This window comes from Dietzia timorensis (assembly GCF_020742175.1).
Lineage (GTDB): Bacteria > Actinomycetota > Actinomycetes > Mycobacteriales > Mycobacteriaceae > Dietzia > Dietzia timorensis_A.
Genome location: NZ_DYXM01000037.1, coordinates 1 through 43651, shown reverse-complemented (window position 1 = coordinate 43651; position 43651 = coordinate 1). Strand labels below are relative to the sequence as shown.

The 43651-nt window shown below is 66.3% G+C and carries 43 protein-coding genes; 23 read left to right on the top strand and 20 right to left on the bottom strand.

The features are described 5' to 3' along the window. Positions 1 to 1062: aspartate aminotransferase family protein (locus K8V11_RS01895; protein WP_303910519.1), on the bottom strand; the 1062-nt coding region annotated here is incomplete at its 3' end. A gap of 110 nt (positions 1063 to 1172) precedes the next feature. Further along, positions 1173 to 1631: a diaminobutyrate acetyltransferase gene (gene ectA, locus K8V11_RS01890; RefSeq protein WP_303910518.1), complete on the bottom strand. Its 459-nt coding sequence runs from the start codon at positions 1629 to 1631 to the stop codon at positions 1173 to 1175. A gap of 542 nt (positions 1632 to 2173) precedes the next feature. On the opposite strand from ectA, the gene K8V11_RS01885 reads away from it, so the two are divergent. Continuing rightward, entirely contained in the window at positions 2174 to 2983 is an 810-nt protein-coding gene (locus K8V11_RS01885; protein ID WP_303910517.1) for a TetR/AcrR family transcriptional regulator, read from the top strand. 6 nt (positions 2984 to 2989) lie between these two features. On the opposite strand, the gene K8V11_RS01880 is transcribed toward K8V11_RS01885, so the two are convergent. Further along, positions 2990 to 3808: an inositol monophosphatase family protein gene (locus tag K8V11_RS01880; RefSeq protein WP_303910515.1), complete on the bottom strand. Its 819-nt coding sequence runs from the start codon at positions 3806 to 3808 to the stop codon at positions 2990 to 2992. Positions 3809 to 3879: 71 nt separating this feature from the next. Between K8V11_RS01880 and K8V11_RS01875 the strand changes: the two genes are divergently transcribed. Next, entirely contained in the window at positions 3880 to 5001 is a 1122-nt protein-coding gene (locus K8V11_RS01875; RefSeq protein ID WP_303910514.1) for an LLM class flavin-dependent oxidoreductase, read from the top strand. Here K8V11_RS01875 and K8V11_RS01870 read toward each other — a convergent pair. Together K8V11_RS01870 and K8V11_RS01865 are read right to left on the bottom strand one after the other, a co-directional pair. Further along, positions 4998 to 5354: a hypothetical protein gene (locus tag K8V11_RS01870; RefSeq protein ID WP_303910513.1), complete on the bottom strand. Its 357-nt coding sequence runs from the start codon at positions 5352 to 5354 to the stop codon at positions 4998 to 5000. The genes K8V11_RS01875 and K8V11_RS01870 overlap by 4 nt on opposite strands. 36 nt (positions 5355 to 5390) lie before the next feature. Further along, positions 5391 to 6251 carry an HAD family hydrolase gene (locus tag K8V11_RS01865; RefSeq protein WP_303910512.1) on the bottom strand — a complete coding sequence of 287 codons (861 nt, stop codon included), beginning with the start codon at positions 6249 to 6251 and terminating at the stop codon, positions 5391 to 5393. A gap of 457 nt (positions 6252 to 6708) precedes the next feature. Between K8V11_RS01865 and K8V11_RS01860 the strand changes: the two genes are divergently transcribed. From K8V11_RS01860 to K8V11_RS01845, 4 genes are all read left to right on the top strand, one after another. Next, complete coding sequence (locus tag K8V11_RS01860; protein WP_303910511.1) at positions 6709 to 7143, top strand: NfeD family protein; 435 nt, start codon at positions 6709 to 6711, stop codon at positions 7141 to 7143. A gap of 94 nt (positions 7144 to 7237) precedes the next feature. Beyond that, on the top strand, positions 7238 to 8641 hold the full coding sequence (locus K8V11_RS01855) for an SPFH domain-containing protein (protein WP_303910510.1): 1404 nt from the start codon (positions 7238 to 7240) through the stop codon (positions 8639 to 8641). 83 nt (positions 8642 to 8724) lie between these two features. Further along, the gene (locus K8V11_RS01850) at positions 8725 to 9360 is read left to right on the top strand and encodes a TetR/AcrR family transcriptional regulator (RefSeq protein WP_303910509.1); all 636 of its coding nucleotides are present in this window, start codon (positions 8725 to 8727) and stop codon (positions 9358 to 9360) included. Between the two features lie 32 nt (positions 9361 to 9392). Further along, entirely contained in the window at positions 9393 to 9998 is a 606-nt protein-coding gene (locus K8V11_RS01845) for a bifunctional 2-polyprenyl-6-hydroxyphenol methylase/3-demethylubiquinol 3-O-methyltransferase UbiG (RefSeq protein WP_303910508.1), read from the top strand. A gap of 56 nt (positions 9999 to 10054) precedes the next feature. Here K8V11_RS01845 and pnuC read toward each other — a convergent pair whose 3' ends face one another. Next, a complete protein-coding gene (gene pnuC / locus K8V11_RS01840; RefSeq protein ID WP_303910507.1) occupies positions 10055 to 10768 on the bottom strand; it encodes a nicotinamide riboside transporter PnuC in 714 nt (237 codons plus the stop codon). Then, on the bottom strand, positions 10765 to 11265 hold the full coding sequence (locus K8V11_RS01835) for a Rieske (2Fe-2S) protein (protein WP_303910506.1): 501 nt from the start codon (positions 11263 to 11265) through the stop codon (positions 10765 to 10767). Before K8V11_RS01835 ends, pnuC begins: the two co-directional genes overlap by 4 nt. A gap of 37 nt (positions 11266 to 11302) precedes the next feature. Here K8V11_RS01835 and K8V11_RS01830 point away from each other — a divergent pair, with 37 nt between their 5' ends. Continuing rightward, the gene (locus K8V11_RS01830) at positions 11303 to 12475 is read left to right on the top strand and encodes a pyridoxal phosphate-dependent aminotransferase (RefSeq protein ID WP_303910505.1); all 1173 of its coding nucleotides are present in this window, start codon (positions 11303 to 11305) and stop codon (positions 12473 to 12475) included. Here the strand turns inward: K8V11_RS01830 and K8V11_RS01825 are convergent. After that, on the bottom strand, positions 12462 to 13115 hold the full coding sequence (locus tag K8V11_RS01825; protein ID WP_303910504.1) for an SDR family oxidoreductase: 654 nt from the start codon (positions 13113 to 13115) through the stop codon (positions 12462 to 12464). The two genes, K8V11_RS01830 and K8V11_RS01825, sit on opposite strands and share 14 nt — an antisense overlap. A gap of 582 nt (positions 13116 to 13697) precedes the next feature. On the opposite strand from K8V11_RS01825, the gene K8V11_RS01820 reads away from it, so the two are divergent. The 3 genes from K8V11_RS01820 (at position 13698) to K8V11_RS01810 (ending at position 16283) form a co-directional block, all read left to right on the top strand. Then, positions 13698 to 15023: an Ig-like domain-containing protein gene (locus K8V11_RS01820; RefSeq protein WP_303910503.1), complete on the top strand. Its 1326-nt coding sequence runs from the start codon at positions 13698 to 13700 to the stop codon at positions 15021 to 15023. A 236-nt stretch (positions 15024 to 15259) separates the two neighbouring features. Further along, the gene (locus K8V11_RS01815) at positions 15260 to 15730 is read left to right on the top strand and encodes a hypothetical protein (RefSeq protein ID WP_303910502.1); all 471 of its coding nucleotides are present in this window, start codon (positions 15260 to 15262) and stop codon (positions 15728 to 15730) included. 25 nt (positions 15731 to 15755) lie between these two features. Further along, positions 15756 to 16283: an RNA polymerase sigma factor gene (locus tag K8V11_RS01810; RefSeq protein ID WP_303910501.1), complete on the top strand. Its 528-nt coding sequence runs from the start codon at positions 15756 to 15758 to the stop codon at positions 16281 to 16283. 11 nt (positions 16284 to 16294) lie between these two features. On the opposite strand, the gene K8V11_RS01805 is transcribed toward K8V11_RS01810, so the two are convergent. Further along, positions 16295 to 18103: an Hsp70 family protein gene (locus tag K8V11_RS01805; protein WP_303910500.1), complete on the bottom strand. Its 1809-nt coding sequence runs from the start codon at positions 18101 to 18103 to the stop codon at positions 16295 to 16297. Positions 18104 to 18491: 388 nt separating this feature from the next. Here K8V11_RS01805 and K8V11_RS01800 point away from each other — a divergent pair, with 388 nt between their 5' ends. From K8V11_RS01800 to K8V11_RS01775, 6 genes are all read left to right on the top strand, one after another. Continuing rightward, positions 18492 to 19022 carry a ferritin gene (locus tag K8V11_RS01800; protein WP_303910499.1) on the top strand — a complete coding sequence of 177 codons (531 nt, stop codon included), beginning with the start codon at positions 18492 to 18494 and terminating at the stop codon, positions 19020 to 19022. Between the two features lie 377 nt (positions 19023 to 19399). After that, positions 19400 to 19756: an Ig-like domain-containing protein gene (locus tag K8V11_RS01795; RefSeq protein WP_303910498.1), complete on the top strand. Its 357-nt coding sequence runs from the start codon at positions 19400 to 19402 to the stop codon at positions 19754 to 19756. A 475-nt stretch (positions 19757 to 20231) separates the two neighbouring features. Next, positions 20232 to 20882: a hypothetical protein gene (locus K8V11_RS01790; RefSeq protein ID WP_303910497.1), complete on the top strand. Its 651-nt coding sequence runs from the start codon at positions 20232 to 20234 to the stop codon at positions 20880 to 20882. An 83-nt stretch (positions 20883 to 20965) separates the two neighbouring features. After that, positions 20966 to 21691: a GTP pyrophosphokinase family protein gene (locus K8V11_RS01785; RefSeq protein WP_303910496.1), complete on the top strand. Its 726-nt coding sequence runs from the start codon at positions 20966 to 20968 to the stop codon at positions 21689 to 21691. Between the two features lie 89 nt (positions 21692 to 21780). After that, positions 21781 to 23640 (top strand): penicillin-binding transpeptidase domain-containing protein, encoded by a 1860-nt coding sequence (locus K8V11_RS01780; RefSeq protein WP_303910495.1) that lies wholly within the window; start codon positions 21781 to 21783, stop codon positions 23638 to 23640. Between the two features lie 82 nt (positions 23641 to 23722). Further along, entirely contained in the window at positions 23723 to 25135 is a 1413-nt protein-coding gene (locus tag K8V11_RS01775; protein WP_303910494.1) for an amidase, read from the top strand. Here the strand turns inward: K8V11_RS01775 and K8V11_RS01770 are convergent. The 3 genes from K8V11_RS01770 to K8V11_RS01760 all read right to left on the bottom strand — a co-directional run bounded on the left by K8V11_RS01770 (position 25132) and on the right by K8V11_RS01760 (position 29265). Beyond that, positions 25132 to 26451, bottom strand: a complete 1320-nt coding sequence (locus K8V11_RS01770) for a class I SAM-dependent methyltransferase (RefSeq protein ID WP_303910493.1) — start codon at positions 26449 to 26451, stop codon at positions 25132 to 25134. The genes K8V11_RS01775 and K8V11_RS01770 overlap by 4 nt on opposite strands. Before the next feature lie 91 nt (positions 26452 to 26542). Continuing rightward, entirely contained in the window at positions 26543 to 28036 is a 1494-nt protein-coding gene (locus K8V11_RS01765; RefSeq protein ID WP_303910492.1) for an FAD-binding oxidoreductase, read from the bottom strand. A gap of 92 nt (positions 28037 to 28128) precedes the next feature. Continuing rightward, positions 28129 to 29265 carry a patatin-like phospholipase family protein gene (locus tag K8V11_RS01760; protein ID WP_303910491.1) on the bottom strand — a complete coding sequence of 379 codons (1137 nt, stop codon included), beginning with the start codon at positions 29263 to 29265 and terminating at the stop codon, positions 28129 to 28131. A gap of 138 nt (positions 29266 to 29403) precedes the next feature. Between K8V11_RS01760 and K8V11_RS01755 the strand changes: the two genes are divergently transcribed. The 4 genes from K8V11_RS01755 to aroD all read left to right on the top strand — a co-directional run bounded on the left by K8V11_RS01755 (position 29404) and on the right by aroD (position 33569). Then, positions 29404 to 30600 carry a sensor histidine kinase gene (locus tag K8V11_RS01755; protein WP_303910490.1) on the top strand — a complete coding sequence of 399 codons (1197 nt, stop codon included), beginning with the start codon at positions 29404 to 29406 and terminating at the stop codon, positions 30598 to 30600. Then, complete coding sequence (locus K8V11_RS01750; RefSeq protein ID WP_303910489.1) at positions 30597 to 31253, top strand: response regulator transcription factor; 657 nt, start codon at positions 30597 to 30599, stop codon at positions 31251 to 31253. The genes K8V11_RS01755 and K8V11_RS01750 overlap by 4 nt, the downstream gene beginning before the upstream one ends. 106 nt (positions 31254 to 31359) lie before the next feature. Then, positions 31360 to 32748 carry a lipase family protein gene (locus K8V11_RS01745; protein ID WP_303910488.1) on the top strand — a complete coding sequence of 463 codons (1389 nt, stop codon included), beginning with the start codon at positions 31360 to 31362 and terminating at the stop codon, positions 32746 to 32748. A 35-nt stretch (positions 32749 to 32783) separates the two neighbouring features. Then, complete coding sequence (gene aroD, locus K8V11_RS01740) at positions 32784 to 33569, top strand: type I 3-dehydroquinate dehydratase (RefSeq protein ID WP_303910487.1); 786 nt, start codon at positions 32784 to 32786, stop codon at positions 33567 to 33569. On the opposite strand, the gene K8V11_RS01735 is transcribed toward aroD, so the two are convergent. Continuing rightward, positions 33566 to 34009: an SRPBCC family protein gene (locus K8V11_RS01735; protein ID WP_303910486.1), complete on the bottom strand. Its 444-nt coding sequence runs from the start codon at positions 34007 to 34009 to the stop codon at positions 33566 to 33568. The two genes, aroD and K8V11_RS01735, sit on opposite strands and share 4 nt — an antisense overlap. Before the next feature lie 68 nt (positions 34010 to 34077). Continuing rightward, a complete protein-coding gene (locus K8V11_RS01730; protein ID WP_303910485.1) occupies positions 34078 to 34734 on the bottom strand; it encodes a YdcF family protein in 657 nt (218 codons plus the stop codon). A gap of 197 nt (positions 34735 to 34931) precedes the next feature. Here K8V11_RS01730 and tpx point away from each other — a divergent pair, with 197 nt between their 5' ends. Then, complete coding sequence (tpx, locus tag K8V11_RS01725) at positions 34932 to 35429, top strand: thiol peroxidase (RefSeq protein ID WP_303910484.1); 498 nt, start codon at positions 34932 to 34934, stop codon at positions 35427 to 35429. Between the two features lie 98 nt (positions 35430 to 35527). Here tpx and K8V11_RS01720 read toward each other — a convergent pair whose 3' ends face one another. The 4 genes from K8V11_RS01720 to K8V11_RS01705 all read right to left on the bottom strand — a co-directional run bounded on the left by K8V11_RS01720 (position 35528) and on the right by K8V11_RS01705 (position 39506). Continuing rightward, positions 35528 to 36391: an aldo/keto reductase gene (locus K8V11_RS01720; protein WP_303910483.1), complete on the bottom strand. Its 864-nt coding sequence runs from the start codon at positions 36389 to 36391 to the stop codon at positions 35528 to 35530. 4 nt (positions 36392 to 36395) lie between these two features. Then, the gene (locus K8V11_RS01715) at positions 36396 to 37232 is read right to left on the bottom strand and encodes a serine O-acetyltransferase (RefSeq protein WP_303910482.1); all 837 of its coding nucleotides are present in this window, start codon (positions 37230 to 37232) and stop codon (positions 36396 to 36398) included. A gap of 31 nt (positions 37233 to 37263) precedes the next feature. Then, complete coding sequence (locus tag K8V11_RS01710; RefSeq protein ID WP_303910481.1) at positions 37264 to 38547, bottom strand: alpha/beta hydrolase-fold protein; 1284 nt, start codon at positions 38545 to 38547, stop codon at positions 37264 to 37266. A gap of 92 nt (positions 38548 to 38639) precedes the next feature. Next, the gene (locus K8V11_RS01705) at positions 38640 to 39506 is read right to left on the bottom strand and encodes a DUF1906 domain-containing protein (protein WP_303910480.1); all 867 of its coding nucleotides are present in this window, start codon (positions 39504 to 39506) and stop codon (positions 38640 to 38642) included. Positions 39507 to 39725: 219 nt separating this feature from the next. Between K8V11_RS01705 and K8V11_RS01700 the strand changes: the two genes are divergently transcribed. Next, on the top strand, positions 39726 to 41108 hold the full coding sequence (locus K8V11_RS01700) for an NAD(P)/FAD-dependent oxidoreductase (protein WP_303910479.1): 1383 nt from the start codon (positions 39726 to 39728) through the stop codon (positions 41106 to 41108). Between the two features lie 13 nt (positions 41109 to 41121). Here K8V11_RS01700 and K8V11_RS01695 read toward each other — a convergent pair whose 3' ends face one another. Both K8V11_RS01695 and dapA read right to left on the bottom strand, forming a co-directional pair. Beyond that, positions 41122 to 41607, bottom strand: coding sequence for a hypothetical protein (locus tag K8V11_RS01695; RefSeq protein ID WP_303910477.1), 486 nt, complete (start codon positions 41605 to 41607; stop codon positions 41122 to 41124). Further along, entirely contained in the window at positions 41604 to 42491 is an 888-nt protein-coding gene (dapA, locus tag K8V11_RS01690) for a 4-hydroxy-tetrahydrodipicolinate synthase (protein WP_303910476.1), read from the bottom strand. The genes K8V11_RS01695 and dapA overlap by 4 nt, the downstream gene beginning before the upstream one ends. A gap of 176 nt (positions 42492 to 42667) precedes the next feature. Here dapA and K8V11_RS01685 point away from each other — a divergent pair. Next, a partial coding sequence (locus K8V11_RS01685) for a hemolysin family protein (protein WP_303910475.1) occupies positions 42668 to 43651 on the top strand: 984 nt, incomplete at its 3' end.

Genomic DNA, 43651 nt, shown 5'->3' with positions numbered 1-43651 from the left:
CTTGCCGAAGAACTCGCGCAGCCACTTGCCGTTCTCGAGGGTGTGGTTCTGGAGCTTGTCGTCGGACCAGTACTTCTCGATCGCCACGGCGGCGGTTGCGAATGCGAGGTTGTTGCCGCGGAATGTGCCGTTGTGTTCGCCGGCGGCCCACACGTCGAGGTCCTTGCGGAACAGGGTGATCGCCAGCGGCAGGCCGTAGCCACCGATGGACTTCGACAGGGTGACGATGTCCGGCTTGATGCCCGCGAACTCGAAGGAGAAGAACTCGCCGGTACGGCCACAGCCCATCTGCACATCGTCGACGATGAGCAGGATGTCCTGGCGCTTACACAGCTCGGCAAGAGCCTTGAGCCACTCGGCACGAGCGGCGTTGATGCCGCCCTCGCCCTGCACGCACTCGACGATGACGGCGGCCGGGCGGTTAATACCCGAGCCCGAGTCCTCGAGCACGCGCTCCATCCACTGGAAGTCCTCGGTGATGCCGCCGAAGTAGTTGTCGTACGGCATCGGCGTGGCGTGAACCAGCGGGATACCGGCGCCTGCGCGCTTCATCGAGTTACCGGTCACCGACAGCGAACCCAGCGTCATGCCGTGGAACGAGTTGGTGAAGTTGAGGATCGCCTCGCGGCCGGTGACCTTGCGGGCGAGCTTCAACGCGGACTCGACTGCGTTGGTGCCCGTCGGTCCGGGGAACATGACCTTGTAGTCGAGGCCACGCGGCTCGAGGATCTTGTCGCTGAAGGACTGCAGGAAACGACGCTTGGCGACGGTGAACTTATCGAGCGAGTGCGTGATGCCATCGCGCTCGATGTGCTCGACGAGCGCGGCCTTCATGTCGTCGTCGTTATGGCCGTAGTTGAGCGCGCCGGCACCACCGAAGAAGTCGAGGTACTGCTCGCCGCTCTCGGTCGTGATGCGCACGCCCTTCGCGGTGTCGAAGACCTCGGGCCAGTTCCGCGAGTAGGACCGGACCTCGGACTCGCGCTCGCCGAAAATGGCGACATCGGAATGGTCCGGGACCGCTGCGACGTCCTCGGGCGTTTCGGTGTTGTTCTCGGTCATTACAATCACTCCTGTGTGAGGATTCTTTGTTTCCGCGCCGCGACCGGTGCCGGGTGCGGAAGTGGTCGTACTTCGAATAAAACGTGGCGCCTCCGGCGCCAAAATCTCATCTAGACGATCGAGTAGAGATCTTCTGGCTCGTGCCCCTCGCCGAGGTCGGCGGCCTGAAGATAATCTTCGCGGACGAACTCCATGCCGCGGTCGCGCGCAACAGAAGCGAAGAGCTTCTGGGAGGCTTCGTTATCGGGGCTGATCGTCGTGCGAAGCCGCACGACCTGGGAATCGAGGCGGTCGAGAATGTCGTGGAGCATGCGCGCCGCGAGCTTCTTCCCGCGCTGGTCGGCATCGACGCCGACCTGCCACACGAAAATCGTGTCGGCCTCGGACGGGCGGATGAAGCCGGTCACGAAACCGACGACCCTTCCCTGCACCTCGGCCACGACGGAGGTTCCGCCAAATTCCTTCGCCCACAGCGTGTAGGCGTAGGTGGAGTTCTCATCGAGCACACCGGTGTCCCGGGTGATCTCCCACATCCGTAGGCCGTCAGCAACTTCGGGCTGACGGAACACGGTGCCATCGTGTGTTTCACCTCCGCTGGAGGCGGAGTTCGAATCGGATCCTGGTCCCTCTTTAAAGGTATTCATTTCCTCATCAACGTTATGCGACAGATTTCCTCATGCCAGCCGAGGGGGTCCGCGGCAACGTGGAAAGTCGTTGAACCCACAGGTCACTCCCTCGGTGTGACGTTGCGCACGCCGTATGGGATCGCTCCCAAAAGCGAACACGACGTCCCGAACCCCATCGAGTGTAGTTCAACAACACGCGCCGGGACGTGCGCAGATTCCGCCAGGCGGAGTCTCGCGGCACCGCGGGCACCACTCGCCACGCGACTCGGCAGAGCGAGGCACAAGCGGAATAGAGTGAATTCTTGCAGAACAGAACGGTCGCTTCCGGCTGTTCGGGAACTGAAAACAGTTAGCATTCAGATAAAGAGAACTTTTCCTGTCGCTGGAGTCGGCGGAACGACATTTCCCGCGACTTCGGAGCATGGCCACGACGCTGCGCGCCCGCGACGAGAGTGGCCTTCATTCAAATTCACGGGGAGCCAGAAATGACGGATACATCGGCAGCGGACTCGGGGCAGGACGCTGCATCTGATTCGACTGCCAAAAAGACGTCTCGCGTCTACGGCGGCAAAACCTCGGAGGAACGTCGCAGCGAGCGCTACCAGTCTCTCATCGACGCGGCCTTCGACATCGTCGGCGGCGAGGGCTACGCGGCGGCCACCGTCCGAGCGATCTGTAAGCGGGCGAGCCTGTCCGAGCGCTACTTCTACGAGAGTTTCGATTCGCGAGCGACGATTCTCAACGCGCTCTACGACACGATCGTGCACGAGGGTCGCAGTCGGGTCCTCGACGCTATCTCCGCCATTCCCGTCGAGGAGCTCGAGGCCGCCAAGCGAACGCCCAACGGCATCCACCCGATCATCCTCGCCGGCACCCGCGCCTACAGCGAGTTCTTCACCGAGGAGCCCTACCGCGCAAATGTCGTGGTCATCGACGCTACGTCGGTGCCTGCCAATCGCGACGGCCTGAGCGTCGGGTCGAGCTATTCCTTCTCGGACCTCATCAGCGAGCTGCTCTCCTCGCTGCTCGGCTACGAACACCCCCTCGCCAAGATCTGCGGCATCGGCATGGTCGGCTACTTCTCGCGCGTGCTCAGCTGGTGGTTCGTCGAGGGCCACGAGCGGGACGCGCATTACCTCGCCGAGTCCACAGCGCTCGTCTTCCAGGGCATGCTCGACCGTTTGGCGCAGGACAAACCCGACGGAGTCGAGGTACCCGATCCGCAGCTGATCGCCGCAAAGATCGGCCCCGACCGTATGCGCGGCACGCCGCTCAACCCGGTAGAGGACAACTAGCCCGGGCTACCCCCGCATTGCAGCCCACGCCTGCCGAGCGAGTTCGGGAGTGGCTGCGGCGACCACCGTGCCGCCCGCGACGGGGCTCGACCCGTCGGGCCCCTCGATCACGCCGCCGGCGCCTTCGATTATCGGGATCAGCGCGACGATATCGTGCGCACCCAATTGCGATTCGACCACGAGATCGACCCGGCCCGCCGCGAGCTGGCAATAGGCGTAGCAGTCCCCGCCGAATCGCTGCAGCCGCACGGAATCGCCGAGCCGCCCGAAGTTCCACTCGCTGCCATCAAACATCGACGGGTGCGTCGAGTAGCAGACCGCCTCCCCGAGCTCTTCACAAGTAGAGACAGCCAGCGGTTCGCGCTCGGGCACCCCGGCGTCGACGACGAGGCCGCGGCGCACCACCTCGGCCGAACCATCGATCCCGATATAGGTTTCCCCGAGCACGGGCTGGTCCATGACCCCCACGACGGCCCGCCCGTTCTCGACGGCGCCGATCAGCGTTCCCCAGCCGGTCATCCCGCTGAAGAACGCCTTCGTCCCATCGATCGGGTCGACGAACCACGAACGCTCCGCATCTGCGCGGCCGCTTTCGCCGTCCTCCTCGCCGACGATCCGATCGCCCGGCCAGCGCCGCTCGATCCCGTCGCGAAGCACGGCCTCGATCTCCTTGTCCGCCAGGGTCACCGGATCGAATCCGGCCACGCCGCCCTTGTCCTCGGTACCGAGCGCGCCCGGGCGGGCGTAGAAGTACCCGATGGCGATCTCACGCGTCCGCCCGAGCAGCTCGAGCACGGCGGATAGGTGCGGATTCGCGCTGGTCATCGGCGTTCCCTTCTTCTAGTCCGGCCCCTTTCAGGGCCAGGTCGCGACCTCAAGAGTGTAAACCGGTACTTATGACGTCGGAGACCACCAACCCCCAGACCCCAGCAAATTCACCGGATTCGGACGGGGGCTCGGCGGCTCCCTCGCCCCTCGGAGACTATGCCCAGGCGGCGAAGCGCGCGCGGAACGGGGTGCCGTTGTCGGTGCTGGATCTCGTCGGGGTGTCGGAGGACGGGCGGCACGCGCTGTCCGCATCGATGGAAGCCGCCGCGGCCGCCGAGCGCGCCGGCTACTTTCGCTACTGGTTCGCCGAGCACCACAACACCGAGGGCGTGGCGAGTTCGGCGACCTCGATCATCATCGCGATGGCAGCGCGCGCCACGTCGTCGATCCGCGTGGGTTCCGGCGGGATCATGCTCCCGAACCACGCGCCGCTGCAGGTCGCCGAGGATTTCGGCACGGTAGCGCAGATCGAGCCGGGCCGTATCGATCTCGGCCTCGGCCGCGCCCCCGGCACCGATCAGATGACCTCCCAGCTCATCAATCATTTCTCGCCCGAGCCCAAGCTCTTCGCTCAGGCGATCTACGACATGCAGGGCTGGTTCTCCGACCGCGGCACCGGCCACTCGACACCCGTCCGCTCGGTCGCCTCCGCGGGAACCGACGTGCCGATCTGGGTCCTCGGGTCCACCGTCAACGGCGCCTCCATCGCCGGCCAGCTCGGCCTCCCGTTCTCCGTGGCCAGCCACTTCCAGCCCGAAGGCTTCGAGGAGGCGATCAAGACCTACCGCGAAACGTTTTCCACCGAGTCGCCGACGGCGCGGATCGACTCGCCGCACGTGATGGTCGCCGTCAACGTGCTCGCCGCGGAAACGTCGGAGGAGGCCTGGCGCCAGTTCACCACGACCCAGCGGATGTTCCTGGGGATCCGCCGCGGACGACAGACCAAGCTCGCCAAGCCGCTGCCCGATATCTCCGATGTCGCCACGCCGATGGAGGTGGCGATGCTCGATTCGGTGCTGCGCGTGCGCGCGGTGGGCACCCCGGACGAGGTCGTCGCGTCGCTCGATGAGATCGCCGAGCGCACGGGCGCGGACGAGATCATCACCACGACCTACGCGTACGACCCGGCGGTCCGCATCCGCTCGATGGAGCTACTCGCCGAGCGCTGGAATTCCTCCGCCGCGAGCTAGTTGAGCAGCATGTAGGTCGAGACCACGAAGATCACCAGCGCGGCCACACCCAGGCCGAGGCCGATGTTGGCGCGCTGCATATTCGGCGGAACCGTGACCGGCGTGTTCGGCACGCGGGTGAGCCCGGAAAACACGATCGCGATCAGGCCGGCGACCATGCCGATGATGTTGAGAAGCGGCATCCAGCACAGCACGATCGCGAGTACGCCGAAGATCAGTGCCTTGGTGCCGAGATCCATTTCCTTCTCGCCACCCGCGCGCTTCCTGCGCGCCGAGCGATCCCAGCTCGAATCGTCGCCGTCCCCGTCGGGCAGGGGCGAGCGATAGCGGGGTCCGAATCCGAAGAGTGCCACGACTTCACCGTATCCAATCGCCGCCGGCGCGGTCGCTCACCTGCGCGCGAGCCGCGGCCCAAGCACGTGTTCGAGAACCTGCGCCACCCCGTCGAGGTCGTGCCTGGGCGCAACGTAGCGAGACCGCTGGATGACGTCGGAGTGTCCGTTCGACATGGCGACCGAGGCCTCGGCGTGGTCCATCATTTCGAGGTCGTTGAGGTAGTCGCCGAACACCATCGTCTCGTCCCTGCGCACCCCCAGCGCGGCCTGCAGGCGCTCGAGCGCGACTCCCTTGTTCACGTTCGGTGGCATCACGTCGACCCAGTGGTGCCCGGAAACCACGACGTCAGCAAGCGAATCGATCCCGGCGGCGACGAGCGCGGGGGCCACGGACTTCTCGGCCTCGCCGAAGGTGAAGATGGCGACCTTAACCGGTTCGCCCGGGATGTCGCGGAGGTCGGAGACCGTGGTGAGGGCGTGGTAGTAGCGGCGCGCCTCGCGGAGGAACTCCTCGTCGTCGCGCTCGGTGTACGCCATTTTCGGCGTACATACGACGGCGCCGCAGTCGCTGTCTAGGCTGCGGACCACGTCGACGACATTGTCGGCGACCCCGGCGGGCAGGGGTTCGATCGCGATTTCGGCGCCGTCGCGCATGACGACCGTGCCGTTCTCCGCGATGACGGTGAGACCTTCGTGGATGTCGGCAAAGAGGTCCGCCAGGGTCGCGTATTGGCGACCGCTGGCGGGCACAAAGGTAATGCCTGCCGAACGCATGGCTCGAATCATCTCCCAGGTCCGGAGTGAAATCCGGCCATCGGCACCAAGAAGGGTGCCGTCCATATCGCAAACGACAAGGCGAATAGCCGTGCCGTCGGGAAGGAGATCGGCAGGGGTGGGTCCGGGCAGCGCCGTCACGAAGAGTCCTTATCTCGCCGCGCGCGCCGCCCCGGAACTACTTACGGGGTTGCGCCGCGGTCGATCGAAGCGGTGAGCGGGTCGATGGAACCTGCGAGCGGAAGTCGAATGGCTTCGAAGATCGCGTTCCAGGCTTCGGTGATCATATCTAGAGGCATCGTTAACGTCACTCTTCCTATAGTCGCCAGTGTCGAGACACCTTCCTCCGGGCACGTCTAAGGGGTGTCCGGAACGGAAAGTGCACTGCCACGATCATATATCGGGCGGCGGCTCTCAACCATTACGTTCTTTTCCCGCATGCGCAAGGTTATTTTGTGTACATGAGCGGCCAGAATTGTGCAGGGCGCTTTATCGTCCCTGCTTAGCAGGATCGGAAATACCCAGATTCGCTCAGGTGGTCGGTGATTGTGTCGTTTCCGTAATAATATGTGCGAATTCCCGCCGGTAGGGTGGGGCCATGCCCGCCTTGATCTGGTTAGCCGCAGCAGTAGGCCTCGCCTTCGCCGAGACGATCGGCGGCGACCTCATCCTGCTCATGCTCGCCGGCGGTGCGCTCGGCGGCTCGGGGGCTGCGGCTCTCGGAGCTCCGTTGTGGCTCCAGGGCATCGTGTTCGCCGCGGTGTCGTTGATGCTCATCTTCGTCGTCCGGCCTTTCGCGAAAACGAAGATGCTGGCCGGGGACCCTGCGCACACCAATGTCGATGCGCTCACGGGTCGCGAGGCGGAGATCACCGGGGAGATCGAGGATTCCACCGGTCTCGTGTCCATCTCCGGGGACGAATGGACTGCCAAGTCCCTGGTCTCGGGGGAAACCTTCAGCGTCGGCGAGAAGGTCTGGGTCCACCAGATCGAGGGCGCGACGGCCATCGTCGCCAAGAAGTACATCGACTAGCGGGTAATACCCACCGCAAACCACACGATCCCCGAATAAGAGACCCCTCCCACTTCCGCCCCGCAGGGCAGCGGAGACGAGAACAGGACCGAACATGGCTGCACTTGTGTTTCTGGTCATCCTGGTTGTGCTCATCGCGGCCATCGTCGCAAGCACGATCAAGCTGATCCCCCAGGCGGAGGCCGCCGTCATCGAACGGCTCGGCCGCTACCACCGCACCGTCAATGGGCAGCTCACGCTGCTCATCCCCTTCATCGACCGGATTCGCGCGAAGGTCGATCTTCGCGAGCGGGTCGTCGCGTTCCCACCGCAGTCGATGATCACCGAGGACAACCTCACGCTGTCCATCGATACCGTTGTCTACTTCCAGGTCACCGACCCGAAGGCCGCGGTGTACGAGATCAACAACTACATCGTCGCCGTCGAGCAGCTCGCCACGACCACGCTGCGTAACGTCGTCGGTGGGCTCACGCTCGAACAAACCCTCACCAGCCGCGACATGATCAACAAGCAGCTGCGCGGCGTCCTCGATTCGGAGACCGGCCGCTGGGGACTGCGCGTGGCGCGAGTCGAGCTCCGCTCGATCGATCCGCCGCCGTCCATCCAGGAGTCGATGGAAAAGCAGATGAAGGCGGACCGCGAGAAGCGCGCGATGATCCTTACTGCAGAGGGCCAGCGCGAGGCCTCGATCAAAACCGCCGAGGGTGCCAAGCAGGCCGCGATCCTCGATGCGGAGGGCGCCAAACAATCGGCGATCCTGTCCGCCGAGGCCGAGCGGCAGTCCCTCATGTTGCGCGCGCAGGGCGAGCGAGCCGCGCGTTACCTCACCGCAGAGGGCGAGGCCGCGGCCATCGCCAAGGTCAACTCGTCGATCAGGGCGTCGAAGCCGAGCCCCGAGATGCTCGCATACCAATACGTCCAGAATCTCCCCGAGATGGCGAAGGGAGATGCGGCGACGATGTGGATGATCCCGTCGCAGTTCGGCGATTCGCTCGAGACCTTCGCGCGTGCGATGGCGAAGAAGGACGAAGAGGGCGTGTTCCGCTACGAGGCGCCCTCTGCGCCTGTTGAGGAGCCCTCGGTGGCGACCCCACCTGAGGATTGGTTCGACACCTCGACGGATCCGACAATCGTCGAGACCGTCAAGCAGGCCGAGGCGGCCGCGCGAAGCACCGGCGAGACCGAATCCACGGCCGCGGAGAAGCGCTCGCGGAAGCCGCGTCCGGAGATTTTCGACAAGGTCCCTTCGGACCAGGGCGGTTCGGCGACGTCCGATGGCGCGGGCGACCAGCGCGCGATCGCAGATCGCCAGCCGCAGGGGAACGACACCTACGGTCGGCATGCCGACCCGCAGGCCGGTAACCAGCCTCAGCCCAACTGGCAACAGCAGCAAGGGCAGCAGGGTCCGGGACAAGGTCCAGGACAGGGACACGGCCAGGGCAACCAGCAGGGTGGCGGGTACTACTTCCCGCCCGGGAACACCCCGCCCCAGCGCTAAGCGCGCCGGCTCTCGTCACCTGCATTCCGAGCGCCCCGACGGACCATGAGTTCCGCCGGGGCGCTCGTGTAATTTTTGTGTTCATGGGACCCAATCCGCTCCTTCCGTTCGACGAAGACACCATCGCGATCCTGCGGTCGGCGCGAGAGGTCTTCATCGCCAACGGAGTGAAGGCGACCAACGCCGACGACATCGCCGCCGCGGCAGGTGTCGCCCGGGTGACGCTGTACCGGCGCGTCGGGCGGATGCAGCAGATCCTGGACGCCACCAGCCTGCTGGAGCTCACGGAGCTCGCGCTGAAAGTGCAAGAATCCTTCGTTCCGTACGACTCCATCGAATGGGACCCGATCCGGCACATCGAGGACATCTTCGACTACACGCTGACCTACTTCCGCGAATCCCGGTACATCAAGGCGATCATCCATTTCGACTCCGGGCTCACCACGACGGCGATGATGGAGAACTCCCGGCAGGATTTCCACGTGATCACCGAGTTGCTCGCGGGCATCCTGCGCAGAACCTGGGCCTCCGACATCCATTCCCGCCCGCTGCCCGAACACGAGGCCCAGGATCGCTCGCGAGCGCTCGGGGCGATGCTCGGGCACTTCCTTCAATCGCTGGTGTTGCTTCCTGACGGTCCGCCGGACCTCGATTCGTCCGAGAGGACCCGCGAGTACGCTCGCCTATATATGGCCCCGATTTTTCTCATCCGCCGCTAGGTTCGGCGTTCGACGACAACCAAGGAGTGAGGGTGAACCCTTCCGTGCACAGCGAGCAGTATCTGGCGCACCCCGACCCATGGGGAACGACGCCCGCGGCGACTGTTGTCGCCGAGGTGGCCTCGGCCATGGAGGCTGGGCTCGACGTCGGCACGGCGGTGGATCTCGGCTGCGGCGATGGCCGGCACTCGCGCTGGCTGGCGGGACTGGGGTGGCAGGTCGACGCGATCGACGTCGACGAGGGGGTCATCGCTAGCGCTCGGGAACGGGATTCGGACGACGGTCGAACGGGGCACGTCGACTGGATTGCGGGAGACGCGATGTCGTGGTCTCCGAGCGGTCCGGTGGAGCTCGTCGTGATCGGGTTCGTGCACCTGCCGCTGGAGCGGCTCCGCGAGGTGATCGCGCGCGCCGCCGGCTGGCTCGCCCCCGGCGGGCACCTGCTGTTCGTCGGGCATGCGGCCGAGAATCTGCACCGCGGGGTGGGCGGGCCCAAGGATTCGTCGACGCTCCCCGAGCTCGGAGACCTGGCGGCCGGGGCGGCCGGTATGCGCGTGCTCTCCCTGCGTCACGAGCTGCGGCCCGCAGGCACGGCGACGGCGGTCGACGCCGTTCTCCACGCGATGACGTGGGAGTGACGGTCCGGGGAGGATCGGCGGCTCCGACGTCATAAACGGGGTGGTCGTGGGTTCGACTATGCGGCGTTATTGGGGGACGGTTCCCGCTCGAGTGCGCGTGCGGCGTGGAACCGGCGGCCCACACGCCACCACACGATGAATCCCCAGAGCACGAAGCCGGCGTAGACGATGTACAGCACCGCCGAGGGGTAGTAGCCCGCGGTGAGCAGCAGCGGCACGCCGACGATGTCGACGGCGATCCACAACAGCCAGAATTCGGTCCACCCGCGTGCCATCCCGTAGGTCGCGAGCAGCGAACCCATGAAAATCCACGCGTCGGCGACGGGCCCCCACGAGCCGAGGGCGCGGAACAGGAGGCTGAGCGCGGCGGTGCCGACTGCCATCGCGACGACGATACCGATGCGCTCACTCCACGACGCCCACTTCGGGACGACCGCCTCCTGCCCCGCGTAGTCGAGCCCCAGCGCGCGGGCGCGGCGCTTGCCCAGCGACCATGTCCACCAGCCATAGACGCTGACGGCGAGGAACATCACCTGCCGCCCGGCCTGACCGTAAAGGTCCAGGTCCTGCGGGGTGTGGAATACGCCGCCGAGGAACACGGTGAGCAGGAGTGCGTTGCCCACGATGCCCACCGGCCACGCCCAGACCTGCCTCCGCATGCCCCCGATCGCCGAGGCGAGGCCGAAGAGGTTGCCGACGATCTCGCGCCACAGGATCGGAATACCCGCGATGAGAAACTGGGCGTCGAGGAGATCGACGAGAATGCTCACTCCCCGACCACCAGCTGATCCCCTTCGGCGCGGACCGCTACCTCGTCCAGTGGACGAGCGGCGGGCGGATTGGTGACCTCGCCCGTAGTGGCGTCGAACTGTGAACCGTGCAGCGGGCACCGCAACGACGTCTCGCCGACCAGTTTGGTCTTCGCGCCCTGGTGGGTGCAGGCGGTGGAAAACGCGACGAATTCTCCGGCGGTCGGCTGCGCGACGACCACGGAGCCGGCCTCGTCGCCGGCGTCGACGATGGTGGCTCCCCCGACGGGGACATCGGAGGCGGCCAGCGTGGTTTCGGGGACCAAAACCGTGGTCTGGGCAGTGGACTGCGCCTCCCCCTGGGACAGCGCGCCCGAGCAGGCGGCCAACGCGCCGGGGAAGACCACAAGGCCCGGGATCCCCGCCAACAGCGCGCGCCGCGAGCACGGCGCCGGCATCACGTCCGGCGCGGTAGTGGCAGTGGCGGTTTGGCGATCGACATCGTGTTCCTTGCCCATGTCTAAAGATGCTAGTCCTCGCCCTACACTGGGCCACATGACGGTTCAGCGGCTCCGCCCCCACGCGTCGACGATTTTTGCCGAGGTCTCCGACGCCGCGCGCATGCATCAGGCGATCAATCTCGGGCAGGGGTTTCCGGACACCGAGGGTCCGGCGTCGATGCTGCAGGTGGCGGCCGACGTGATCGCCGCCGGCGGCCACAATCAATACGCTCCCGGTCGAGGGGTTCCGGAGCTTCGGAACGCGGTGTCCAGGCAGATCGCCCGCGACGAGGGGCTCATCTACGACCCGGACACGGAGATCCTCGTGACGGTCGGCGCGACCGAGGGCATCGCGGCGTCGCTGCTCGGGCTCGTCGAACCCGGCTCCGAGGTCGTGGTGATCGAGCCGTATTACGACTCCTACGCCGCGTGCGTCGACCTGGCCGGTGCACGACGGCGGACCGTCCCGCTCGTTCCGGCGGGCGATACCTTCGTCCTCGATCGTGACGCGCTGGCGGCCGCGTGTTCAGATGCGACGTCCGCCGTCATCGTCAATTCCCCGCACAATCCCACCGGGGCCGTGCTCTCCGATGGGGATCTCGAGGCGATCGCGGCGGAGTGCCGCGATCACGACATCATCGCCATTTCCGACGAGGTCTATGAGCACCTCGTGTTCGACGGTGCCCGGCACCGGTCCATCGCACGGTTCGAGGGCATGCGGGAGCGGACCGTGCGTGTGTCGAGCGCCGCAAAATCACTGAGCTGCACGGGCTGGAAGATCGGGTGGATCACCGCGCCCGCGGAGCTGATCGCCGGCGCAACGGCGGCCAAGCAATATCTCAGCTTCTCCTCCGGCACGCCGCTGCAGCTCGCCGTCGCGCACGCGCTCGAGCACGAGCAGGCGTGGATCGGCGAATTGCGGGCGCAGCTGCAGGCGCAGCGAGACCAGCTTCGTGCGGCGCTCACCGGACTCGGCATGGGGGTCTCACACTGCGTGGGAACGTATTTCCTCGTCGCAGATGCCCGGCCGCTCGGCTATGCCGATGCGGCGGAACTGTGCCGCAGGATGCCGGGTGAGATCGGCGTCGCTGCGGTGCCGTTCTCCCCGTTCGTCGACGCCGGGAGCGCCGCAGAGTGGTCGCACCTGACGCGCTTCGCGTTCTGCAAGCGCCCCGAGGTCCTCGGCGAGGCCGCGGAGCGCCTGGCCACACTGCCTATTCGCGGGTAAGCGCCTCGCCGATTGGAGTCGGACCATCGGAGAACTCGATCGTGCGGTTCTCGGTGTCCGGGCGATGGAGGCAGGCCGCGATGACAGCGGCGACGTTTCCGCGGCTGGTCTTGCGGTCCTCGCGCTTGTCCTCGCCGACACCGATCGAGTCCGTCGGCTCGTCGAGGGTGAGCATGCCGGGCCCGAGAATCGTCCACTTGAGCTTGGTTCCCCGCAGGTGCTCATCCGCCGCGGCCTTGGCCTCCGCGTAGGGATAGAACGAATCCTCGGGGTCCACGCCGTGATTCGGACCGGCGCCGTCATACGAAACGATGATAAAGCGCTCCACCCCGGCGGCCTGTGCGGCGTCCATCGAGCGGATGGCCGCGTCACGGTCGACGGCGTAGGTGCGGTCCGGATTGCCGCCCCCGGCGCCGGCGGAGAAGATCACCGCGTCGGTGCCGTTGAAGGCCTCGGTGAGGGCGTCGACGCCGGCGCTTTCGATATCGAGAACAGTCGGGTCGGCCCCGACCTCCTTGACGTCGTCGGCGTGGTCGGGATTACGGATGATGGACGTGACCGAATCGCCATGGTCTGTGAGCAAACGAGCGGCGCGCAGTGCGATTTTCCCGTGGCCGCCGATGATCGTGTAATGAGACATGCCCCCGGTCTACCACTTCCGCGCGTTGCCGCAGCCGCCTCGAGATGGCCCCGCCGAACTACCCCATGCTCGGAGTCGGGGAAGGAATACATGTGATTATTCACACTAGTCACTTTTGTAACATCCGACCCTCGGCACTGGTCGGTGCGAAATTACCGGACGCAACACGTGAATTCAATAAGTAAATACTCATATTGGCAGATAACAACTGTATAAACGAGTGGCGAACGCGTGGCGCGAGCTTGGATACTGGAGACCGAGACGGCACAATAGGAAACGCTGCGCACATCGGTCGAGATAAACGAACAGGCCCCACGAGGGGGCGGAGGAACATTCTCCTTCGGCGCAGAATCCAAATGAATAAGTCGGGAACCACGCTGTCGGCAAGCAGATGTCGGAAGTGGGCACGGGCGCCGGAAGCGGCGTTCCCGTCCGCGGCTCCTACACTTTTGCCCGGCACGTGCGAGACGACATAACGACATACGCACGATTAGTACGACAGAACTATCAACGAGCAATTTCGATCAGAGGTTAAGCACGATGAGAAGGCTCCGCCAGCGGGCAACGTATTCAGCGGCCGTGATGACAGCTATCGCCGCCCTTGCCCTTGGAGGCTGCACCATCCCGACGGATGGAGGGAACGGCGACGACCAGGCCCAGGAGCAGACGACGCCTGCCACGGTCAATTACTCTTTCGACGAAGACGCCGCCGATGTCGAACCCAATGGCGCCGAGATCTCCGTCGAGGACGGCACGATCGAAGAAGTCGTGATGGTCCCGAGCCAGCCGGGCGAGTACTCGGGCCCGACCCCGGCAGCGAACGTCTCATCACTCGCGCAGCCGGAGGACGAGGCGTCCGGCGCGGACGCCGAGGCGACGTCGACCACCGCCGAGGAATCGGCGGACCTCATTCCCGCCAACGATCCCAATGCAGTCGCCGGAACGGTGTCCGAGGACGACACCTCGTGGACCCCCGATGGACCACTGGACTTCGGACAGCACTACACCGCACAGGTGACCTACGCGGGCGAGGACGGCAAGTCCCGGTCCGAGACGCGCGACTTCACTGTCGTCAGTCCCGACTACATCGCCACCCCGACGCTGATGTCCTCGGGCGGCGGCTCGATCGAGAGCAACCGTGAATACGGCGTCGGCCTTGTGATGTCCGTCCGATTCGACCAGGCTCCGACCGATCGCAAGGCGGCCGAGGAGCACATGAAGGTCGAGACCGACAACCCCGACGTCGAGGGCAGCTGGTACTGGATCTCCCCGAACCAGGCGGACTGGCGCCCGCGCGAGTACTACCCGTCGGGCACGAACGTGTCCGTGGACATCGACATGGCCGGCGTTGATCTCGGCGAGGGCATGTACGGCGGTGGAGAGCGCCAGACCGCGAACTTCACTATCGGCGCGAAGCGCGAGGCGATTGTCGACGATTCCGACAAGATCCTGCGCATGTATGAAAACGGCGAGCTCATCGGCGAGCTGCCGACCTCGATGGGCAAGGGCGGCTACGAGACGCACAACGGCGTATCGATGCACTTCTGGACCCCGGAGGGTACCTACACGGTGCTCGACAAGTCCCCGAGCGTCGTGATGGATTCAGAGACCTACGGATTCCCGATCGAAAACGGCGGCTACAAGACGACAGTCGCGCACGGCGTGCGCCTGTCCAACGACGGCATCTACACCCACGCCCTCGACAACATCTGGGCACAGGGTGTGCAGAACACCTCGCACGGCTGCCTCAACCTTTCGCCCGCCAATGCCCAGATCTACTACGACTGGGCCGTGGCCGGAGACGTGCTGCAGGTCCTCAACACCGGCGGACCCGAGCTCGAACCTTGGGCCAACGGCGACTGGAACATTCCCTGGGAGGAATGGCAGACCGGACAGGCCGACTTCTAGTTTTTGGCCACGCCATCTGGCAGATGGTTATTCACAGTGCGGGGTACCCTCGGGTGCCCCACACTTTTTTGCAGGTAGAGGGCTTCGAGTTCTCCGATTTTCTTTGCGTGGTAAAGAATGGGGAATCCGTTCGGAACATTGAGACCGCCCGGTGCATCTGAATGTTCAGATCAGCTATACCCATCACGCGGAACGCATTGTGCAGCTACCGCTGAACCTGCATTGGAGAACGTGCAGTGAACACACAACCGGAACCAACTCCGGCAGACGACGGGCTCGGGCTTTCCGAGCTCGCACCGGCGGACCTGCCGGCCGACTTCTGGGAGCAGGCGGTCTCCGTGGCCGTCGACCCCTCAACCCCGCCCGTCGAGGACATCGAAGTCCCCGGTGACGCCGACCTGGCCTCGGACCCGGATCTCGCCGATGACGGCGACGTGCCGGATCCCGCAGGCGATGACGTCGACCTGTCGGAGTTCGACGACGATCCCTCCGCCCCGGGCGACGCTCCCCTGGGCCAGGACGACCTGGAGACCGACGGGGATGTGAACGACATTGACTCTCCGGAACTCGACTCGGACATTTTAGCGACCCCGGAAACGCCGATCGACCAGCAGGAATTGACCGAACCCTATCCAGATTCCGCGGACTTAGGTACCGTCGAACAGGACGAAGGGGCCTCAGGTTTAGACGATCCTTCGGCGTTCTGACGACTGACACGAAGGGGAACCGGGCTTGCAATCCACCGACACCGAGTTGCTCGAACGCGCTCGGACGGGCGATCAGAACGCGTTCGCAGAGCTCGTCGGCCGTTACCGCGGGCGCACGTGGGCTGTCTGCCTGCGCATTGCGGGGAACCAGCACGACGCAGAGGACGCCCTGCAGAATGCACTGACGGCCGCCTGGCAGAACCTCGACAAGTTCCGCGGCGACGCCAAGTTCTCCACCTGGATCCACCGAATCGCCGCAAACGCGGCGCTCGCGGTCATCCGCAAGCGCCGGGACATGCCCGACGAGAACATCGATACCAACCTCGCCTCCAGCGCTCCCCGCATCGATGAGCGGGTCGCCGTGGTCGAGGCCGTGCAGTCTGCACTGACGAAGCTCCCCGAGGCTTTCCGCGAGGCAATCGTCCTGCGCGAATATGCCGAGCTCACCTACGCCGATATCGCCGCGCACCAAGGAGTGCCGGTACAGACGGTGAAGAGCCGCATCAATCGCGCGCGAACCCAGTTACGGGAGATCCTCGAACCCGTGATGTAGGGCGGCACGCGCTACATGGCAGCGAACCCGCTCGTCTCCCACAAAGTCTCTGCCGTGGCGACATCGCCCGGGTACATGGCGTCGATGATCAAGTGGTTCTCCGTGTTGACCACGAGGAGCGAGAGGAATCCCTGCCCCTCTTGTATGAAGCCGAGAACACTGCCGCTGTCCGACGTCATTTCCGTGATCTTGACTCTGTTGTCCGGGTTCGAGGCGTCGGCTCGCTGCTCGTCGACGAGGGAATTCGCGGCGACCTCGTCGGCGTAGGCCGGGAACGAGTACGAGGATTTCTCGCCGAGAGCGCCGGCCTCGTTGTCCACGGTGCACTGGGCGCCTGGGACCTTCTTCCCCGACGGCGCGGACTGCTCCTTCGCCTCGCAGGTGGTGACGTTACGCAGCGCCTCCGGGAGAGCGGCGGTGATGCCTTCGGGCCCTTCGCCCACCGGATCGGTGACGAAGGATTCCGGGCCGCCGAGGCCGCCGTTGGTGAGGAAGTACGTCCCGCCGATGGCGACCGCGACGGCCACTACACCTGCGCCGATCGCGGCTGCCAGTTTTCCGCCGCTGAGCCCACCAGTGCGCTTCTTTTGGGTCTGGCCTATCCCGGATGTCGGCTGGTGGGGACCGTGGCCGGCGTGTTGAGGTCCCTGCACGGACCCGGCCCCGTCGATCGAGGGGGCCGGCGCGAAGCCGTGCTGCGCGAAGTTGTTGTCCTCGGACTGCGCGGGAGACTGCATACGCTCGACGCGGAGCGCGCCGAGGAGCGCGCCCTGGGCCACGACCGTCTTCGGATCGTCGAGGGTGGCAACCGGCGCGAATTCGGACAGCCGCGAGTGGATCAGCGGCACCTGGCTCGATCCGCCAGTGAGGTATAGCGCCCGCAAACCATTGTGTGCGACTCCGCCGTCAGACATGGCCTGCCAGGTGAGCTCGACCGCGCGCTGGATCTCCGCGTCGATGAGGCCGTTGAATTCCGCGCGGGTGAGCAGGAGCGTCTCATTTCCCACCGACGTCGACACCGAGATCGTCGCCGATGCCTCCTCGGAGAGAACCTCCTTGGCTGCCCGGACCGAAAGATCGAGCGCGCGCAGCGACGAGGTAGAGGCGCTCGAGCGCAGGTGTTCGGCGAGTGGGGGGTTGGAATCGTCGAGCTGGGCGAAGACCCATTCACGGATCAGCGCGTCGAAGTTACGGCCGCCGATGCCGTTGTCGCCGCGCGCGGCGAGGATGCGGAAATCCCCGCCCGGGACGGCCTCGAGGATGGCGATGTCGAGGGTTCCGCCGCCGAAGTCGAAGACGCCGATGCGCTCGCCCGGCTGCAGGTTCGAGGTGGTCGTGTAATAGGTGGCGGCGGCACGCGGCTCGGAGACGAAAAGCAGCGAATCGGGGTCGATCCCAGCGCGACGAGACGCCTCCTTGAGTGCAAAAAGCGCCGAATCGCCCCAGGCCTCCGGGTGCGTGAGCACGACCTTTTCCGGCGGGACCTCGCCGTGTTTGCGACAGGCCGAGCGGTAGGCGACGTGTAATACGGCGGCGAAAAGATCGACGACCTCGACCTCACGGTCGCGCAGCCGCACAGAGCTGCTGCCGATGGCGCGTTTCGGGAAGGGCATGAACCCGGAAGCGTCGCCCTCGGCACGGTTCGCCGCTGCGGCACCCGCAGCGATCGCACCGCTGGGCTCGGCGTACACCGCCGACGGCAATAGGTTGCCGCCGTGCGTGAGCGCCACCGGCTCGACCTCGCCACTTCGCGGCGACGTGTGCGCCGCTGCCGTATTGGACGTGCCGAAGTCGATTGCTAGCTTCCATCCACCGGCCACTCGCGCCTCCCACGTCTACTTATGTTTGATCGGCCTCCATTGTGCCCGGCCGCCCCACAGCCGCGCCCTGGTGGTGAGCGACGGCGCCGAGCGCGGGCGGGGAACGCAGGGCAAAACCCTGCCGGAGGTATGTCGTCCTCGGCCGTGGGAAGTGTTTCCTCCCGGCATGGGCGCGCCCGAGAGATCTGGCCGCGAAATTCTTAGGGTCACACACCCTTTTTGGTGTAAGTGCAGCCTTCCCTGTGCTCGATTAAGGGGGGCTGAACACTTATACCCACTCGGGTGGACAACACGTTACCGCTGGTGGCTGCATAAATTTCATCGGCGTATGGTCACTATCAAAGCAAGACGGAAACAACAACTGACAAAGACGAAAGGAAGGCACATCATGGCTTCCAAGTTCCACAACCTTCTCCGTGAGCAGATCGCCAACGAGTTCGGCGCTATGCAGCAGTACGTCGCCATCGCCGTGTGGGCCGATGCCAGCGACCTCCCGCAGATCGCCTCGCATTTCTATGCACACTCGCTTGGCGAGCGTAATCACGCGATGATGATGGTCCAGTACCTCCTCGACCGTGGCGAGACCTTCGAGGTCGGCGCCATCGAGGCGCCGCGCAACGCCTTCGAGTCCCCGCTCGACGCGTACAAGGCGGCCCAGGCCCACGAGGTCAAGGTCACCGGCCAGATCGAGGCGCTCTTCCACGCCGCACGCGAGGAAAACGACCCGCTTGGCGAGCAGTTCATGCTCTGGTTCCTGCGCGAGCAGGTCGAAGAGGTCGCCAACATGGACACGATGGTCACCATCGCCGAGCGCGCGGGCGACAACTGGTTTGACGTTGAGCGCCACCTCGCACGCGAGGGCGGCGGAGCCTCCTCGAACACCGGCACCCCGCCGGCCGCTGCGGGCGGCGCGATCTAACTCGCCGCCCTGGGGCGCTCGCGCCCCGAGCAAAAATTCCGCGATGACGGCGGAGGATCCGTTCCTCCGCCGTCATCGCTATTTCTTCGGTTCTGCGCGTTGCCTTCTCGGGTGCAGGCTGGTCCGGGTAGCGGAATAAATTGGTGTTCATCAAGCACACTGCGGTGCATACTGCACACATCCGGCCGCGGGGGTCTTTCGCGCCTTCGTCGGCGGCAGTTCCCGCGGAAGGGGCGTACATGGACCGGTTGCATTCGTCGGCTCCCACGGCGCGAGCCTTCCGTCGGTTCGGCTGCGCGTTGTCCACCGCCGCAATTGCGTACGCCCTCGCGGGTTGTTCCGTCGGGCCGCCCGAGGGAGCAGGGAGCAGCGCCACCGTGAGCCGGGCGCAGACGTCCGCCGTCATCACCATCCCTGGCGCGGAGCGCCAGCCAGTTTCGCCGGGCTCGCCCATCCGCGTGGAGGCCTCCGGCGGCTTCCTCACCGATGTGTCCGTCTCCCGCGACCGCGACGATGCGAACATCGCCGGGTCCGCGGTCGAGTCGAACAAGGGCCGCACGACTGCGTGGGCGACGACCGAGCCGCTCGGCGCGGACGAGACGTTCACGGTCGCGGCGGTCGCCGAGAATCAGGCGGGCGAAACGACGGAGAAGCAGTTGCAGTTGAGCACGGCACCAACCGAGAGCTCTGCCCCGGATACCGGATCCGCCGGTGGGGACGACCCCGATCTCTGATCGCGTCGCATGGTCGCTGACGGCTCCGTAGAGATACTTGCTCGCGTTTACCCTCACTTACATTGGGGCCGCGCTTTCGGACGGAAACCCGTGCGCTCGCGGCGCGACAGGGGCGAAAAGAACCTGAATCGGCACGTGAAAATAAATAAATCTGCGCAGCCGACCAGCGGACTCGACTAAGGCCGAGGGATGCGGCGGAATCACACGTGCGCACCTCACAACACTTGCACACCATCGACATGATCCTGAAGTCGATGCTGGTCAGAAGTCATTTCCATACACTCGGACTCGGGGGCAGAGTTACTGGTGTGACAGTTGTGACGCATGTGGTTTTCTGGTTCCTCGGCCGGATTTACACAGAATAAGGAATCTGAATCTTCGTTTCCGGGTGTTGATTCCCGCTTGTTCACGCCCTTACGTTGGTCCCGCGAACATTTCGAGGCACTACCAAGAGCCAAGATGAAAGGACCGCACTGTGAATACTCGTCGTAAGAGCTTTATGATCGCCGCCGGTGCCGCCACCGGAGCGATGGCCGCCGCAACCGTGATCGGCGCAGGACCTGCAGGAGCGCAGGAAGCGCCCGCTCCGGAGCAGACCGAGCAGACCGAACAGGCTCCCGCCGAGGGCGCGACCGAAGACGGCACCGCCGAGGCTCCCGCCGGCGACGCGGAGGCCCCCGCCGGCGATGCGACCGGCGAAGAGGCTCCGGCCGGAGACGATGCCGAGGCACCAGGCGCAGAATGTGGTCTCGACGCCGAGGCCATCGCCGAGGAGACCCCGGCCCCCGCAGACTACGACGGTGAATTCCCGGGCTGGACCGTGGAGAACGTCGCCAGCCCGTGCGGGAACCTCGGCGCGGTTGAGCTCTCCGCCGAGGGCGCAACCGGCTCCTCGCCGACGCAGGTCGTGCTGGTCAACGCCGGCACCCCGACGAAGACGCAGCCCGAGGGCAACACGTCGCTCGGCCAGCAGTTCTTCGATTTCGCTGCCGTCGTCAACGAGAAGCACGCACCTGAAGCCGGTGACCCGAACGCCGAGGCACCGCAGACGCAGTCCATCTATGTCTGGAACCCGCTCGCAGGCGACGTCGTCGGCGCACCGATCCCCGCTGGCTCCAGCATCTAAATCACGGTCTTCGCACCGATTTCTATGAAGCGTCCCAGGTTCTACCTGGGGCGCTTTGTGGTTGATTAGGCACACTGGTGATTGTGAGTACGACAGCTGAGAACCTTGCGGACCCCGACGGCCCTCTCCTGCCTTTCGAGGGCCGCGACACCGACGGAGCGCCGTCACCCGAAGTACTGGAGAGCGCCTTCGAGGCGGGCAGGAAACTCAACGAGAGTTTCATGCCCTATCGGTTCGCGATCCAGGAGGTCCTGACCAAGCTACAGATCCTCCGCGACGAAATCTCGATCCGCGAGCAGTACAGCCCTATCGAGCACATTTCCGACCGGGTCAAGAGTCTCGATTCCATCGTCGGAAAGCTGCGCCGCCGCGGCCTGCCGCTGAGCGTGACCTCGATGCACGAGAACCTCACCGACATCGCCGGCATACGCGTGACCTGCTCGTTCATCGGCGACACCTACCGGATGCAGAGGTTGCTCGACGCGCAGCCGGATATGCGGACGATCGAGCTCAAGGACTACATCGCCGAGCCCAAGCCCAACGGGTATAGGGGCTTGCACGCGATCATGGAAACTCCTGTGCACCTGTCGACCGGATCTGAGCCGGTCAAGGTGGAGATCCAATTCCGCACGATCGCGATGGATTTCTGGGCGAGCCTGGAGCACAAGACGTTCTATAAATACGACCGCGACGTCCCCTCCAGGCTGCTTGCCGAGCTCACCGAGGCGGCCGAGACCGCCAATCTCCTCGACAAGCGGATGGAGTCGATCCATCGCGAGATTCGCGGCGCCGGAACGACGAAACTCTAAGCGCCGCCGAAATATTCATACCTAACATTGGCGTAACGACGCGCCGTCACGCCTCCACGAGGCCTCCGAAGTGCCTAGTATTTGCAAACATGGCACCTGTAACTCGTTCTTCCCGCCGACCGTGGACGCGGCTTTCCGCAGCCGCCCTCGTGGCGACGCTCGCGCTCGGCGGCTGCTCGGTCTTCACGCCGGACAACGGTTCGTCCGAGCTCGATTCCTTCATCCAGGCGTTGAACAACGAGGACGCCGGGGCCGCGGCGGCCCTGACCACCGATCCCGAGGCCGCGCGCGCCTCCATCGAGAAATCGCTCTCGGGACTGGCGACGGACGAGCAGGGCCCCGACCTCGAGATCGACCGCGGCGACGGCGATCTCCCGGACGGTACGGTCTCGCTCGGAACGACCTGGACCCTCGCGCCAGACCGCGAGGGCACCCCCCGCACCATCACCGGCACCGGTGCCGCCGGGATGACAAAGGTCGGCGAGGAATGGAAGGTCGAGTGGGCTCCAACGGTGCTCGACGACCGCTTCGGTGAGGGCGATTCGCTACTCCTCGAGGACAAGCTCGACTACTCCGGCCGGGTCCTCGCCGCAGACGGCACTCCGTCGATGGAGTGGCTGCCGGTGACCAACGTGCAGATCCCCATGTCCGAGATCACGCCGGAATCGCAGGCGCCCGAGCAGGTCGCCGCGCTCGTGGGCCAGCAGTTCCCGGAGATCACCGCACAGTCGATTCGTGACGGCGCCCAAAGCGCCATCGACGGCGCCGCGGAATCCGGCGAGGCAGAACCGGAGAACTACACCGTCGTCAGCCTCCGCGAGGAAGACATCGCACCGATCCGCGATCAGCTCGCGGGCACCGAGAACGTGCTTCTCGACGAAGACCACCGACTGATCAGCGTCGGGCTCCCCTCGCCCGCGATGAGTTCGGTCGAGGAGCCGCTGCGCGAACGCATGGGCGAGCGCGGTGGGTGGGCCGCGGGAATCGCCTCCTCCGGCGTCATGCGCGAAGAGTTGGCGTCCGCCGCGCCCGAGCCCATCGGCGATATCACCACCACGCTCGACCCGGCCATCCAATCCGCGGCACAATCGGCGGTCTCGGGCAGCGGCTTCGCGTCGTCGATCGTCGCGATCCGGCCTTCCACGGGCGAGTTGGTCGCCGTCGCGCAGAACGACGCGGCGAGCTCGCTCGGCCCGGTCGCACTGCAGGGCCACTTCCCTCCGGGGTCGACGTTCAAGGTGGTCACGACCTCGGCGGCACTCAGCGAGGGCGTGGTCGGCGCGAACGACACTGTCCCGTGCCCCGGCGTCACCAGCGTCGACGGGCGCACGATCCCCAACGAGGACGAGTTCGCCCTCGGCCAGGTCTCGATGGGCACCGCGTTCGCCCGCTCGTGCAACACGACGCAGGCGATTCTGTCCTCGGGGCTTACCGACACGTCGCTGCGCGATACCGCCGCCCAGCTCGGCCTCGGCACCGAGATGACGATCCCCGGGCTCGACGCCTACACGGGCGAGGTGCCGGTCGCCGAGCAGGGCCCGGCGCGCGTCGAGGCGTCGATCGGGCAGGGCACGGTCACGGCCAGCCCGTTCGGCCTTGCGCTGATGTCGGCGTCGGTCGCCGCAAACGGGAATCTCGTCCTCCCCACGTTCTTCCAAGGCGAACCGGCGACAGTGCCTAACCCGCCGGCGCCGCTCGACCCGGGCGTGGCGAGCACGATCCAGGATTACATGCGCCAGGTCGTCACCTCGGGCACCGGTACGGGCGGCGGCAGCATCCCCGACCTGCGGGGCAAGACCGGAACGGCGGAAACCGGGATGGGCGACCCGCACGGCTGGTTCACCGGTTACGCCGGCGACCTCGCATTCGCGGTACTCATGCAGGAGGCGGACAGTTCCAAGCCGGCCGTGTCGATGGCCGCGAACTTCCTTTCGCAGGCGCCGTACTAACCCCCCTCTTGTACACTCGTCCAAAATGACGCGCGGAGTTAATCCCACCGGTCACGGCGCACGAGGCGAGGTACTTTCGGGCATGGCAACACGAGTCCATTCGTTCACCGACGACGCGCTCGGAACCCTCGACGCCACCGGCATCGCCGAGGCGATCGGCGCGGGCACGATCAGCGCGGCCGAGGCAACAGAGGCGGCGATCGCCCGCGTCGAGAGCGTCAACGGACAGCTGGGCGCGACGGCGTTCGAGTGCTTCGAGCGCGCCCGTGCGCAGGCGTCCGCTCCGCTCGGGTCAGGCGCGTTTGCGGGCGTACCGTCGATGGTCAAGGACAACACCGACATCGCCGGTCTGCCGAGTCGCCACGGTTCATCTGCCATCAGTCCGCACCCCGCAAAGGCCGACTTCCCTTCCGGCGCACAGTATCTGGATCAGGGTTTCGCCCTCCTCGGCAAGACGACGCTCTGCGAGTACGGGCTCACCGCGAGCACCGAATGGGTTGACCGCGCCCCCACACGCAACCCGTGGAACACCGAATATTCGGTCGGCGCATCATCAGGCGGCTCCGCGGCGCTCGTCGCTTCGGGCGCCCTACCGATAGCTCACGCGAATGACGGCGGAGGAAGCATCCGCATCCCCGCCGCGGCCGCCGGCCTCGTCGGTCTGAAGCCAACCCGCGAACGTCATCTCGACCAGCCCGGGGTGCGCCGCCTGCCGGTGAACCTAGTCGCCGAGGGTGCGCTCACCCGCACCGTCCGGGACACCGCGCGGTTCATGGCGGGTATGGAGGCCAGCGCGCCGAACCTCGATCTGCCACGCATCGGCACCATTACCGAGCCCGGTGAGCGGCGTCTGAATATCGGGGTGCTTCGCTCTTCCGAGCTCGCCACGGTCGACCCGGAGGTCGTCGCCACCGTGGACTCCGTGGCCGAGCTGCTCGCCTCCGCCGGTCACCGAGTGCAAGAGATCGCCCCGCCCGCGGGCGTGCAGTTTTCCCGCGACTTCACGCTGTATTGGGGCCTATCTTCGGCGCTCCTCATTCTCGAGAGCACGCTGAGCCACGGCCGACACTTCGATCCCCGCAAGCTCGACCCGTTCACCAAGGGACTCGCCAAGCACTGGGCGAAGAACATCCACAAGACTGCGTCTGCCGTGCGTAGGTTACGCAAAATCCCCGCGCTATACGATGCCGCATTCGAGGATATCGACCTCATTCTCAGCCCGACGCTGTGTCACCCCGTGCCGGAGCTCGGCGTCATGTCGCCGGCACTTGGTTTCGAGGAGCTGTTCGATCTGCTCGAGAAGTATGTCAGCTTCACGCCGTTCAACAACGTCGGCGGCGGACCCGCGATCTCGTTACCTCACGGAACAACGAGAAACGGCATGCCCGGTTCGGTGCACTTCAGCGCTGCCCGCGGGAACGAGGCGACGCTCCTGCAGATCGCTTTCGAGCTGGAGGAAGCATCGCCGTTCCCCGACATCACCGCCGGCCCTTAGGCCTCCCACCAGGGACGCAGCGGGACGGTCCACGGCTTCCCGGCGTCCTCGTCGAGGTTGACGAGGAGGAACTGGTGGAGCTGGATCACGTTCGTCTCGAAGCCGTACTGGCACGCGCCCATATATAGGCCCCACAGCTTCGCCATCGGAAGGCCGACTTCCTCGACAGCCTCGTCCCAATGCGCTTCCAGATTCTTGCACCAATCGCGCAGCGTGAACGCGTAGTGCGGACGCAGGTTCTCCGAGTGGATGGTCTCGAAACCGACGTTCTCGGCCTCGGCCGAGATGATCGACGGTCCGGCGAGCTCGCCGTCGGGGAAAATGTAGCGGTCGATAAACGCGCCGGCCTTCGTCGTGCGCGAGTTCTCCGGCCGCGTGATCGAGTGGTTGAGCAGCAGCCCGCCGGGCTTCAGGAGGCTACGCAGCTTCTCGAAGTACGCCGAGTAGTTGTCCCGCCCGACGTGCTCGGTGATCCCGATGGAGCTGATCGCGTCGAACTGCCCCTCGGGCACATCGCGGTAGTCCTGAAGCCGCACCTCGGCGAACTCGCCCAGACCTTGCTTCTCGATTTCGGCCTGTGCCCAGCCGGCCTGTTCCTTCGAGAGGGTCACGCCGATCGCGTGCACGCCGCGGCGCGCCGCGTAGCGGACCATCCCACCCCAGCCGCAGCCGACGTCGAGGAGCCGGTCGCCGGCCTTCAGCCCGAGCTTGTCGAACACGAGGCGGTACTTGTTCTCCTGCGCCTCCTCGAGCGAGGCCTCTGCGTTCGGGTAGCAGGCGCATGTGTAGGTCATCGACTCGCCGAGCACCCACTCGTAAAACTTGTTGGACACGTCGTAGTGGTACGAGACGGCCTTCGAGTCGCGCTCCTTGGAGTGGCGCTGCAGACCCGAGAGCGCACGCCGCCACGGAGGCATGACCTCCATCTCCGGCACCGGCACGCCGGGGTTGACGTTCTTCAGCCCCACGGACTTCGCGATTCGCAGCGCGGTCGCGAAGTCCGGCTTGTGCGCCATCTTCTTGCGCAAGATCTCGAGCGCGCCGAAAATATCGTGCGGCGCGGCCGGGTGCACTCCGTCGACCTCGATCGATCCGGTCAGGTAGGCGCGTGCGAGACCGAGGTCCCCGGGCGCGAGGACGAACTGCTGCAGCGCCTCGGGAGAGACCATCCGCACCACCAGCGGGCAGTCGGCCGGCCCGAACGAGCTGCCGTCGTACGCCTCGATGCGCACCGGCGACGCCTCACCGTCGGCAACGGAAGAAATGATTTCGCCAATCGTCATCGGCTCGGCTCCGGTGCCGGCCTTGCGCCCCATGAACAACGCTCTACCTCCGTCGTGCTTTATCTTTTTATCTTTAACTATCTCGGGTGCGCCGTCGACGCGAATGTGCGCCGCTCGCCGCTAATCACCGTGCGCGCACGGTCTTGTCGTACAACGTCGGGAACCGCCCGTCGGGATCGAACTCCGCCTTGAGCCGGTCGGCGTGCTCCCCGCCGTACAGCGCGGCGAAGGTCGCTTCGTCGTAGAAGGCATCGGAGTACAGGGACTTATGCCCGCCGAGCTTCGACACCTCTTCTTCGATCCGCACGTTCCACGCGCTCTCGCTCGTGCCCGGCTCGATCGGGGCCGACGACCAGAAACCGATGTTGACGTAGGTGGTTCCTGCTTCGAGAGGGTACAGCGGCCACGGCCGTCCCGCGCCCGTACCGGCCCCGCCCGTCGTCGAATCGCCCTTGTCGAGCAGACGCAGCGGGCACAGCCACAGCGGCTCGATCGGCACCTCGCGCAGGAACCAGGAGATGAAGTCCGGCAGCCGGTCGATGGTCACCTCGACGTCCTGCACGACGCGCTCGCGCGGGCCCTCGCCCTTGAGCGCGCCGATCTTGTTGCCGAGATCGTATTTGTGGTCGAGCCCGATGATCTTCCAGTAGAACGACGAACGCAGCAGCTGTTGCGGCCAGAACTTGCGCACCTTCGGGTTCTGCGTGCCGAAGGCTCGCGAACACCAGAACCAGTCGGTGTCCCAGCGCCACAGGTAGTCGCGGATGCGCAGCACGTCGGTGGCAACGCCGGATTCATGCTGCAGCGAGCGGTAGTAGATCGCCTGCTTGTCGCCGATGCCGTCGTAGCGCGAAGGCCGGGCGTCCGCTCCGATTTCGTCGGCGGACACCATGCGGCCGAAGCTCAGGTACATCTCGTCGTCCGAGAACACGACGCCGTCGATAAAGTCGGCTTCTTCGCCGTCATAGGCCTCATTTGTGACGGCGGAGTCGAGCGCCTTCGTGAGTTCGGCGATGTCGTTGAAGCGGACGTGGCGCACGGCGACGAACTCGGCCACCGGAACGAGCGTGATCCGCAGGCGCAGCGAATACCCAAGCGAACCGTAGGAGTTGGGGAACCCGCGGTACAGCGTCTGCTCGCGCTCGCTGCCGCCGGGTCGGGCGGTGACGATCTCGCCGGTGCCGGTGAGGATGTCCATCTCGAGCACCGATTCGTGCGGCAGGCCGAGCGCGAACGAGGTGGCCTCGATCCCGAGCCCCGTTACGGCGCCGCCGAGTGTGATCGTCTTGAGCTGCGGCACCACGTGCGGCATGAGCCCGAACGGCAGCGTCGCGTCGACGAGATCCTCGTAGGTGCACATGCCCTGCACGTCCGCGGTGCGGGCTTCCGGATCGACGGAGATGACCTTCGTCAGCCCCGAGGTGTCGAGGCCAGGGCCCGGCGCTGACTGGCGGGCGCGGAACAGGTTCGAGGTCTTCTTCGCCAGGCGGACGCGGCGCTCGTCGGGGATGGCGCGGAAGGTCGCGAGTATCCGCTCGACCCCCTCGGCATGGGCGCTCTCCCCGACGATGAGTGTGGACTGATCGTTGCCGGACCGGGCGAGGGAAGTTGATGCCATACCGACAACAGTAGTCCCGCCGCTCTCGGCGCCGCCAAGCGGAAGGGGCGATTTTCACATCCGCGTTACCGGCGATTTCCCGAGCGGTCGCCCTAGAGCTTCTCGCGGTCCAAAGCCTCGCTGCACAGGTCGTGCCCGACGCCGATCACGTAGTCCGCGCGGTGGAAGTCGAACGCGGTGCACGTGCTCGCCGGCACCGAGATATGGATATCGGGCGGGTTTCCGGCGAGCCGGTACCCGGTGATCACCGCCTCGACCGCGTCGAGCGCCTGCACGACGACGTCGAACATGCCCAGCGATTTCGGCAGCGTGCCGTAGGTCTCGGCGACGGCGCCGGGCGAGATCGCGTGGTCGAGTTCGTCGCTGACCATCTCCTCGGCGGCGTCATAGTTCGACTTGGCGCCGGCATCGGCGGCCATCTCGGGCGAGACCTTCCCGGCGAGCCGCTTGCGCACCCTCGTTCCCGCGTGCGTTTTGCCGACCTCCCAGTCCTCGAGCGCCGGCAGCAGGCGGTTGGCGACAAAGCGGGTCATCTCCCTGTCGAACATCTCCGACGTCGCCGCGCGCAGCCGCGTCGCCCGGTCCTCGATCCGGTGCGGGGCGTCGTCGGCCTTCTTCACCTTCGCCTCGATTTCCTCCTCGGCCTCGTCGGAGGACTCGTTGATCACCGAGCCGAGGGCATCGCCACGCCGGCCGGTAAGCGAGACCGCGACCATGATGTCCGCGTTCGTCGCGATCAGCGGCTCGACCGGCACGGGATTCATCACCCCGCCGTCAATAAGCAGCCGCTCCCCCACGACAGCGGGCGTGATCACCGACGGGATCGCAAACGACGCCCGCATCGCCACGTCCATCGGTCCGCGCGTGAACCACACCTCGCGCCGCGAATGCATGTCCGTCGCCACGGCGGTGAACGGGATGCGGGCGTTCTCGATGCGCGCCCCGTCGAGAATCTTCGACAGCCGTTGCATCACCCGTCGCGCGCGCATAGCTCCGCCACCGGTGAGGGCCGGATCGATGAGCCTCACGACGTCACGTTGCGTAAGCGGGCGCACCCACTCCTCGAACTCGTCGAGCTTGCCCGCGGCGTACAAGCCGCCGACGACGGCGCCCATCGACGCCCCGGAAATCGCCACGATCTCGTGCCCCCGCGCCTCGAGTTCGCGGATCACGCCGATGTGCGCGTACCCGCGCGCACCACCGGATCCCAGTGCCAAAGCCACTCGCATGTGCGGGCGCACCTCCTCGATTCGAGCGTTAATCACCGTGCCCTGCGCACGTATTCGGCCCCCATTGTCCTCCACCTCCCGCCCCCGCGTAATCCGTACACGCGGATTCGTGCGGCGAGAACACGTAAGTTCAGAGGCATGACCGACGCCCCACCGGACACCGCGCACCAGGCGCCCGACCAAGTCATGCTCGTTCTCAACTGGGCCCTGCACGCCCTGTTCGCGGGGCTGTGGCTGCTCGCGGTCGTTCAGGCCTTCTCGCTGGATGACGGCAGTCGGCTGTTCTCTCTCGCCGCCGCGTCCTGTCTGCTCCTGGTCTACGGCCTCGGGGCGGTGCTGCCGCGTCTAGCCCGCGGACAGGGGGCTCTGCTGTGGGTCGCCGCGCTCGTCGTGCTGTGGGCGCTGCTCATCGTCCACGTCCCCTCGGCGGCCTACCTCGCGTTCCCGCTGTTCTTCCTGTGCCTGCACGTGCTTCCGCTGCGTTCGGGTTCGCTCGCGGTGGTTCTCGTCTGCGCGATCGCCGTGGTCACGATCGGCACCCAGCAGGAGTGGACGATCGGCGGCGTGGCCGGACCGACGGTCGCCGCGGCGGCGGCCATCGCGGTGGCCGTCGGCTACCGCTCGCTCATGGACACCCGCGCCGAACTCGCGGCGAAGGAGCGCGCGGCGGGGCAGGAGGCCGAGCGGACGCGGCTGGCCGGCGAAATCCACGACACCATTGCCCAGGAGCTCGCGAGCATCCAGATGCTGTTGCGTGCGGTCGAGCGTTCGGCGCCCGAACACCCGTCGATCGACGACATCCGTCTGGCTCGCGAGACGGCGGGCAATTCGTTGCACGAGGCGCGTCGGGTCGTCGCCGCGCTGCGCCCGGCCGTGCTCGAGGGAACGACGCTCGCCGGCGCGCTGGAGCGCGTCGCCCTGCACGCGCCCTCGCTTCCCGACGGCACGCGCCCGCGCGTGCGGGTCACCGGAACCGGAGACGTCGACGGCGGGGTGCGGGTGTCCTCGGCGCTCGTGCGGATCGCCCAGGAGGCGGTCTCCAACGCGGTGCGACACGGCCATGCGACGCAGATCGAGGTCTCGGCGACCCGCGCCCGTCACGGCATCGAACTCACGGTCCGCGATAATGGAACCGGCTTCGACACCGCCCGGCTCGAAGACGCCGCGGGCTTCGGGCTCGAGAACATGCGCCTGCGGCTCGACGAGCTCGGTGGCAGGCTGAGGATCGACTCCCAGCCAGGGGTGGGCACGGTTCTGGGCGCGACTGCACCTGTACGAATGGTCGCAGGCGACGGCGACAACGCCGAGGCCTCGAAGGAGGAATCCACGCGATGAGCACGATCCGGTTACTTCTCGCCGACGACCACGCGGTCGTCCGCCGCGGCCTCGCCGCCCTGGTCGGGGCCGAGGACGATCTCGAGGTCGTCGCCGAAGCGTCGACGTCGAAGGCGGCGATCGAGCGCGCCCGAATCGGCGACATCGACGTCGTCCTCATGGACCTGCGGTTCGGGGAGGTCGGCGAGCTCGGCTCAACCCCGGGCGGCGTGGAGGCGACGCGCGCGATCCGCTCCAGGGAAGACGCACCCGCGGTGCTCGTGGTCACCGCCTACGATTCCGACCCCGAGATCCTCGGCGCCATCGAGGCGGGCGCGGTCGGCTACATGCTCAAGGACGCCGAGCCCGAACAGCTCGTCGGTGCGATACGGGCCGCGGCGCGCGGCGAATCGGCGCTTGCACCGGCCGTACAGGCGACGCTTATGGGCACCTTGCGCACAGGCCGCCCGGCGCATCCGGACACCGAACTCTCCCCGCGCGAGCACGAGGTACTCAAGGCCGTCGCCTCGGGCGAGACGAACCGGAAGATCGCCCGCGAACTCGGCGTCTCGGAGGCCACGATCAAGACCCATCTCACCCATGTGTTCGGCAAACTCGAGGTGTCCTCACGCACCGCGGCGGTCGCCAAGGGGCGCGAGCTAGGCCTGTTGTAGCGCCCGAACTTCGCGAGGAGACGGCCGCCTCGCCCCTATGACCCCTTGCGTCCCATTTCGGTCAAAGCGCCCTCGCGAGGAGCCCGAAATTCGTATAGTGATCGCCATGACTATGGTTCACATCACTTCTTCTTCCGATTCGGGTGTGGCCGACGGCGCCGCGTCCCCGCGGTCCGCCCTTCGCCGCGGGGCCCGGGGAGTCCTCGCCGGCGTGTGCGGCCTGGCGCTCGCCTGCACCGGGGCGGTCGCCGTCGCGCCGGCGGCCTCTGCGCAGACCGGGTCGGTGTCCGATAACGGCTTCACCCATCCCGATTTCTACGCTCCCCCGTCCGAGCTTCCCGGTGGCGATCCGGGCCAGCTCATCCGTTCGGAACCGATGGGCCTTGCGTTCGATGGCCTCCCCGGCTTCTGGCAGGGCGACGCGCAGCGGGTCATGTACACCTCAATCGGCGCGCGCGGCGGCGAGGTGCCCGTGACCGGCACCTACATCCGCTCGTCGAAGCCCGCCCCGGGCGGGGACCGCCCGCTCGCCGTCGTCGCCCCTGGCACCCAGGGCGCCGGCGACCAGTGCGCCCCGTCCCGCAATTTCGAGACCGGGCTCAACGTCGCCACGTCTCCGCCGAGCATCTCCCCGGGCTACGAGGCGATCGCCGCGTGGACGCTGGTCGACCGGGGCTTCGACGTGCTCGTCACCGATTACGAAGGTCTCGGCACCCCGGGCCAGCACACCTACGTCAACAGCGACGCCCAGGCGCACGCCGTTCTCGACGGCGCCCGAGGCGCGATCGCCGCCTCCGACGGCCGTCTCAGCCCGGAATCGCCGGTCGTCGTCACCGGCTATTCGCAGGGCGGTGGCGCGGCAGCCGCCGCAGCCGAGGCCGCGCCCGATTACGCGCCGGACCTCAACCTCAAGGGCGTCAACGCCTCGGCGGCGCCGCTCGATCTGCGCGCCACGCTCAAGCAGGTCGACGGCAACCTCATCGCGGGAGTCATCGGATACGCGATCAATTCCTTCCTCGCCACCGACCCGAGCCTGCAGACGGTGCTCGACGAGGAGCTCAACGACGCCGGCAAACGCCTGCTCGCGGACACGGCGAACCAGTGCATCGGGGATTCGATCCTCACCTATCCGCTGCGCAGCACGTCCGACTTCAGCAAGTCCGGAGAGTCGCTCGACCAGATCATCGAACGCCGTCCCGAGCTCAGCGAACTCCTGGACAGCCAGAAGCTGGGCGAGAAGGCGCCGCAGGTTCCGGTCCGCCTACAGGGGAACCTCAACGACGACGTCATCCCCTATGAACCGATCAAGAACGGGGCTGCGAGCTGGTGCGCCGGGGGTACGGCAGTCGAATTCGTCACCGACGGCCTCCCGCCGATCGTTCCCCGCTCGGCGATCAACCACCTCGCGCCGTACCTGACGAACGCGAACGCGGTGAACGACTACCTCGTCGGGCGCGTGCTCGACCAGCCGGCGCCGCAGAACTGCGCGGTTTGACGAAGCATTCACGGGGCGGGAAAGCTTGGATCACCATGCCGAGCTTTCCCGCCCCTTTGCGCGCAGACCGCGCCGCCGTCATAGTCCCCCTCGTCGCCGCGGACGCCGCGGGGCTGCGAGCCGAATGCGCACAGATCGCGCAGCTGGAGCCGGGGATCGTGGACCTCGTCGAGTGGCGCGTGGACCGCTTCGAGGAGGCGGCGCGGAGCGGCGAGATCGACGCAGCCCTCGCCGTCATCGCCGATCTACTCCCGGGCATGCCGATCCTGGCCACGTACCGCACGCCGGCCGAGGAGGGCCGGCCGGAGCTGCGCCCGAATCCGCCCGCGACCAGCCCGGACCTACCGGATAATTACCTCGAGCTGGTCGGCCGGCTTGCCCGTGCGCAGGGTGTGGCGCTTGTTGACGTCGAACGCTCCCATCCGCACGCCGCCGCGGCCCTCGACGAATGTCGACGCGCAGGCGCGCCGGTCGTACTCTCGGAACATCATTTCGACCGCCCGCTGCCTGCAGACGAGGTGCGCGCGGTGTTCGCCGCGATGGCGCAGGCCGGTGCGTCGGTCGCGAAACTCGCGGTCATGCCTGACGCGGCGTCCGACGTCACCGAGCTGATGTATGCGACGTCGCTGGCCGCGGAGGAGTCGGAGGTTCCGCTCATCGCCATCGCGATGGGAGGGCTCGGGCAAGTCACCCGCGTCGCGGCACCCGCGTTCGGTTCATGCGCCACGTATTGCACCGTCTCCGGGGCCTCGGCACCCGGGCAGGTCCCTGCGCGCGAAGCCCGCGAGGCGGTCGACCGCCTCACCGCCGCACGCACCTAGCCGTAGCGGCGCTCGGTCTCCTTCTTCAAGCCCTTGGTTGCGGTATCCGCGGCGAGCTTCTGCCCCTGCTTGACCACGAGCCCGGGCAGCTTGAGCTTGAGCTCGACGGTGAGGTCGAACTCGACGTGCGTGGTCCCGTCGCCGTTGTCCGTGAGCTGATAGCGACACTCCTGCACCTTCTGCGCAGAACTCTCCTCGGCGAGAGTCCACGAGAGCTCCCCCTCGTACCACTCGTAGTCAAGGGTCATCGTGTCCTTGACGCCGAACTGGGAGATGGTCTCTCGCACCTTGAGAGGCCATCCCTCCTCGTCCTTGTCGAGAATCTCCGCAGACGCGTGGGCCGTCGACCACTTCGGCAACGCCTCGACGTCTGCGAGAACCTCCATCACCTCGGGCACGGAGGCGGCGATATCGATTTCCTTCTTCACTGAAACAGCCATGCCCAGAAGTATAGTGAGCTACCTCACAGCAACATCGATGAACCCTCGCATTGCCCCCCCGAGGGGGCTTAGGCCACGACTCCCGTGATGGGAATCCGGCCGTTCACCGCCTGACGGAAGTTGAGCACGCCGCGATTGACATGAAAATCGTTGGTGACGACGACGGCCGCGGTTGCCCCACGCTCTTCGAGGATGCGGTTGGAGAACTGCGCGTTCTGCACGGTGCTTCCCGAACGATCCTCCTGGGTGATCCTTCCCGGGAAGACGCCGGCGCCGACGAGCCAGTCGTTCATCGCACGCGCCTCGGTGACGCCGTTCTGCGGGACACCGCCGGTGACGATGATCGGCGCGGACGGGTACTGATTGGCCAGACGGAGCGCGGCCTGCAGGCGCTGCTCGAGGACCGGACGGATCGAGCCATCCTCGTAGAGGCCGGCACCGAGAACGACGATGTAGGTCGTGAACGGGTTGACGCTGAGGACCGCCGGGCTGTCCGAGCTGAACTGCTCGAATTCGCCGCACTGCTCGAGCATGTCCGCAGGCACGTGCTGGCACGCGAGGGAGAGTCCACCATTGAACAGCGCGTTGTCCGAAGGCATTTCCAGCGACTGTGCGGTCGCGGTCGTCGCGCCGGCGAAGACCATACCGGCGGCGGCAACAGTTGCCGCGGCGGCACGGAGCAGAGGACGCCGCCGCGAGCGGCGGGTCTCGGTGATGTTGACCATGGACAGGCAGCCTTCCGATATCCGGGGCGGCGCATTCCCCGGCTGTGACAAATGTGACTAGAGTTGTCTGTACGCGTGCGCCACGCTACCTGGTTACATCGCCAATGCCAATCGTTTTGTGACCAACTTGTCGCCGATTCTTAATATTTCGTGGGTGAGTTGCGACACGCTCCCCTTGTTTCGGGTAAAACGAAGGCATGGCTACTACTGCACTCAAGGGCAATACCGTCAACACCGCAGGCGACCTTCCGGCCACCGGAACAGCCGCTCCCGCTTTCGAACTCGTGGGCTCCGACTTGTCGGTTCTGTCGAGCTCGGACCTTTCCGGCAAGCGCGTCGTGCTCAACATCTTCCCGTCGGTGGACACCGGCGTCTGCGCGGCATCGGTCCGCAAGTTCAACGAGCTCGCCGCCGGCCTCGATAACACCGAGGTTGTCTGCGTCTCCGCGGACCTGCCGTTCGCCGCTGCGCGCTTCTGCGGCGCCGAGGGCATCGAGAACGTGCGCACGGGCTCGACGTTCCGCTCGTCGTTCGGCACCGACTACGGCACCTCGCTCGTCGACGGTCCGATGGCCGGCCTCAACGCCCGCGCCGTCGTGGTCTACGACGAAGACGGCACGGTCATCCACAACCAGCTCGTTCCAGAGATCACCGAGGAGCCGGACTACGATTCGGCAATCGCCGCGCTGGGATAGCGCGCTCGATACCCAAAAAGCGGCCCACCGGCGGTGGGCCGCTTTTTCGTGTCTATCGACGTTTGCCGCGCGCACCTTGCCGGGCGCCGTGTAGGACCCTAGCGCTGCATTCCGGCGTAGGTGTGCGGATCGTGCCCGATCTGGTTCCCGCCCTCCAGCGAGGAGATCGCTGCGATCTCCTCGGCGGTGAGTTCGAAGGGCGGCTCGGCATCGGCGACCGCGAAGTTCTCCGCGAGCCGCGCGGGGTTCGCGGACTTCGGAATCACCGAAACGCCCTGTTGCAGCGCCCATGCGAGTACCACCTGTGAGGCGGGTACTCCGTGCGCGGCAGCCGCCGCGGCCACCGGCTCGGCGTCGAAATCCGCGCCCCGCGACAGCGGCGAGTACGCCTCCACGACCACGCCCAGCTCCGCGCAGCGGGCGAACGTGTCCGGGTTGTGCCACGAGGGGTGGAACTCGATCTGATCGACGGCCGGCGCCTCCCCGGTTTCGGACACGAGGCGATCAAGGTGCGGGGTGAGGAAATTCGCCACTCCGACGTCACGAATAAGCCCTTCGTCCCGCGCCCTGGCGAGCTTGGCAAAGGCGTCGAGATAGCGGTCGTGCTCCGGCAGCGGCCAGTGGATCATGTACAGGTCGAGGTAATCGGTGCGCAGCGCATCGAGGGAGCGCTCCAGAGCGCCGCGCCACTCGCCCTCGGCATGGTCGGCATTGCGCAGCTTGGACGTGAGGAACAGCTCCGCGCGATCGATCCCGGACGAACCCAACACCTCGCCGATGAACGCCTCATTATGGTATGCGGTGGCCGTATCGATATGGCGGTACCCCAGGTCCAGCGCCGTCTCGAGCGCGGCACGGTCGGCGCCGAGAGTGTCGGACCCATCGGCGCCGAGCCTGTACGTGCCGAGCCCGAGCATGGGCATCTGCGCGCCCGAGCGCAGCGTGGTCGTCTTCGTAGCCATTCGCCTACCTCGCGATGCTCTGGTCCATGTCCTCGGCAGGAATGACGTCGGGCTCGCCCACCCGCACGACCTTGGCGGGCACCCCGGCGACCGTCGTGAATGGCGGCACGTCGAACAACACGACCGAGCCTGCCGCGACTTTCGCGTTGTCGCCGATCGAGATGTTGCCGATGACGTTGCTGCCCGCGGACAGCAGCACGCCGTTGCCCACCTTGGGGTGGCGATCGCCGTCTTCCTTGCCTGTTCCACCAAGTGTGACCCCCTGGAGGATCGACACGCAATCGCCCATGACGGCGGTCTCGCCGATAACGATGCCGGTGGCGTGGTCGGCGAGGATTCCGGACCCGACTCGCGCCGCCGGGTGGATGTCCATGGCGAACACCTCGGACACCCGCGATTGGAGGAACGAGGCGGCCATCACGCGGCCCCCGTTCCACATCTCGTGGGCAACCCGGTGGATCTGGAACCCGAGGAAGCCCTTGGCGAAGAGGTAGGGCACGAGGTGGTTCGGGTACGCGGGGTTGCGTTCGAACGACACCTGCAGGTCCGCCGCGACGGCGTCCATGATGGACGGGTGCGCGCTCAGGACCGCGTGGATCTCCTTCGTGAGCACGTGGCGGGGGATCTCCGGAGTCGCGATCCGCGCCGCGGCCAGGCGCGAGAGGGACTCGGCGAAGGTGTCGCACCCGTCGATCAGGTCGAGGACGAGCCCCGCGACAAGGGGCTCATCCCGGGACATGCGGGCGTCGTCGGACAGCTGGTCCCACACCCGGGTGGCCGTCGACGGGTCGGCGGTGCACACGGATGCAGAGACGTTGGCGTCGTGATGCGTGCTAGTCACTTCGCCCACAATACTTCAGATCAGCGTGAATCTATGCCCCGAGCGTCCCGCGAATCGACTCCCAGGCCGCCGGCATCTGCCCCGCGAACGTCCACCAGTTGTGCATGCCCTGCGGGACCTGCGTGAAATCGTGCTCGACGCCCTCGCGGTCGAGAGCTCGATGGAATCGGTTGGTGCACACGTTGACCGCCTGCTCGAGGAACATCCCCTGGGCGTAATGCAGCGGGTTGAAGTCGTAGGTGGCGAGCTCGTTCGGCGCGGCCGCTCCCGTGGCGGAGGAGAAGAACACCTTCGTGCCGCGCAGCTTGTCGGAGTTGATCGTGGGGTCGTGAGCCTCCCACGTCGAGTTCGGGTACTCGCCCCACATGTTGTCGATATCACCCGAGCGCGAGGCAACGGTGAAGTCGGCGAGGACCTTTCCCAGGCCCGTGGTTTCGTAGCAGCCCGAGATTCCGGCGACCGCGTCGTATTTATCCGGGTGCCGCATCGCCATCGACATCGCTGCGGAGGCACCCATGGACACGCCTGCGATGCCGGTCTTGCCGCTGTGCTTCAGGTCGATCTGGTCACCGGCGAGAACCCGTGGAAGATCCTCGGTGATAAAGGTTTCCCACTTGTTGATGCCGAGGGCATCGTCCTCCTGATCCCAGTCCGCCCACATCGTTCCCGGGGCCTGGGTCGGGACGATGAGGTTGACGCCCGAGTCCTTGAACGTTTCGAAAACGCCCCGCTGGGCGAAGCCGCTCGGGTTGGACGCGCCGACGCCGTCGAGCAGATAGAGATTCGGGGCATCGCCGCCGCCGGCGGCCCGGTACACCTCGACCTTGATCTTGCGCTTCATCGGTCCATAGGCGATTTCCCACTGCTCGTATCGCTCGTCGCCGCGCAGCTTGTCGATGGAGCCCTGGATCGCCGGATCACCGTAGTTGCCCTCGAGCGCCTCGTTGCGGTCGATCTTCCGGATCACGTGGATATCGTCGTCCGCGAGGGAGGGGTCAGATTCGGGCATTTTCCCGGCCTCCGGGCCGAGGATCGCCGGGGAGATACCGACCGCGGCGATCGAGCCGATGACGGTGGAGCCTGCGAACAGAGGGTGGCCCGAGGAGCCGAGGATCTGGGTCGAGGTGTCCGGCCCCGCCGAACCGAGCGAATCCGACACCGAGGCGGTGAGCCCGTCCTCGCCCGACAGCGAGCCCTGGAGCTGGTCGAGCGAATCAGACGCTTGCGCCCCGGCGGGTGTGGCCGTGAAGACCATCGCCGGGGCGACAACGGCGCACGTGAGTGCGCGAAGAATGGTCGACGGGCGGTGCGCCATAGAGATACTCCTCGCTCGGCCGCCCGACCCTTAGGTCGTCAAACGAAGAAGCGGCTGCGCAGTATCTTATGGCACTTTAACTATCCCTGGAATTATCCCTGGACAGATCCCAGGTCCGGCATCTGCGGAAGCTCCGGCAGCGGCGGGAGGGAGAAGCCGCCGCTGGTGCCCCACTGGCCGTAGTTGACCGAGTACACGCGGTTGACGTCGGAGGGGACCCCGCCGATGCTCGGGTTGTGGCCCGGGATCTGGTACATCGTGGCGAGCGGGTGGATGATGCCGTTGGAGCCCCAGCCATGCTGCCAGTAGTAGGTGCCGAGGTTCTGCCCACGGCACCAGTCGATCGTCGGGGCGTTGCAGTACACGCCGAGCACGAGGCCGGCGCCGCGCAGCAGCTGGTCCCAGCGGCGCAGGTACGGAGCGATGAGGTTGTCGAAGTCTCCGCGGCTCGGGTTGTCGTCGATGGCGACGTACATCGCGGCGCCGGCGGGTCCGCCTGCGCCGTAGTGGATGCCGATGCCGATGGGAGCGTGGTGGTTGGCTGCGCCTTCGCCGCCGCGCCAGTCGGCGGTGGCGTCCTTGCCGAACTGGTAGCACGACGTCACCGTCAGGCCGTTGGCGCGGAAATCATCCGCCTCGGGGCGGCCGAGCGGCTTGCCCACCATCCACTCGGCGCCGGGACGGCGGTTCGAGCAGTAGCGGATGGCGCCCATGTGGCCCGCACCGCGCACGGCACCGGCGGACGGGATGCCACCCGAGTAGTCGATGATCGTGCCGAGCTGCGGGCTCGACCCTGCATTGGTGATGGGGCCGCCGCCCGGAAGCAGTCCGGACAGCTCCGGCAGGCCCGGAACCGAGGACTGCGCGTTGGCGGACGGTGCCAGGCCCGCGGCGACGGCGCCCGCTGCTGCGGCCCCGATGCCCGTGCGGCGAAGGAAGGATCGGCGATCCAGGCTCATGCGTACTCCGTAAGTGATTTAGCCGTGCGCGCATCCACGCGCGCCAGTGAACGTAACGATTGTGTCACAAGTGGGACTCGAATGCAGCATGGCAGCGGTGAGAACTTTAGTCGTATGCAGGCCGAACCCCTCGATATGACCGGCTTGGCGCACGCCGTAAGGCTCTCGCCAGTAACATCACGTGCGACCGACAAGCCCCCAGGCGCGAAAGAAGGACCGATGCCCACGGATTCCCCTCATTCGAATGCCCCCACAGGTAGGCACCATGTGGTTGTCGTGGGCTCCGGTTTCGGCGGGCTGTCCGCGGTGCAGTCCCTCGCCGATGCCGATGTCGACGTGACGATGGTGTCCGCCGTGGGCTACCACCTGTTCCAGCCGCTGCTCTACCAGGTGGCCACGGGCATGCTCTCGGTCGGGCAGATCGCCCCGCTCACGCGGATGGTGCTGGAAAAGCAGAAGAACGCGCGTCCCCTACTCGGCGTGGTGACCCACATCGACCTCGAGTCGCGGTCGCTCATGCTCGACTCTCCCGGCATCGACGGCGGCAGCATCCAGATCCCGCTGTCCTACGATTCGCTCATCATCGCCGCCGGCGCCAATCAGTCGTATTTCGGAAACGAGCACTTCGCGCAGTTCGCCCCCGGGCTCAAGACCATCGACCACGCCCTTGAGATCCGCAGCCGCATCGTCAACGCGTTCGAACGAGCCGAGACCTGCATCGATCCCGTGGAGCGGCGGCGCCTGCTCACTTTTGTGGTCGTTGGCGGCGGTCCGACCGGAGTGGAGATGGCCGGGCAGATCGGCGAGCTCGCGAACGAGACGTTCGTCGGTGCCTACCGCAACATCAACCCCGCCGACGCGCGCGTGATCCTCGTCGACTCGGGCAAGGAGGTTCTCTCCTCCTTCGGCCCACAACTGGGCACGCACGCCCACAAGACGCTGAACAAGCTCGGCGTCGAAGTCCTATCCGAAACGCGCGTGGTCGACATCGACCGCCACGGGGTCACCGTCAAGGCGAAGAAGACCGGCGAGACCCGCCGAATCCCCGCGTCCTGCAAGGTGTGGGGCGCGGGCGTCGAGGCTTCCCCGCTGGCCCGGCACGTCGCCGAGGCCTCGGGCGCCGAGGTCGATCGCGCCGGTCGCGTGCACGTGCAACCCGATCTCACCCTTCCCGGCCATCCCGAGGTCTTCTGCGTAGGCGACATGGCGGCGGTCGAGGGCGTCCCAGGCCTCGCACAGGGCGCCATCCAGGGCGGCGAATATGCGGGCAGGCGCATCGTAGCGCTTCTTGACGGCGAGGAAGCCGTGTCCGAAAGGGAGCCGTTCGTCTACAAGGATCTCGGTTCGATGGCGACCGTCGCGAAGTATTCCGCGGTGGCCGACCTGTTCGGCAAGGTCCGCGTCTACGGGTTCATCGGGTGGGCGATGTGGCTGTGGGTGCACCTCATGGGGCTCGTCGGATTCTCGAACCGCTTCCTCGTCGCAGCCTCGTGGGCCTTCCAGTTGTTCGGCAAATCGAGACCGCTCATGGCGATCACGAACCAGATGCTGCGCGGGCGCGAGGCCGTGCAGGAGAAGAAGCGTCTCGGCGAGGTGCAGTAGCGCCGCCGGCCGCCTACGCGCCGGCGAGGCGAATGCGCTCGAGGGAGAAGCGTGTCGCCAGCCAGGCACAGTAGAGCTCGAGACCGTTCGGGTACTGCGCGCCGGCGGGCGCATCCGTGCGCTTCAGCGACACCTTGTGCTTGCCGATCATCGAATGCGCGTGGACGGAGAGGATTTCGGTTCCTCCGCCGTCATACAGCGTCCAATCCTTTCGCAGCAACGAGGACGGCTTGAAGGTGAACTCGGTGTCGTACCAGATGAGCGCGCTGGGCCGCCCCAGCACCAGCGGCCTGGAGAACTCGCCGACGACCTGCCCGTATTTGTCGTAGGCGAGGTACAGGCGACGCCCGCGGTATGCGCAGCGGAACGTCCAGCGCGTGCCGGCTACCCCTTCGGCGTCGACGTTGAATCCGAAGCGGGAGTCGCGGGTCAGTACTCCGCTCCCGGCCAGAACCAGCCGATGACCGTTGTATGAGCGGAGCCCGCGACTATCCGTCATAGCCCGGTCGCCTCCAGCGCCGCCGCGATCCTGTCTCGATGGGACTGCGGGCCCTGCAGCAGGGGCATGCGCAGATAGTCAGAGGCGATGACGCCCTGCATCTTCAGCGCCGCCTTGACCTGGATCGCGCCCTGCGAGGTGTGCATGATGGCATCGACCAGCGGTACGAGCCGGCGGTGGATGTCGCGCGCCTGGGACAGGTTGCCGGCGTCGATGGCGTCGATCATCTCGCGGTACTGGTTTCCGGCCAGGTGGCCGACAACCGACACCACGCCGGATGCGCCCTGCGCGAGGTGCGCGAGGTTGAGCTCGTCCTCGCCGGAGAACCACATCAGGTCCGTCTCCGACTGCAGCCGGGTCGCCTCGAACAGGTCCCCCTTGGCATCCTTGACGGCCTTGACCGCGTCGATCTTCGCGAGCTCGCGGATCGTGTCTGAGGTGAGCGCGGTCCCGGTGCGCCCCGGGATGTCGTAGGCCATGACAGGCAGGCCGCCGCCCGCCTCCGCGATCTGGCGGAAGTGTTCGACGATCCCGGCCTGGGTCGGCTTGTTGTAATACGGCGTGACGACGAGAAGGCTGTGCGCCCCGCGGGCGGCCATCTCGCGCGCCGCGCGGGCGGAGTGCTCGGTGTCGTTCGTGCCGCAGCCGGCCATGACCTTGACCCTGTCGCCGACGGCCTTGACTACGGCCTCGACGCAGTCGTAGTCCTCTTCGTCGGTGGTGGTCGCCGACTCGCCGGTCGTGCCGTTGACCAGCAATCCGTCGTGTCCGTTGTCCGCGAGGTGACGCGCGAGCTTGGTGAGCGAATCGAAATCGATCGACCCGTCGTCGTGCATCGGGGTCACCATCGCGGTAACAACGCGACCAAAGGGATTCTGACTCAAGCTTCTCACCTTCTCCTGTAAACGCCGTCTTCCTGGCACTATAGCCTTCCCGACGCGATTGCGACGACGACGCCGAATAAGTAAATCTGCTATAAAGAATTCTTACAACTTCATCCCGCACGCGCGCGCAACCGGTGCAGCGCTTTCATTTTCGCACGTCGCGAGAAAGGCCCATTTTGCTTACTGCCTGGATTCTGCTCCTGGCATTTCTTCTCCTGGTCGCGGCCAACGCGCTCTTCGTCGCGGTGGAATTCTCCTTCCTCACGGTTGACCGCGAGGCCGTCCGGTCCGCCGCCGCCGAGGGCGACAGGATCGCTCTCGTCGCCGAGCGTTCGCTCAAGAAGACCTCGACCAACCTGTCCGGCGCGCAGCTCGGCATCACCGTCACGAGCCTCATCGCCGGCTTCATCGCGAGCCCGGGCATCGGCGCGCTTCTCACCGAATTCCTCGGCTGGACCGGCGTGCCGCGCGCCGCGTCGGTCGGTATCGCCACCACCGCGGCATTCATCATCGCCACGTTCACCCAGATGGTGTTCGGCGAGCTCATCCCGAAGAACTGGGCACTGGCCGCATCGATGAAGGTCGTACGGGTCTCGGTGATCCCGCAGGCGATCTTCATGTGGACCTTCGGCTGGCTCGTGTGGCTGCTCAACTCGACCGCCAACGCCGTGCTGCGGGCATTCGGGTTCAATCCGAGCGAGGAGCCGCCCAACACGCGCAGCGGCGCCGAGCTCCTCAGCTCGGTCAACCGGTCGAGCCGCGTCGGCGCGCTCGACTCGCACACCGCACAGCTCGTCGCGCAGACCCTCGAATTCGGCAACCGCACAGCGGCCGACGCCATGCTGCCGCGCCCTTTGGTGACCTTCGTCGACTCGGCCAGCGCGGCCGAGCTGCTGCACCTGACCGCGACGACCGGCCACGCCCGCTTCCCCGTGATCGGCGACGACGTCGACGACATCCGCGGCATCGTGCACTACCGCCAGGCGCTCGAACTCGATCCGTCCGCGCGCGAGAACACCTCCGTGGAATCGCTCGCCCGCCAGGTCCCCATCGTCTCCGAGTCGATGACTCTCGACCCGCTCATGCGCGTACTGCGCGAATCGGAATGGGAAATGGCGGTCGTCGTCGACGAGTACGGCGGCACCGCCGGAATCGTCACC

What these genes read in the sequence shown, in the direction of transcription:
- K8V11_RS01885 (WP_303910517.1), top strand. Translation starts at nt 2,174, where the DNA reads ATGACGGATACATCGGCAGCGGACTCGGGGCAGGACGCTGCATCTGAT.
- K8V11_RS01880 (WP_303910515.1), bottom strand. Translation starts at nt 3,808, where the DNA reads ATGACCAGCGCGAATCCGCACCTATCCGCCGTGCTCGAGCTGCTCGGG.
- K8V11_RS01875 (WP_303910514.1), top strand. Translation starts at nt 3,880, where the DNA reads ATGACGTCGGAGACCACCAACCCCCAGACCCCAGCAAATTCACCGGAT.
- K8V11_RS01860 (WP_303910511.1), top strand. Translation starts at nt 6,709, where the DNA reads ATGCCCGCCTTGATCTGGTTAGCCGCAGCAGTAGGCCTCGCCTTCGCC.
- K8V11_RS01855 (WP_303910510.1), top strand. Translation starts at nt 7,238, where the DNA reads ATGGCTGCACTTGTGTTTCTGGTCATCCTGGTTGTGCTCATCGCGGCC.
- K8V11_RS01850 (WP_303910509.1), top strand. Translation starts at nt 8,725, where the DNA reads ATGGGACCCAATCCGCTCCTTCCGTTCGACGAAGACACCATCGCGATC.
- K8V11_RS01835 (WP_303910506.1), bottom strand. Translation starts at nt 11,265, where the DNA reads ATGGGCAAGGAACACGATGTCGATCGCCAAACCGCCACTGCCACTACC.
- K8V11_RS01830 (WP_303910505.1), top strand. Translation starts at nt 11,303, where the DNA reads ATGACGGTTCAGCGGCTCCGCCCCCACGCGTCGACGATTTTTGCCGAG.
- K8V11_RS01825 (WP_303910504.1), bottom strand. Translation starts at nt 13,115, where the DNA reads ATGTCTCATTACACGATCATCGGCGGCCACGGGAAAATCGCACTGCGC.
- K8V11_RS01820 (WP_303910503.1), top strand. Translation starts at nt 13,698, where the DNA reads ATGACAGCTATCGCCGCCCTTGCCCTTGGAGGCTGCACCATCCCGACG.
- K8V11_RS01800 (WP_303910499.1), top strand. Translation starts at nt 18,492, where the DNA reads ATGGCTTCCAAGTTCCACAACCTTCTCCGTGAGCAGATCGCCAACGAG.
- K8V11_RS01780 (WP_303910495.1), top strand. Translation starts at nt 21,781, where the DNA reads ATGGCACCTGTAACTCGTTCTTCCCGCCGACCGTGGACGCGGCTTTCC.
- K8V11_RS01775 (WP_303910494.1), top strand. Translation starts at nt 23,723, where the DNA reads ATGGCAACACGAGTCCATTCGTTCACCGACGACGCGCTCGGAACCCTC.
- K8V11_RS01770 (WP_303910493.1), bottom strand. Translation starts at nt 26,451, where the DNA reads ATGGGGCGCAAGGCCGGCACCGGAGCCGAGCCGATGACGATTGGCGAA.
- K8V11_RS01765 (WP_303910492.1), bottom strand. Translation starts at nt 28,036, where the DNA reads ATGGCATCAACTTCCCTCGCCCGGTCCGGCAACGATCAGTCCACACTC.
- K8V11_RS01760 (WP_303910491.1), bottom strand. Translation starts at nt 29,265, where the DNA reads ATGCGAGTGGCTTTGGCACTGGGATCCGGTGGTGCGCGCGGGTACGCG.
- K8V11_RS01755 (WP_303910490.1), top strand. Translation starts at nt 29,404, where the DNA reads ATGACCGACGCCCCACCGGACACCGCGCACCAGGCGCCCGACCAAGTC.
- K8V11_RS01750 (WP_303910489.1), top strand. Translation starts at nt 30,597, where the DNA reads ATGAGCACGATCCGGTTACTTCTCGCCGACGACCACGCGGTCGTCCGC.
- K8V11_RS01745 (WP_303910488.1), top strand. Translation starts at nt 31,360, where the DNA reads ATGACTATGGTTCACATCACTTCTTCTTCCGATTCGGGTGTGGCCGAC.
- aroD (WP_303910487.1), top strand. Translation starts at nt 32,784, where the DNA reads ATGCCGAGCTTTCCCGCCCCTTTGCGCGCAGACCGCGCCGCCGTCATA.
- K8V11_RS01735 (WP_303910486.1), bottom strand. Translation starts at nt 34,009, where the DNA reads ATGGCTGTTTCAGTGAAGAAGGAAATCGATATCGCCGCCTCCGTGCCC.
- K8V11_RS01730 (WP_303910485.1), bottom strand. Translation starts at nt 34,734, where the DNA reads ATGGTCAACATCACCGAGACCCGCCGCTCGCGGCGGCGTCCTCTGCTC.
- tpx (WP_303910484.1), top strand. Translation starts at nt 34,932, where the DNA reads ATGGCTACTACTGCACTCAAGGGCAATACCGTCAACACCGCAGGCGAC.
- K8V11_RS01720 (WP_303910483.1), bottom strand. Translation starts at nt 36,391, where the DNA reads ATGGCTACGAAGACGACCACGCTGCGCTCGGGCGCGCAGATGCCCATG.
- K8V11_RS01710 (WP_303910481.1), bottom strand. Translation starts at nt 38,547, where the DNA reads ATGGCGCACCGCCCGTCGACCATTCTTCGCGCACTCACGTGCGCCGTT.
- K8V11_RS01705 (WP_303910480.1), bottom strand. Translation starts at nt 39,506, where the DNA reads ATGAGCCTGGATCGCCGATCCTTCCTTCGCCGCACGGGCATCGGGGCC.
- K8V11_RS01700 (WP_303910479.1), top strand. Translation starts at nt 39,726, where the DNA reads ATGCCCACGGATTCCCCTCATTCGAATGCCCCCACAGGTAGGCACCAT.
- K8V11_RS01695 (WP_303910477.1), bottom strand. Translation starts at nt 41,607, where the DNA reads ATGACGGATAGTCGCGGGCTCCGCTCATACAACGGTCATCGGCTGGTT.